Source organism: Bradyrhizobium sp. USDA 4503, from assembly GCF_054055815.1.
In genome coordinates this window covers 3341640-3396751 of the sequence record NZ_JBSRXS010000001.1, presented here as the reverse complement: position 1 = coordinate 3396751, position 55112 = coordinate 3341640, and the positions used below count along the sequence as shown (strand labels likewise).

At 65.0% G+C, this 55112-nt stretch carries 56 protein-coding genes and 1 other RNA gene (2 of these 57 cut by a window edge); 36 read left to right on the top strand and 21 right to left on the bottom strand.

The genetic code is table 11. The annotated features are described in order from the left end of the window. The 5 genes from ACVMIH_RS16635 to ACVMIH_RS16615 all read left to right on the top strand — a co-directional run. Positions 1-635, top strand: the 3' portion of a protein-coding gene (locus tag ACVMIH_RS16635; RefSeq protein ID WP_456862517.1) for an ABC transporter ATP-binding protein. 112 nt of this gene lie to the left of the window's left edge; only the last 635 of its 747 coding nucleotides appear in the window; its start codon lies off the left edge, out of view; the stop codon is at positions 633-635. 224 nt (positions 636-859) lie between these two features. Further along, positions 860-4099, top strand: coding sequence for an AAA family ATPase (locus ACVMIH_RS16630; RefSeq protein WP_456862515.1), 3240 nt, complete (start codon positions 860-862; stop codon positions 4097-4099). A 41-nt stretch (positions 4100-4140) separates the two neighbouring features. Next, positions 4141-4782 (top strand): hypothetical protein, encoded by a 642-nt coding sequence (locus ACVMIH_RS16625; RefSeq protein ID WP_456782064.1) that lies wholly within the window; start codon positions 4141-4143, stop codon positions 4780-4782. Further along, entirely contained in the window at positions 4742-5380 is a 639-nt protein-coding gene (locus tag ACVMIH_RS16620; protein WP_057015031.1) for a hypothetical protein, read from the top strand. Before ACVMIH_RS16625 ends, ACVMIH_RS16620 begins: the two co-directional genes overlap by 41 nt. A 170-nt stretch (positions 5381-5550) precedes the next feature. Next, complete coding sequence (locus ACVMIH_RS16615) at positions 5551-6843, top strand: MFS transporter (RefSeq protein ID WP_253625857.1); 1293 nt, start codon at positions 5551-5553, stop codon at positions 6841-6843. A 4-nt stretch (positions 6844-6847) separates the two neighbouring features. Here ACVMIH_RS16615 and ACVMIH_RS16610 read toward each other — a convergent pair whose 3' ends face one another. Further along, positions 6848-7459 (bottom strand): TetR/AcrR family transcriptional regulator, encoded by a 612-nt coding sequence (locus ACVMIH_RS16610; RefSeq protein ID WP_057015033.1) that lies wholly within the window; start codon positions 7457-7459, stop codon positions 6848-6850. A 157-nt stretch (positions 7460-7616) separates the two neighbouring features. Here ACVMIH_RS16610 and ACVMIH_RS16605 point away from each other — a divergent pair, with 157 nt between their 5' ends. Both ACVMIH_RS16605 and ACVMIH_RS16600 read left to right on the top strand, forming a co-directional pair. Then, positions 7617-8849: a cytochrome P450 gene (locus ACVMIH_RS16605; RefSeq protein WP_028332498.1), complete on the top strand. Its 1233-nt coding sequence runs from the start codon at positions 7617-7619 to the stop codon at positions 8847-8849. 200 nt (positions 8850-9049) lie between these two features. Then, positions 9050-12757 (top strand): AsmA family protein, encoded by a 3708-nt coding sequence (locus ACVMIH_RS16600; protein WP_456862513.1) that lies wholly within the window; start codon positions 9050-9052, stop codon positions 12755-12757. 64 nt (positions 12758-12821) lie between these two features. Here the strand turns inward: ACVMIH_RS16600 and ACVMIH_RS16595 are convergent, their stop codons facing one another. From ACVMIH_RS16595 to ssrA, 6 genes are all read right to left on the bottom strand, one after another. Next, positions 12822-13175, bottom strand: coding sequence for a VOC family protein (locus tag ACVMIH_RS16595; protein ID WP_076824248.1), 354 nt, complete (start codon positions 13173-13175; stop codon positions 12822-12824). Positions 13176-13230: 55 nt separating this feature from the next. After that, positions 13231-13506 carry a ribbon-helix-helix domain-containing protein gene (locus ACVMIH_RS16590; RefSeq protein ID WP_024580116.1) on the bottom strand — a complete coding sequence of 92 codons (276 nt, stop codon included), beginning with the start codon at positions 13504-13506 and terminating at the stop codon, positions 13231-13233. Next, positions 13503-13691 (bottom strand): DUF4169 family protein, encoded by a 189-nt coding sequence (locus ACVMIH_RS16585; RefSeq protein ID WP_016841076.1) that lies wholly within the window; start codon positions 13689-13691, stop codon positions 13503-13505. The genes ACVMIH_RS16590 and ACVMIH_RS16585 overlap by 4 nt, the downstream gene beginning before the upstream one ends. Before the next feature lie 274 nt (positions 13692-13965). Next, positions 13966-15384: a class II fumarate hydratase gene (gene fumC, locus ACVMIH_RS16580; RefSeq protein WP_456782061.1), complete on the bottom strand. Its 1419-nt coding sequence runs from the start codon at positions 15382-15384 to the stop codon at positions 13966-13968. 167 nt (positions 15385-15551) lie between these two features. Next, on the bottom strand, positions 15552-16073 hold the full coding sequence (locus ACVMIH_RS16575) for an SspB family protein (RefSeq protein WP_057015035.1): 522 nt from the start codon (positions 16071-16073) through the stop codon (positions 15552-15554). Between the two features lie 146 nt (positions 16074-16219). Beyond that, positions 16220-16575: a transfer-messenger RNA gene (ssrA, locus tag ACVMIH_RS16570) on the bottom strand. Between the two features lie 101 nt (positions 16576-16676). Between ssrA and ACVMIH_RS16565 the strand changes: the two genes are divergently transcribed. From ACVMIH_RS16565 to ACVMIH_RS16510, 12 genes are all read left to right on the top strand, one after another. Beyond that, positions 16677-17288 carry a chromate transporter gene (locus tag ACVMIH_RS16565; RefSeq protein WP_310880652.1) on the top strand — a complete coding sequence of 204 codons (612 nt, stop codon included), beginning with the start codon at positions 16677-16679 and terminating at the stop codon, positions 17286-17288. Next, entirely contained in the window at positions 17285-17818 is a 534-nt protein-coding gene (locus ACVMIH_RS16560) for a chromate transporter (protein WP_076824254.1), read from the top strand. Before ACVMIH_RS16565 ends, ACVMIH_RS16560 begins: the two co-directional genes overlap by 4 nt. A 93-nt stretch (positions 17819-17911) precedes the next feature. Further along, positions 17912-18412, top strand: a complete 501-nt coding sequence (locus tag ACVMIH_RS16555; protein WP_057015038.1) for a tripartite tricarboxylate transporter TctB family protein — start codon at positions 17912-17914, stop codon at positions 18410-18412. A gap of 7 nt (positions 18413-18419) precedes the next feature. After that, on the top strand, positions 18420-19934 hold the full coding sequence (locus ACVMIH_RS16550) for a tripartite tricarboxylate transporter permease (protein WP_018272999.1): 1515 nt from the start codon (positions 18420-18422) through the stop codon (positions 19932-19934). A gap of 132 nt (positions 19935-20066) precedes the next feature. After that, positions 20067-21047: a tripartite tricarboxylate transporter substrate binding protein BugD gene (locus ACVMIH_RS16545; RefSeq protein WP_057015039.1), complete on the top strand. Its 981-nt coding sequence runs from the start codon at positions 20067-20069 to the stop codon at positions 21045-21047. A gap of 174 nt (positions 21048-21221) precedes the next feature. After that, positions 21222-22016, top strand: a complete 795-nt coding sequence (locus ACVMIH_RS16540) for a thymidylate synthase (RefSeq protein WP_028332488.1) — start codon at positions 21222-21224, stop codon at positions 22014-22016. A 20-nt stretch (positions 22017-22036) separates the two neighbouring features. Continuing rightward, positions 22037-22522, top strand: coding sequence for an N-acetyltransferase family protein (locus ACVMIH_RS16535; RefSeq protein ID WP_456862512.1), 486 nt, complete (start codon positions 22037-22039; stop codon positions 22520-22522). Further along, a complete protein-coding gene (locus tag ACVMIH_RS16530; RefSeq protein WP_229192449.1) occupies positions 22522-23034 on the top strand; it encodes a dihydrofolate reductase in 513 nt (170 codons plus the stop codon). Before ACVMIH_RS16535 ends, ACVMIH_RS16530 begins: the two co-directional genes overlap by 1 nt. Positions 23035-23178: 144 nt before the next feature. Further along, on the top strand, positions 23179-24318 hold the full coding sequence (gene hflK / locus ACVMIH_RS16525; protein WP_028342342.1) for an FtsH protease activity modulator HflK: 1140 nt from the start codon (positions 23179-23181) through the stop codon (positions 24316-24318). Next, a complete protein-coding gene (gene hflC, locus ACVMIH_RS16520; protein ID WP_168857169.1) occupies positions 24315-25214 on the top strand; it encodes a protease modulator HflC in 900 nt (299 codons plus the stop codon). The genes hflK and hflC overlap by 4 nt, the downstream gene beginning before the upstream one ends. A gap of 94 nt (positions 25215-25308) precedes the next feature. Then, on the top strand, positions 25309-25509 hold the full coding sequence (locus tag ACVMIH_RS16515) for a DUF2065 domain-containing protein (RefSeq protein WP_028332483.1): 201 nt from the start codon (positions 25309-25311) through the stop codon (positions 25507-25509). Between the two features lie 266 nt (positions 25510-25775). Next, the gene (locus ACVMIH_RS16510) at positions 25776-27272 is read left to right on the top strand and encodes a Do family serine endopeptidase (RefSeq protein ID WP_253589639.1); all 1497 of its coding nucleotides are present in this window, start codon (positions 25776-25778) and stop codon (positions 27270-27272) included. A 97-nt stretch (positions 27273-27369) separates the two neighbouring features. On the opposite strand, the gene serB is transcribed toward ACVMIH_RS16510, so the two are convergent. After that, positions 27370-28275, bottom strand: coding sequence for a phosphoserine phosphatase SerB (serB, locus tag ACVMIH_RS16505; RefSeq protein WP_456862510.1), 906 nt, complete (start codon positions 28273-28275; stop codon positions 27370-27372). Here serB and miaA point away from each other — a divergent pair. The 8 genes from miaA (at position 28274) to ilvC (ending at position 36492) form a co-directional block, all read left to right on the top strand. After that, a complete protein-coding gene (gene miaA, locus ACVMIH_RS16500) occupies positions 28274-29203 on the top strand; it encodes a tRNA (adenosine(37)-N6)-dimethylallyltransferase MiaA (protein WP_456866498.1) in 930 nt (309 codons plus the stop codon). The two genes, serB and miaA, sit on opposite strands and share 2 nt — an antisense overlap. Before the next feature lie 359 nt (positions 29204-29562). Continuing rightward, a complete protein-coding gene (locus ACVMIH_RS16495; RefSeq protein WP_016841059.1) occupies positions 29563-31338 on the top strand; it encodes an acetolactate synthase 3 large subunit in 1776 nt (591 codons plus the stop codon). 207 nt (positions 31339-31545) lie between these two features. Beyond that, positions 31546-32532: a threonine dehydratase gene (locus tag ACVMIH_RS16490; RefSeq protein WP_076824266.1), complete on the top strand. Its 987-nt coding sequence runs from the start codon at positions 31546-31548 to the stop codon at positions 32530-32532. Positions 32533-32553: 21 nt separating this feature from the next. Then, positions 32554-33096 carry an acetolactate synthase small subunit gene (ilvN, locus tag ACVMIH_RS16485; protein ID WP_016841057.1) on the top strand — a complete coding sequence of 181 codons (543 nt, stop codon included), beginning with the start codon at positions 32554-32556 and terminating at the stop codon, positions 33094-33096. 3 nt (positions 33097-33099) lie between these two features. Next, positions 33100-33795 carry a class I SAM-dependent methyltransferase gene (locus ACVMIH_RS16480; protein ID WP_028332477.1) on the top strand — a complete coding sequence of 232 codons (696 nt, stop codon included), beginning with the start codon at positions 33100-33102 and terminating at the stop codon, positions 33793-33795. 35 nt (positions 33796-33830) lie between these two features. Then, the gene (locus ACVMIH_RS16475) at positions 33831-34706 is read left to right on the top strand and encodes an EamA family transporter (RefSeq protein ID WP_057015046.1); all 876 of its coding nucleotides are present in this window, start codon (positions 33831-33833) and stop codon (positions 34704-34706) included. A 7-nt stretch (positions 34707-34713) separates the two neighbouring features. Continuing rightward, positions 34714-35322: a LysE family translocator gene (locus ACVMIH_RS16470; protein WP_057015047.1), complete on the top strand. Its 609-nt coding sequence runs from the start codon at positions 34714-34716 to the stop codon at positions 35320-35322. Positions 35323-35472: 150 nt separating this feature from the next. Beyond that, complete coding sequence (gene ilvC, locus ACVMIH_RS16465; protein WP_018272993.1) at positions 35473-36492, top strand: ketol-acid reductoisomerase; 1020 nt, start codon at positions 35473-35475, stop codon at positions 36490-36492. Positions 36493-36649: 157 nt separating this feature from the next. On the opposite strand, the gene ACVMIH_RS16460 is transcribed toward ilvC, so the two are convergent. Together ACVMIH_RS16460 and ACVMIH_RS16455 are read right to left on the bottom strand one after the other, a co-directional pair. After that, positions 36650-37756, bottom strand: coding sequence for a DUF2336 domain-containing protein (locus tag ACVMIH_RS16460; RefSeq protein ID WP_076824268.1), 1107 nt, complete (start codon positions 37754-37756; stop codon positions 36650-36652). A 193-nt stretch (positions 37757-37949) separates the two neighbouring features. Further along, complete coding sequence (locus ACVMIH_RS16455; protein ID WP_076824270.1) at positions 37950-38969, bottom strand: adenylate/guanylate cyclase domain-containing protein; 1020 nt, start codon at positions 38967-38969, stop codon at positions 37950-37952. Positions 38970-39242: 273 nt separating this feature from the next. Here ACVMIH_RS16455 and ACVMIH_RS16450 point away from each other — a divergent pair, with 273 nt between their 5' ends. Both ACVMIH_RS16450 and ACVMIH_RS16445 read left to right on the top strand, forming a co-directional pair. After that, complete coding sequence (locus ACVMIH_RS16450; protein WP_076824272.1) at positions 39243-39506, top strand: lysozyme inhibitor LprI family protein; 264 nt, start codon at positions 39243-39245, stop codon at positions 39504-39506. A 28-nt stretch (positions 39507-39534) separates the two neighbouring features. Beyond that, the gene (locus ACVMIH_RS16445; RefSeq protein ID WP_076824274.1) at positions 39535-39768 is read left to right on the top strand and encodes a hypothetical protein; all 234 of its coding nucleotides are present in this window, start codon (positions 39535-39537) and stop codon (positions 39766-39768) included. Positions 39769-39780: 12 nt separating this feature from the next. On the opposite strand, the gene ACVMIH_RS16440 is transcribed toward ACVMIH_RS16445, so the two are convergent. After that, positions 39781-40401 carry a hypothetical protein gene (locus tag ACVMIH_RS16440; protein WP_076824276.1) on the bottom strand — a complete coding sequence of 207 codons (621 nt, stop codon included), beginning with the start codon at positions 40399-40401 and terminating at the stop codon, positions 39781-39783. A 107-nt stretch (positions 40402-40508) separates the two neighbouring features. On the opposite strand from ACVMIH_RS16440, the gene ACVMIH_RS16435 reads away from it, so the two are divergent. Together ACVMIH_RS16435 and ACVMIH_RS16430 are read left to right on the top strand one after the other, a co-directional pair. Then, positions 40509-41216 carry a TetR/AcrR family transcriptional regulator gene (locus ACVMIH_RS16435; protein WP_076824278.1) on the top strand — a complete coding sequence of 236 codons (708 nt, stop codon included), beginning with the start codon at positions 40509-40511 and terminating at the stop codon, positions 41214-41216. A gap of 171 nt (positions 41217-41387) precedes the next feature. Further along, on the top strand, positions 41388-43100 hold the full coding sequence (locus tag ACVMIH_RS16430) for a sulfatase-like hydrolase/transferase (RefSeq protein ID WP_456862508.1): 1713 nt from the start codon (positions 41388-41390) through the stop codon (positions 43098-43100). A 99-nt stretch (positions 43101-43199) separates the two neighbouring features. Here the strand turns inward: ACVMIH_RS16430 and ACVMIH_RS16425 are convergent, their stop codons facing one another. The 3 genes from ACVMIH_RS16425 to ACVMIH_RS16415 form a co-directional block, all read right to left on the bottom strand. After that, a complete protein-coding gene (locus tag ACVMIH_RS16425; RefSeq protein ID WP_076824280.1) occupies positions 43200-44759 on the bottom strand; it encodes a glycine betaine ABC transporter substrate-binding protein in 1560 nt (519 codons plus the stop codon). Continuing rightward, positions 44756-45544, bottom strand: a complete 789-nt coding sequence (locus tag ACVMIH_RS16420) for an ATP-binding cassette domain-containing protein (RefSeq protein ID WP_076824282.1) — start codon at positions 45542-45544, stop codon at positions 44756-44758. Before ACVMIH_RS16420 ends, ACVMIH_RS16425 begins: the two co-directional genes overlap by 4 nt. Before the next feature lie 147 nt (positions 45545-45691). Then, complete coding sequence (locus ACVMIH_RS16415; protein ID WP_016844293.1) at positions 45692-45907, bottom strand: hypothetical protein; 216 nt, start codon at positions 45905-45907, stop codon at positions 45692-45694. A gap of 230 nt (positions 45908-46137) precedes the next feature. On the opposite strand from ACVMIH_RS16415, the gene ACVMIH_RS16410 reads away from it, so the two are divergent. The 4 genes from ACVMIH_RS16410 to ACVMIH_RS16395 all read left to right on the top strand — a co-directional run bounded on the left by ACVMIH_RS16410 (position 46138) and on the right by ACVMIH_RS16395 (position 48497). Beyond that, a complete protein-coding gene (locus ACVMIH_RS16410; RefSeq protein WP_026193124.1) occupies positions 46138-46974 on the top strand; it encodes a hypothetical protein in 837 nt (278 codons plus the stop codon). 151 nt (positions 46975-47125) lie between these two features. After that, the gene (locus tag ACVMIH_RS16405) at positions 47126-47797 is read left to right on the top strand and encodes a hypothetical protein (RefSeq protein ID WP_229190056.1); all 672 of its coding nucleotides are present in this window, start codon (positions 47126-47128) and stop codon (positions 47795-47797) included. 39 nt (positions 47798-47836) lie between these two features. Next, entirely contained in the window at positions 47837-48109 is a 273-nt protein-coding gene (locus ACVMIH_RS16400) for a DUF3551 domain-containing protein (RefSeq protein WP_076824284.1), read from the top strand. Positions 48110-48224: 115 nt separating this feature from the next. Then, a complete protein-coding gene (locus tag ACVMIH_RS16395) occupies positions 48225-48497 on the top strand; it encodes a DUF3551 domain-containing protein (protein WP_016844297.1) in 273 nt (90 codons plus the stop codon). Positions 48498-48521: 24 nt separating this feature from the next. Here ACVMIH_RS16395 and ACVMIH_RS16390 read toward each other — a convergent pair whose 3' ends face one another. Genes ACVMIH_RS16390 through ACVMIH_RS16360 form a run of 7 tightly spaced genes read right to left on the bottom strand, consistent with a single transcriptional unit; the run spans position 48522 to position 54443 of the window. After that, on the bottom strand, positions 48522-49721 hold the full coding sequence (locus tag ACVMIH_RS16390) for an FAD-dependent monooxygenase (protein ID WP_141341378.1): 1200 nt from the start codon (positions 49719-49721) through the stop codon (positions 48522-48524). A gap of 10 nt (positions 49722-49731) precedes the next feature. Then, the gene (locus ACVMIH_RS16385) at positions 49732-50127 is read right to left on the bottom strand and encodes a hypothetical protein (protein WP_076824287.1); all 396 of its coding nucleotides are present in this window, start codon (positions 50125-50127) and stop codon (positions 49732-49734) included. A 23-nt stretch (positions 50128-50150) separates the two neighbouring features. Further along, positions 50151-50345 (bottom strand): SH3 domain-containing protein, encoded by a 195-nt coding sequence (locus ACVMIH_RS16380; RefSeq protein WP_028342366.1) that lies wholly within the window; start codon positions 50343-50345, stop codon positions 50151-50153. Positions 50346-50372: 27 nt separating this feature from the next. Continuing rightward, the gene (locus tag ACVMIH_RS16375) at positions 50373-50966 is read right to left on the bottom strand and encodes a 3-phenylpropionate/cinnamic acid dioxygenase subunit beta (protein ID WP_141341381.1); all 594 of its coding nucleotides are present in this window, start codon (positions 50964-50966) and stop codon (positions 50373-50375) included. Positions 50967-50998: 32 nt separating this feature from the next. Then, positions 50999-51805: an SDR family NAD(P)-dependent oxidoreductase gene (locus ACVMIH_RS16370; protein ID WP_076824289.1), complete on the bottom strand. Its 807-nt coding sequence runs from the start codon at positions 51803-51805 to the stop codon at positions 50999-51001. Then, a complete protein-coding gene (locus ACVMIH_RS16365) occupies positions 51802-53151 on the bottom strand; it encodes an aromatic ring-hydroxylating oxygenase subunit alpha (protein ID WP_076824291.1) in 1350 nt (449 codons plus the stop codon). The genes ACVMIH_RS16370 and ACVMIH_RS16365 overlap by 4 nt, the downstream gene beginning before the upstream one ends. A 56-nt stretch (positions 53152-53207) precedes the next feature. Next, positions 53208-54443, bottom strand: coding sequence for an ABC transporter substrate-binding protein (locus ACVMIH_RS16360; RefSeq protein WP_076824293.1), 1236 nt, complete (start codon positions 54441-54443; stop codon positions 53208-53210). A 131-nt stretch (positions 54444-54574) separates the two neighbouring features. Here ACVMIH_RS16360 and ACVMIH_RS16355 point away from each other — a divergent pair, with 131 nt between their 5' ends. Continuing rightward, on the top strand, positions 54575-55112 hold the 5' portion of the coding sequence (locus ACVMIH_RS16355; RefSeq protein WP_057015063.1) for an IclR family transcriptional regulator. 260 nt of this gene lie beyond the right edge of the window; the window shows 538 of its 798 coding nt (coding positions 1-538); it begins with the start codon at positions 54575-54577; the stop codon falls past the right edge of the window.

Here is a 55112-nt window from a genome sequence, read left to right as displayed (position 1 = left end):
TGGCGCTGCTCGGGCCCAACGGTGCCGGCAAGACCACGCTGCTGCGCGCGATGTCCGGACTGTTGCCCGTCACTGCCGGACAGGTCCGGTTCGGCGACCGCGACATGACCAACGCCACGCCGCGCGATGCCGCGCGTGCCGGGCTGGTGCATGTGATCGAGGGACATCGCGTGTTCACGCAGATCTCGGTGACCGACAATTTGCTGCTCGCCGGCTATGACCTGCCGCGCGCCGAGCGCGCCGTGCGCATCGAGGAGGCATTGGCGTTCTTTCCCGAAATCGCCGAGAAGCGGCATGAACGCGGCGGCGCGCTGTCGGGCGGGCAGCAGCAGATGCTGACGGTGGCGCAGGGCCTGGTTCGCCGGCCGCGGTTGTTGATGCTCGACGAGCCGTCCGCGGGACTGTCGCCGGTGCTGGTCGATCGCGTCCTCAACGTCGTCGGCCGGCTGCGCGAGCAGGGTACCTCCGTGCTGCTGGTTGAGCAGCTCTTGGAGAAGGCACTCGCCTGTGCCGATCGCGTCTACGCGCTGGTGCAGGGTGCGATCGCGCTGGAGGCGCCGACTGGAGAGAGCGACCTCGCGCATCGGCTCGAGCGCGCCTATTTCGGCCATGAGAGCCACGCGTTGCAGACCTAGCCAATGCAACCTGTGTGCTCGACGCCAACGGCCACGCAACTTGTGATCGGATGCGGCGTCGACTACCGTTGTGGCGCAATCTGCACGTGCGTCATAAAATGGCACGACAGGTGCAGGCGGCTTTGCTAAGCTTCACAGCGATGCCCGATTGTGGATATTTGTCGCGTTGTTTTTAAGACTTGTTGCGGTTGCCTGCGTCTGCAGCTCTCTTCAAGAGGCCTACGATGCAATGTTTGCGTTGCGGTTGTCAGAACAGGGCGACCAATGAGTATTGCGAAGGGTGCGGGGCCTCTCTCGGAATTACGTGTGAAGCTTGCGGCCACCTGAACGGATCAAGCAGCCGCTTTTGCGGAAAGTGCGGCGCTGCGTTGGCGACGGCGATTGACGCGACCCGGGTTCAGCCGTCGCACGAGCATGCGCTGAGGAGCCTGCATGCCAAGGGTGGGGAGCGGAAGCGCCTCACGATCCTTTTCGCTGATATCAGCAACTCGACGGGCATCATCGATAGCCTCGGAGATCCCGAGCTGGGCATGCGCCGCTTGCAGCCGGTGCTCGACCTGATGAACGAGGCGGTTCACCGCTACGGCGGCGTCGTCAACAAGGCCCAGGGCGACGGCGTCATGGCGATGTTCGGCGCCCCGCAGCCTCATGAGGATCACGCCGTTCGGGGCTGTCTCGCGGCGTTGGCGATGCAGGATGACGTCAAGCGGCTGCATGACGTCGATATGCAAATCCGCGTCGGCGTCCACACCGGTGAGGTCGTCTTCCAGGCCATCGAGCACGGCATCTATCAAACCTATGACGCCGCGGGCGCGAACGTGCACCTCGCCAGTCGACTGGAGCACCTTGCCGAGCCCGGCACCATTCTGGTCTCGAGGGAAACCTACGCTGTCGCGAAGCAGTTCGTGGAGGTGGAGTCGCTTGGCGAGCAGGCCATTCGGGGGCTCGCGGCTCCCGTCGAGGTGCTCAGGCTGAGGGGCCTTCAGCATGCGCCGTCGAGCGGTGTGTTCCGGACCGGACGACGGTTGAGTCCCTTGACCGGCCGCGCCGACGAGTTTGCGGCGCTGACAGCTGAACTCGAGAACACCCGCAAGGGAGATGGCCGGGTGATCGGTGTCGTTGGCGAAGCCGGCATTGGAAAGAGTCGCCTTTGCTTCGAATTTGCCGAGAGTTGTCGCAGCAAGGGCATCCGCGTCTTCGAGGCGCGTGTGCTCGCGCACGGCCACGCAACGCCGTTTCAGCCGGTGCTGGCGCTGCTTCGGGATATTTTCGGCCTTCGCATCAAGGAGGAAGCGCCGGACGTTTTGCGCCGCCGTGTCTTCGACCGCTTGGCGGCAATGCCGGTCTCCGATCATCTGGCACCCGTGCTGCTGGAATTCCTCGGTCTGGCGGACCCGCACCAGCCCGCGCCGAAACTGGATCCCAAGGCCCGCAAGGCCCAATTGCTCGATTTCGTCGGCGAACTGGTACGCGCCGCACCTCGTGACAATGTGACGGTCGTCCTGATCGACGATCTGCACTGGATCGATCCGGCGAGCGAGGAGTTCGTCGAGGCCCTTGCCGACGCCGTGGTCGGAACCACGACGATGCTGCTGGTCAATTTCAGGGCCGGATTGAGCGCGCCGCTGATGCAGCGGTCGCATTACCGGCAGATCAACATGGCTCCGCTTGGGCCCGCGGAGGCGCAATCGATCTTGCGCGATCATTTTGGTACCGACCCGTCGCTGGCGCTGTTGAGCCGGAACATCGTCGAGCGCGCGCACGGCAATCCGTTCTTCCTGGAAGAGCTCATGAGCGCCCTCGTCGAGCGCGGCGACTTCGAGGGCGGGAAGGGCGCGTACCGGCTGAAGGGCGGCATCGATACAATCCCGCTTCCGACGACCGTGCAGGCCGTGGTCGCGGCGCGCATCGATCGCCTCGACGAACACGCCAAAAGAGCCCTCGAGGTCGCTTCGGTTGCCGGGCGCGAGATTTCGTTGTCGGTACTCGATGCCGTTGCCGGTCTGGCGAAGGCCGAGCTGCTGGAAGCCGTGGGACATTTGCGACGCGCCGAATTGCTCTACGACGTGCCTCCCTTCGAGCAGCGGCTGATCGCGTTTCGTCATCCGCTGATCCAGGAAGTCGCTTATCTGTCGCTGTTGCACGAGCGGCGCCGCGAGCTTCACGCGGCCGTCGCGCAGGCGATCGAGAAGCTGTTCAAGGATCGCGCCGAGGAACGGGCGTCGCTTCTCGCCTACCATTGGGAGCATGCCGGCGAACATTTGAAGGCGGCGCAGCAGCACATGCGTGCGGCGGTCTGGGTCGGCGCGAACGATCCCAGTCAGGCCTTGCGAAGCTGGAAGAAGGTGCGTGAACTGCTGACGCACCAGCCCCCATCGCAAATGACCGACTATCTGAAGATGATGGCCTGTGGCCAGATCGTGAATTTCGGCTGGCGCGAGGGAATTTCCGCCGCCGATGCGCAGGTCTATTTCGAGGAAGCCCGCGGCCTCGCGCTCGCGATGGGGGATCTGCGCGCCAACACGCTGATTCACGCTGCCTACGGCCGGATTTTGGCGAATGGCGGCTCGGCCGACGAATATGTCGAGCGGGTGCTGGAAGCCAAGGCGCTTGCCGACACCGGCACCGACACCAGTGTCCAGGTCACGCTGAAGGCCATTCTCTGCCACGCTCTCCGGCTCTCGGGACGGATGTCGGAGGCGCTGCAGATGAACATGGAGGCGGCCGCGCGCGCCTCGGAGATCGTGAAGTCGGACCGGGAGACGCTTGGATTCGACGTCGAGGTCTGGTTGACCGCCATGCGCGGGCAGACGCTCGTGATGCTGGGGCGCGGGTCCGAGGCCCGGCCGCTGCTCGATCGCGTGCTGCAACTGGATGGCAGCCAGGTCGATGCCATTCACTATGTCATTCCGAGCCTCGCCTATGTCGACCTCGCCTGGTCCGAAGGCGACGTCGGACTGGCCCAGCACCACGCCGATCGCGCCTTCTCGCTCGCGGTCAAGAGCGGCAATCCGTATTTGCGCGTCTACGCTCAGGCCAGCCGCGGCCTGTCCCATATGGTGGCAGGTCGGATCACATCATCGATCGAGGACCTGACGGCCGCGCTCGACTTCGCGCGAACCCGCAAGGCCGGCCTCGAAAACGAAGCACGGATTCTCGCCGATCTGGCGAACGCGTATCGGCAGAAGGGAGATGCGGCGGCGGCGTTGTCCGCCGTCGACGAGGCGATTGCGGTTGCGGTTAAGCGGCACGCGCGCATTCCGGAATGCCTTGCCCGATCGGTTCGCGCCGATCTGCTGTTGCGCTCCGGGCGCGGCGATGAGGCCGAGGAGGGCACGAAGGAACTGGATCGCGCGACCGCGCTGCTTCACGAGACCGGCGCAATGATCTTCGCGCCCTTTGTCGGTGGCGCGGGAAAGACGGTCAAAGCTAGTCGAAGTTCGAACGAAGCCAATAATATTTGAGTTGCGAGCGAAAATTGTTCTGATCCCATTCGGATGATCTCATGTTGTTCGCGAATATGACGGGCGAACCGGTCGGCAAAGGAAGCGCCCGCACGCGCAGGGACGCGCTCCTTTGCGACATCCTGGCCGATTTCAGGCGTGCGTTTTCCGATCTGCTTTTCGAGCTCGACGAAGGCAGCGCAACCGTCAATGCTCAGGCCTTCATTCGTGGCAACGACCGGGTCGTGCGGATCTATGGCGGACTGGCTTACCACGCGGCGATGAACGCCGACGGCCTTGTCTTCGCCCTGCTTCACGAAGTCGGACACCATCTGTCGAAAGGCGGCCGGCTCGCCGCCAACTCCGAGCTCGGTTGCGAGTGCGCGGCGGACCGCTGGATTCTCGCCAAGGGCGCAGCCCGGCTACGCAAGCAGACCGGGCGTACGCTGTCGATTCAGCGCGCGGTATCGAGCATCGAGCAATTGACTGCGCTTGCCGCCTGCGGCCTGGGAGCTCGCAAGCGCGGTCCAAGCGTGTGCTGGGCCGATCATTGGCCGAGGCGCAAACATGTACTGGTTCGACCGGAAGCCGCGCCGGCAATTCCGCGGTGCTATCTGTCCGAGTTCTTACGACTGAATCAAATTGCACAAAGGGAGACGACAAATGGGTGCGCTACTTCCCGTCGGCAGCGGTCCCGATGCTGAAATCGTGGACCGGCTGAATGAGCTCTTCAGCGGCAAGGATCTGGCTACTCTTCGCAAGCACAACAGGAAAGAAAAGCTGTTTGATCCGAGCCACAGGTTGCGGCGCGTCGCGTTCCGCATCGGTGCCTATCCGAGCAAGGATTACGGGAAGGACGATGCCAAGCGGAAATGGTTCTTCTTTCTCCATCATGTGCTGCCTCAGGAGACGCAAGAGGCGATCAAGAAGATCCTGGGCGACGCGATGACCCGAACCGCGATCAAGGCGGTGAAGTTCTCGGTCGAGGAAAACAGCGTGGTGACTCATCCGCATCTGTTTCCGAGCAACAACGAGCCACTCGCGAACTACCTGAATGGGGCCGGTACCGCCTATCTTGTCCATCTGGTCGTGCAAGGGCCGATGGATGACAGCGCCGAAGATCCGCCAGGCGACAACGACCCGGACAGCGGTGAACAGCCGATCGCCTGGCCCGAGCTTTCGCTCCGCAGGCCAACGTTCAGGCGCGCCAAATCAGGCGGCGGGAAGGGCGCCGGCAAGAAGAAAGCCGTCAGCAAGAAGAAGGCAGCCAAAAAGGCGGCCAAGCGTCCGCGCAAGCGTTGACGACGCGATCATAGCGGTTGATTGTGGCGGCAAGGGTCGACGGATGCGTCGGCCCTTCTGTCTCCAGGTCGTCCTGAAATCTGGCTGGTGGCAGCGCCTGCTGCCGGCTGCCCAAAGTCCGCTACGGCGTCGGTCCAGCCTGTTCCGTTGCGGATGGAATGCTGCTTCCGATGCGACTTCCCTTTTTCTACGGCTGGATCATCGTCGCGGTGACCTTCGTCACCATGGCGATCGGCGTCAACGCGCGTACGGCGTTCTCGCTGTTCTATCCGCCGATCATCTCGGAATTTGGCTGGGAGCGCGGCATCACGGCGGGCGCCTTCTCGTTCGGCTTTGTCGCCTCGGCGATCGCAAGTCCGCTGATCGGCCGGTTGATGGACCGCGGCGGTCCGCGCGCGGTGATGGAGCTTGGCGTGCTCTTGATGGGTTCGGGTCTGCTGCTGGCGCCGCTGACCACGCAGCCCTGGCACCTCTATCTCACGATCGGCGTGCTGGTCGGCGCTGGCAGCGTCTGCCTCGGCTATTCCGGACAATCGTTGTTCGTGCCGAACTGGTTCCTCCGCCGCCGCGGACTTGCGATCGGGCTCGCCTTCGCCGGCGTCGGTATCGGCTCGGTGACGCTGCTGCCGTGGGTGCAGCACATGATCGAGCACACCGGCTGGCGCACCGCCTGCACCGCAATGGGGATCGTGGTGCTGGTCGTGCTCGCGCCGATCAATCTCTTGCTGCACAAGCGGCCGGAGGACATTGGCCTGCAGCCGGACGGCGATGCCGCGCCGACAGCGACGTCAGCCAGGCCGGCATCGAATATCGTCGACCCCGTGTGGGCCGGCACCGACTGGACGCTGTCGCGTGCGCTGCGCACCGCGCGGTTCTGGTGGATCGCGATCGGTTATTTCTGCGGCCTGTACATCTGGTACGCGGTGCAGGTGCATCAGACCAAATTCCTGCTCGACATCGGCTTCAGCTCCAATGTCGGGGTCTGGGCGCTTGGCGTCGTCAGCCTGCTCGGCATTCCCGGCCAGATCTGGCTCGGGCATCTCTCCGATCGGATCGGCCGCGAATGGGTGTGGGCGATCTCCTGCTTCGGCTTCGTGATCTGCTTCGCCGCGCTCGCCGCCTTGAAATACTGGCCCAACATGGCGCTGATCTATCTCATGGTCTTCACCCAGGGCGCGCTCGGCTACGGCCTGACATCCGTGATGGGCCCGGTCGTGCTGGAGATCTTCCAGGGCAAGCATTACGGCAGCATCTTCGGCACCGTGATGCTGGCTGCGCTCGCCGGCGGTGCTGCGGGCCCCTGGATCACCGGCCAGCTCTATGATCTCTCGGGCAGCTATACCAGCGCCTTCCTGCTTGGGATCGCCTTCAGCCTGCTGTCGGCGTTTGCGATCTGGCAGGCCTCGCCCCGCAAGGTCCGCGCCGTCGCCGGACAGGTGCACAAGGTCGCAAGCGCGTCCTGACGCGTCAGGCCGACGAAACGCCGATGGCGCGCTGCAGGTCGGTGATCGCGCGCAGGCAGCTGTCGGCGGGGGTGGTTTCCGGATCGATCAGGCGGTGCAGGCGGAAACCATCTTCCAGCGCCAGCACGATCGCTCCGGTCCAATCCGGATCGAGTCTGCCGTTCCGGCCGCTGTTCTTCTGCGCAGTCGTGACGATGTCGGCGATCAGCTTGCGCCGCGCGCGCAGACGTTTGGCGAGCTCGGGCCGGCGCTTCTCGGCGCGCGCCACGAACAGGATCATCTCCATGTGCAGGAGAGGGGAGCGGCCGAGTGGATCCTGCCGGCTGCGATCCATGGTGCGCAGCGCCTCGAGGAAGTCGGCCAGGTTGCTGTGCCGGGCGAGCAAGTCGAGATTGCGCCGGATCGATTGCTCGACGTGATCCTCGAGCATCGCGAAGATCAGCTCGTCCTTGCTCTTGAAGTTCGAATAGAAGGCGCCGCGGGAGAAGCCCGCCGCGGCCGCGATCGCCTCGATGCTGGCGCCGCCGATGCCCTGTTCCTCGAACACCCGCGCCGCCGCCTCGAACAGCTTCTCGCAGGTGTCGTCCCGTGTCGGTCTGGTTCGAACCCTTGACATCGGCGCATTTTAGGGCAGAATGCAACTCGATACAAGAGTGTATCGAGTTGCATTCGACAGAACCAGAACAGCCGCATCCGTGATGATGCGGTCTTGAGGATGACACCAGGGCACGCCAGGCTTTAAGGCCCAGGCGTAGCGTGCGAACGAGGTCACCATGAACGAGCAAGTTCAGCCGGCGAGCGGCGAGCCGCTTTTCAATCCACTGGCGCCTGAATTCATTCGCAATCCCTATCCGTATTACGAGCGGCTGCGCCGCCTCGATCCGATGCATGTCAATGTGCACGGCGCTTTCGTCGCCAGCCGGCACGCCGAGGCGAGCCTCGTGCTGCGCGACAAGCGGTTCGGCAAGGATTTTGCCGAGCGCTCGATCCGCCGCTACGGTCCGAAGATCATGGAGGAGCCGGTCTTCCGCAGCATGAGCCACTGGATGCTGCAGCAGGATCCGCCCGACCACACCCGCCTGCGCGGCCTTGTCGTCAAGGCCTTCACCGCGCGGCGGGTCGAGGACATGCGGCCGCGCATCCAGCACGTCGTCGACGAGACGCTGGATCGCATCATTCCGCAAGGCAAGATGGACCTGATCGAGGATTTCGCGTTCCGCCTGCCGGTCACCATCATCTGCGACATGCTCGGCATTCCCGAGGAACACCGCGAGGCCTTCTACAACGGTTCGCGCGATGGCGGCCGCATCCTCGAGCCGGTGCCGCTGACCCCCGAGGAAATCAAGCAGGGCAACGCCGCCAATGCGATGGCGGCGATGTATTTCCATCAGCTGTTCGAGCTGCGCCGCAAGCAACCCGGCGACGACCTCACCACCCAGCTGGTGCAGGCCGAAGAGGACGGCCAGAAGCTCACCAACGAGGAACTGACCGGCAACATCATCCTGCTGTTCGGCGCCGGCCACGAGACGACCGTGAACCTGATCGGCAACGGCCTGCTGGCGCTGTTCCGCAACCCGGACCAACTCGCGCTGCTGAAGGCCAATCCCGGCCTGATCACCAACGCGATCGAGGAGTTTCTGCGTTACGATTCCTCGGTGCAGCTGACCGGCCGTGTCGCGCTGGAAGACATCGACGACCTCGGTGGCAAGCGCATCCCGAAGGGCGAGAGCGTGCTGTGCCTCCTGGGCTCGGCCAATCACGACGAGGCTGTCTACCCCGACCACCCCGAAAGGCTCGACATCCGGCGGCCGAACGTCAAGCCGCTGTCGTTCGGCGGCGGCATCCATTTCTGTCTCGGTGCCCAGCTGGCGCGGATCGAGGCCGAGATCGCGATCTCGACACTGCTGCGCCGGATTCCCGACCTGCGGCTCGATGACGCGGAAAATCCGGAGTGGCGGCCGACCTTCGTGCTGCGCGGGCTGAAGCGGCTGCCGGCGAGCTGGTGACGTTCCCGCGGGTCAGCGATCCGCGGCGGGGCCGGCACACGCACGCTTGAACGGGAAATCAACCATCTGTCCAGAGTCCCAGCAGTAAACCGGCTGTGACTTCGCCGTACTTGTCTCTATATTTGGGTTGCTCCGGCCAGAGGTTGGCAAAGGGTTCAGCATGAGGAGGCTGCCCCGGAGCTGGCTCAAAGGGAGACACCGTGCAGACGACGCTGCTCGGCCTGGCAATTGCCTTCATTCTTGCACTGGTCGCGGCGCTGGTCGGTCCATATTTCGTTGACTGGAACCAGTTCCGGCCGCAGTTCGAGGCGGAGGCGTCCAAGATCATCGGCGTGCCGATTCGCGTCGCCGGCAATCTCGACGCGCGTCTGCTGCCGGCACCCTCGCTGCGGTTGAAGACGGTCACCGTCGGCGGCGCCAACGACCTCCGCAAGATTCGGGCTGCCAATCTCGACGTCGAACTCAGCCTGAGCTCGCTGATGCGGGGCGAGTGGCGCGCGAACGAGCTCACCATCAACGGCGTGTCGCTCGATCTCGGGCTGGACCCGAAAGGGCGGATCGACTGGTCGCCGTCGAGCGGGAGCTTCAACCTCGCTTCGCTGGCGATCGACCGGCTCAACCTGACCGGCCGCATCGCGCTGCATGATGCAGCGAGCCGCAGCACGCTCGAGCTCAACGACATTGCCTTCAGTGGCGACGTTCGCTCGCTTGCCGGCGCGATCCGGGGTGACGGCAATTTCATGTTCGACGGCAACCGCTACCCGTTTCGGGTCTCCTCGGGGCAGAGCGCCGATGGCAGCGGCACTCGCCTGCACTTCAGCATCGATCCCGGGCAGCGGCCGGTGTCGGCCGATCTCGACGGCATCCTGACATTCGAGGCCCGCGCGCCGCGGTTCGAGGGCACGCTGACGCTGGCGGGTGCGCCCGGTCAGCGCGGCGGCGATGCGCCGCCATGGCGGATCGCGGCCAAGGTGAAATCGGATTATTCGGCGGCGCGGCTCGACCAGATCGACGTGAGCTATGGCGCCGAGGATCGTGCGCTGAAGCTCGCCGGCAATGGCGATCTGCGTTTCGGTGCGTCGCCGCTGCTGCGCGCCTCGCTTACGGCGCGGCAGCTCGACGGCGACAAGTTCGCCGCCAAGGATAGCAGCAATGGCAATGTCGAGCCGGTCCGCGTGCTGCCGGCGATGCGCGCGGTGTTGTCGGGTCTTCCGCAAAGCCCGATACCGGCGCAGGTGGAGCTGGCATCCGAGCAGATCATGCTCGGCGGCCGTCCATTGCAGGACATCTCGGCGGAGCTGCGATCGGATGCGAAATCATGGACGGTGCGCCGGCTGGAATTTCGCGCGCCGGGATCCACGCGGGTCTCGATGAGCGGTGCCAGCGCGCAAGCTGGAGCGGCGAACAGCTTCAAGACCGCGCTCAACATCGAATCGTCCGATCCCGACGCGCTGATGACCTGGCTGCAGGGGCGCGGCGACGCCACCTATCGCAGCCAGAGGCCGCTGCGTTTGCGCGGCGACGTCATGGTGTCACCATCGGGCTTTTCGATCGATGCGATGAAGGCGGAGATCGAAAGCGGCACGCTCGAGGGCCGCGTCGCGGTTACGTACCGCGAGGCAACCAGCGGCTCGAAGGTCGAGGCGCAGTTGAAGGCGGATCGGCTCGATCTCGACGCGACCGCGGCATTGATCCGCTCGCTGGCCGGTCCGCAAGGCGAATGGCCCGACGAGGCGCAGCTGTCGCTCGACGTCGGGCGCGCGGTCTCTTCCGGGCAGGAATTGCGGCCGCTGCTGGCGAAAATCGCCTATAGCCCGAAGAATGTCGTGCTCGAGCGCGTCAAGATCGGCCAGCCCGACAACGTCACGCTCGACGGCAGCGGCAATTTCGACCGCGCCAATTCGACCGGCAAGCTCGCGGTCGACGCGACCGCCGCGTCGCTTGGCCGGCTGACCGCTGTGGTTCAGCCGTTCGCGCCGGCGCTGGCCGCGCGGCTTGGCGTGCTCCGCGCGGATGCCGGCCCGGTTCGCGCCAGGCTCGCGCTCGACCTCGGCAAGGGCAAGGCTGCCGACCGCGTCAGCGCGCGCGCGACGCTCGATCTCGACACGCCGCAGCTCAAGGGCAATACGGTGATTTCGGCGACGCCACAGGTGGCCGCGATCCGTGCGCTGGACTTCGATGCACTTCGCCGCCACGAGGTTGCAGCGGAGACGAAATTCTCGGCAGGCGATGGCAACGCTTTGCTGGCGCTGCTTGGGCTTGACCATGCGGTCGCAGCCGGTGCCGGTTCGACGCAATTCGAGGGCACGGCGATCGGCGCGTGGGGCGCGCCGTTGCGGCTGAAGGCAAGGCTCTGGGGCGAAGGGCTCGACGCGGATGCCGAAGGGACCGCGGAGCCTTGGACCAAGGACGGGGCCAACGCGGGCAAATCGAGCATCAGCCTCCGCGTCCGCAGCGCCGACATCAGTCCGCTGCTCAATCTGAAGCCAGCCGATCCGGTCGCAAACATCCGCCTGTCGTCGAAGCTGACGCTCGCGGGCGACAGGCTGACCTTCGACGATCTCGACAGCATCGTCGCCGGTTCACGGCTGCGCGGTCATCTGGCGCTGACGCTCGCCGATCAGAAAAGCGTCGACGGCGAAGTCGGTCTCGATCAGATCACGCTGGCGCCGATTTTCGCGGCCGCGATCGGCGCGGCCGGTCACGATGCGACGGAGCCGCTCGGCCAGGGCCTCACAAGCGCCTGGCGCGGCAAGGTCACGTTCGAAGCGCTGCACGGTCTGCTGCCGGGGGGCGCCGAGCTGCAGCCGGTCAGCGGCACCATCAGGTCGGACGGGCAATCGCTGACCTTCGACGGCATCAAGGGCAAGATCGGCGGTGGCGAGGCGACCGCCACCATCGATGCGCGACAGGGCGCCAACGGACTTGCGCTCAGCGCCAATGTGCAGCTGTCCGGCATCGACAGTTCAGCCTTGCGCTACCGCAGTCTCGCGATGCCCAAGGGACGCGCCTCGATGCAGATGACGCTGTTGACGCAGGGCCGCAGTGCCTCGGCGTTGACCGGCGCGCTGTCCGGCAGCGGCACCGTGACGCTGGAGGGGCTGAGCCTTCCGGGCCTCGATCCGCGCGCCTTCGAGGTTGCGATCCGCGCCAGCGATTCCGGGCAGGCGACCGACGACACGCGGCTGCGGCAGATCGTCGAACCGGTGCTCGCGAGCGGCGCGCTGTCGATTGCTTCGGCGCAAATCCCCTTCAACATCCGCGACGGCCGCCTCCGGGTCGGCGCCACCACGCTCGCGGCGAACGGTGCCAATGCGACCGTATCCGGCGGCTACGACATTCCGGCCGACCAGGCCGACATCCGCGCCGCCCTGGCATCGACGCAGGTCGGCACGGCCAACAGCCGACCGGAAATCCAGTTGCTTGCCGTGGGCACGCCCGACGGATTGTCGCGTAGCATCGACATTGCGGCGCTGTCGTCGTGGCTTGCGGTGCGCGCGATCGACCGGGAGACCAAGCGGCTCGACGCCATCGAGCGCGGCGAACCGGCGCCGCCGCCGACCCAAACGGCGCTTCCGCATCCGGCCGAGCCGGCGCCGGATGCATCCAACCCGAATTCGGCAGGCATGCCTTCCGCCAACTTGCCGGGGCCTGGTCCTGACCCGCGCCGCGTGCCGGCGAAGCCGAAGATCGTTGCGCCGCGGCCGCCGACTGTCCCGCCGGCCGCCACCGCGCCCGCCATTGCGCCGCCCGCATCGCTTGCGAGCCAGCCGCAGCTGGCGCCGCTGCCGCCGCCGATCGAGGTCAAGCCGGCGCCCGGCGCGGCCAGGCCAAAGCCGCTGCGGCCCCCGCTGTCGCTGACGCCGCAGGTCGCCAATCCACCGCAGCGGCCGGCGATGCAGAACTAAACGCGCTTTCAAGCGAAGTGGGCACCGGTTCGCGTCAAGACAGTGCGTCAAACGAAGCGCTGGCTCATGATCGGTGCTGGAGAATATTGATCAGCTTGCCGAAGGGATCGCGGACGAAGAAGCGCCGCACGCCCCACGGCTCGTCCGCCGGTCCGTATTCGATCGCGATGCAGGCTGCCTTCATTCGGCGCAGGGCCTCGTCGAGATCGTCAACCTCAATGGAGAGATCAGGCACCGGCGTGCCGGAGCCACCTTCGGAAGCGAAGCTGATTTGAGCCTGCATTGTTTCGGATGAGCCATAAGTCGCAACCCAACCGAAATCCATCAGTGGCTCGAGGCCAAGCACGTCGCGATAAAACGACTTCGCTGCCGCTGTGTCCGGTGCGGCAACGTTCGCGACGATCCGATTGACCTTCATGCTGAGCCCGCGCAGCGGAACGACCGTCTACTGGTGGCGACGGTCGGAGAGGCCGTCAGGCCTGCTGACGCGTGTCAACCTGTTGCGGCCTGACATCCGTGGGCACCGCCGGCGTGGCGCGCGAGCGGAAGTAGTCGAGCACGAACAGCCGGATCGCGGAGGACAAATTGCCCTGCTGACGGTTGTTGTCGATCTCGCCGACCAACTCCGACAGCGTCATGTTCCGCAGACCGGAAATCTCCTTCATGCCATTCCAGAAGGCTTCTTCGAGGCTGACGCTGGTCTTGTGTCCGGCGACGACGATCGAGCGCTTGACGACGGGAGACTTCATGATGCGTCTCCATTTTCGATGCGGTGCTGATCGAGCACACGCGCGTTGCGCTCGCCGAGGAATTCGTCACGCGCTCGTTCGGATTTGGTGCGACCGAATAGCGCACGATTGGCTTCGGCCTGCTTCGCTGCTTGTTCGCGCTCACCGCGCTTCTTGAATCGTTTCAAGTTGACCACGTCGCCCATGCTCGTCGTCCTCATCGTCCCCAGAGCGGAATTGGTGATGCATCGTGACGAAAGCAAGAGCAACTGCGCTACGCGCCCGGCTCGATATCCATCCCGAATCCCCGTTTGATGCTCTGATAGCATCAAAGAATCCGTTTCGCTCTGCGAAAACTAGACGTCTGTACCATGCGCCAGCGCAGAGCTCATAGGTAACGCGCCTTAGTCTTTAGGCGTTATGATCCATAATTATATCACGCGCGCTGACCGTAATTATCCGGACAATGCGAGCTTCGCTTTAGCCCGGGTGTGTCATTTTGTCCGGCTGCACGAGGCGATCAAATTCATCCGCGGAAACAAATCCGAGCCGCAAAGCCTCTTCCTTCAGCGTCGTTCCGCGCGCATGCGCCGACTTGGCGACCTTGGCTGCGTTGTCGTAACCGATCTTCGGCGCGAGTGCGGTGACCAGCATCAGCGAGCGCTGCATCAGTTCGTTGATGCGCTTTTCGTCGGCGCGTATTCCGACAACGCAATGCTCGGTAAATGAGCGGACAACGTCAGACAGCAACTGAATGGAATTTATCATACAGTATGCCAACACAGGCTTGTACACGTTCAACTCGAAATGGCCCTGGCTGCCGGCGACGGTGATCGTGGTCTGATTGCCGAACACCTGGCAGCAGACCATGGTCATGGCTTCGCACTGTGTCGGATTGACCTTGCCCGGCATGATCGACGAGCCCGGCTCGTTCTCGGGCAGGATCAACTCGCCGAGGCCCGAGCGCGGGCCCGAGCCGAGCAAGCGGATATCGTTGGCGATCTTGAACAGGCCGGTCGCCACCGAGTTGATCGCGCCGTGCACCAGCACATAGGCGTCGTTGGAAGCCAGCGCCTCGAACTTGTTGGCCGCGCTGGTGAACGGCAGCTTGGTGATCTTGGCGACGTGGCGCGCGAAGGTTTTCGCAAATCGCGGCTTCGAGTTGAGGCCGGTGCCGACGGCGGTGCCGCCCTGCGCGAGCGGAAACAGATCCTTCACCGCGACGCGCAGCCGCGCGATGCCGCTCTCGACCTGCGCGGCGTAGCCGGAGAATTCCTGGCCGAGCGTCAGCGGCGTCGCATCCTGGGTATGGGTGCGCCCGATCTTGACGATCCTGGCAAACGTCTTCTCCTTCTTGCGCAACGCGCGATGCAGTTCGGTGAGTGCCGGAATCAGATCGGCGACGATGCGGCTCGCTGCGGCGATATGCATCGCGGTCGGAAACGAGTCGTTCGACGACTGACTCATGTTGACGTGATCGTTCGGATGGATCGGCTTCTTGGCGCCAAGCTCGCCGCCGAGCATCTGGTTGGCGCGGTTGGCGATCACCTCGTTCACGTTCATGTTGCTCTGCGTGCCCGAACCGGTCTGCCAGACCACCAGCGGGAAATTGTCGTCGAGCTTGCCTTCGATTACTTCCTTGGCTGCGCGGATGATGGCGCCGGTGCGGCGCGCATCGAGCTGGCCGAGCTCGCGATTGGTCTCCGCGGCCGCAAGCTTCACGATGCCGAGTGCATGGACGATCGCGATCGGCATGCGGTCGTGGCCGATCTTGAAATTCTGCCGCGAGCGTTCGGTCTGCGCGCCCCAATAGCGGTCGGCGGGAACGTCGATCGGACCGAAGCTGTCGGTCTCGCTGCGGGTCTTTGCCTTGGAGGGGATCGTCGATCGAGCCATCATGCTTTCCGTGGATGCTTGCCGTTGCGTCATCAAAACGTGGCCCGGCGCGGCAACGCGACAGCGTCCGCGTGAAGGGCACGTTCATGCAGAAGGTAGGCCGCGATGACGATTTGTCATCCCGATCCCGGCAAGCATCCTACAAGGTCGAGGCGTGATCTGCGCTTAGATTATTTCTTGCGGAAGCGGTCCAGCCGCACGACCTCGGCGCCTTCGCTGGGCTTCGCGGGCTCCTGCTCGGTCTCGGCGCTCTCGGTCTCGGCCGCTGCGTGGGCCGCAGGGGCGGGCAGGGGAGAGGCCGGTGCGGTGGCGGGAGGGGCTTCTTCGGACAGTGCGTCCGAGACATCGAAGCGCAAATCGAACGGCGCGGACGGATCGAGGAAGCGCGTCACTGCGGCGAACGGCACGGTCAGCCGCTCGGGAATCCCGCCGAACGACAGGCCGACCTCGAAGCGATCCTCGGTCACCACCAGATCCCAGAACTGGTGCTGCAGGATGATGGTCATCTCCTCCGGATACTGCGCGAGCAGCCGGGGCGACAGCTTCACGCCGTCGCCGTGCGACAGGAAGGTGATGTAGAAATGGTGCTCACCTGGCAGGCCATGTTCGGCGGCGTCGGACAACACCCGGCGCAGCACCCCGCGCAGCGCATCGCGCGCCAGCACGTCATATCGGATGTGATCGGTCGCCATGGTGATCCTGTCGCTTCGAAAATGCCCGCCGGGGCGGCGCCGGACCGTCCGACTCGCCCTTTTGCCATGCTACCCCGCCGGGAGCCGGAAATCAGCAGGGCTGGCCGCTGAAATGCGCGGACGCCCGATTGGGAAACAAGGGATAAAGTGGAGGCTTCTGTTGCCAGGTGCCTCCGAACCCCGCCTAGCGGAGCTTAACCCGCTAGGACTTTAAGATGGTCTTTCAAACTGCGTTACGCAGCCTGAGCAACCGGAGCAAAGTTGTCGTTGGCAACTATTGCATTGGCCCGATGTCGGCGGAACCATACCGAGAAAAAACACGCCCTTTACGCCCTCGTCGATCCTATTTCGCCCCCGCCGAAAGCCACCGCGACGGATGGATTTTGGTGGAGGCGCCGGGTACCGCCCCCGGGTCCGAATGGTTTATTGCGACGGTCATTTATTTCCATAGCCGGCGAACCGGCACCCCCAATATAGCGGCAAAGTCTTAGAAAAACAGAGCCGATTCAGGCCCTTTCGGCTGTGAAAACCGGCCGATTTGGGGCTGGCCAAGGTCTTAGCCAGGGTCTTGGCGCTGTCCCGGCGCCGTTCTAGGTTTCGTCCATGCCCCCGGAATCTCCGCCGGTTGCCGCCCCGGCGCCGGATGCCCCCGTACCATCGCCGCCCCACCAGCCCGGCCTGCTCGAGCTGTTCCTGGCCTTTGCCAAGATGTCGCTGGCCGGCTTTGGCGGGGTTCTGGTCTGGGCCCGCCGCGCGATCGTCGAGCAGCACCGCTGGATGACCGCGGAGGAGTTCAACGAGACCTTCGCGCTGTGCCATTTCCTGCCAGGTCCGAACATCGTCAACCTGTCGGTCGTATTCGGCTCGCGCTTTCGCGGCATAGCCGGCGGGCTCGCGGCCTTCGCCGGGCTGGTCGGGCCGCCGATGGTGATCGCGACCATCCTTGCCGCGCTCTATGCCCGTTACGGCGACATCGACGTGCTGCGCCGGACGCTCGCCGGCGTCGCCTGCGCCGCGGTCGGGCTGCTGTTCGCCGTCGTCTTCAAGATGATGATGCCGCTCCTGAAGCGGCGCGATGTCACGGGCCTCGTCATTCTGGCTGCTGTTTTCGTCGCGATCGGACTGATCCGCTGGCCGCTCCAGATCGTGCTGCTGGTGGCGATCCCGCTCAGCATTGCGACGACGGTCCTGGCGCGCCGCATGGTGCGGGCATGAGCTCGGAGTCCAACCCGATCGCGGCGCTGGTCTGGACCTTCGGCCTGATGTCGCTGTTTGCGGTCGGCGGCGCCAATTCGGCGATTCCCGAAATGCACCGTGCCGCCGTCGACGTGCATCACTGGCTGACCGACAAGCAGTTCGCCGACGTATTCGCGATCTCGCAGCTCTCGCCGGGGCCGAACGTGCTGATCGTGACCTTGATAGGCTATTCTGTCGCAGGCGTCGCCGGGGCGTTGGCCGCGACGGTGGCGATGTGCGGACCGACCGCGCTGCTTGCCTATTATGTGAGCCGTTTCCTCGATCGCTCGCGCGAGGCGCGCTGGCCGGCGATGATCCAGGCTGCACTGGTTCCGCTGTCGATCGGTCTGATGGCGGCCTCCGGCCTGATCGTGGCGCAGACCTCAGACCAAAGTTGGATCGCGGTCCTGATCACCATTGTCGCGGCCGCGCTTGCTTTTGCGACGCGGATCAACCCTTTGTGGATGTTGCTGGCCGGAGGCCTCTTGGGTTTCGCTGGCGTTATCTGACGAAAATCGCTAGCAAGGCTCTCGGTCAACGCACCACAAACCAAGCCATTCAATCAAAACGGGCGGGACAGCCCTGACGGGGGAAGCAAAGTCATGAGCGATACGCCGAGCGAGGCGCCGGTCAAATCGATCTTGCCGAAATGGGTGCGCGGTCCGCAGGATTTTGTCGGCGGGCTCGCCATGATGGCGGTTGCGCTGTTTGCCTTGTGGGCCTCGAGCGATTTGCAGGGCATGCACGGATTTTCGTTCGGCGCCGGAACCGCGCCGCGCATGTTCGCAGTGCTGCTGCTGTTGCTCGGCGGTGGTGTCGCGCTGATGGGAGTTCTGCAGAATGGCCCGCATATCGCGGCCTATTCCTGGCGCGGCCCGTTGTTCGTATCCGCCGCAATCGTGTTCTTCGCATTGGCGATCCGGCCACTCGGGCTTGTGGTCTCCGCCTTTGCCGCCTTCATGATCGCGGCGATGGGCTCGCAGGAGACGAAATTGGTCGAGGCCATCATTGTCGGCGCCTGTCTGACCCTCGGCTGCGCGCTGCTTTTCCCCTATGTGCTGGGACTTCCGATGCCGATGTTCCCGCGTTTCCTGATCCAGTGAGGGCGTGATGGAACTGTTTGCCAATCTCGCCCACGGTTTCGCGGTCGCATTCTCGCCGATCAACCTTCTGATGTGCCTGATCGGCGCACTGGTCGGCACGCTGGTCGGCGTGCTGCCGGGCATCGGCACCATCGCCACCGTCGCCATGCTGCTGCCGATCACCTTCGGCCTGCCGCCGGTCGGTGCGCTGATCATGCTCGCCGGCATCTATTACGGCGCGCAATATGGCGGCTCGACCACCTCGATCCTGGTCAATATTCCGGGCGAGGCGACCTCCGTCGTCACCGCGCTCGACGGCCACCAGATGGCCAAGCAGGGCCGCGCCGGTCCGGCTCTGGCGATCGCCGCGATCGGCTCGTTCTTCGCCGGCTGCGTCGCGACCGTGCTGATCGCCGTGCTCGGCGCGCCGCTGACCAAGCTCGCGCTGGCGTTCGGTCCGGCTGAATATTTCTCGCTGATGGTGCTCGGCCTGATCTTCGCGGTGGTGCTCGCCAAGGGCTCGGTGCTGAAGGCGATCGCGATGATCGTGTTCGGCCTGTTGCTGTCGATGGTCGGCTCCGACATCGAGACCGGCGCCTCGCGCATGGCCTTCAACATCCCCGAACTCGCCGACGGTCTCGGCTTTGCCACCGTGGCGATGGGTGTGTTCGGCTTCGCGGAGATCATCCGCAACCTCGACCACGGCGCCGAGATGAACCGCAACCTGGTGCAGCAGAAGATCACCGGCCTGATGCCGACCAGGAAGGACATCGCGGATTCAACGCCGGCGATCCTGCGCGGCACCGTGCTTGGCTCGATCCTCGGCATCCTGCCGGGCGGCGGCGCCGTGATCGCCTCGTTCGCGGCCTATACGCTGGAGAAGAAGCTGGCGAAGGATCCGAAGCGGTTCGGCCGCGGCGCGATCGAGGGCGTGGCGGCGCCGGAAAGCGCCAACAACGCCGCGGCGCAGACCTCGTTCATCCCGCTGCTCACGCTCGGCATCCCGCCGAACGCGGTGATGGCGCTGATGGTCGGCGCGATGACCATTCACGGCATCGTGCCGGGTCCGCAGGTGATGCAGAAGCAGCCCGATCTGGTCTGGGGCATGATCGCCTCGATGTGGATCGGCAATCTGATGCTGATCATCATCAACCTGCCGTTGGTGGGCATCTGGGTCCGTCTGCTGCGCGTGCCGTACCGCCTGATGTTCCCCTCGATCGTGGTGTTCTGCGCGATCGGCATCTACTCGGTGAACAACGCGCCGGTCGACGTCGTGCTCGCCGGCGTGTTCGGCCTGGTCGGCTATTGGCTGATCAAGCACGATTTCGAGCCGGCACCGCTGCTGCTCGGCATGGTGCTGGGCCCGCTGATGGAGGAGAACCTGCGTCGCGCGCTGTTGATCTCGCGCGGCGACTGGAGCGTGTTCGTCTCGCGGCCGCTGTCGGCGGTGCTGCTGGCGATCGCGGCCGGTCTCCTGGTGCTCGCCGTGCTGCCGACGTTGCGTGCCAAGCGCGACGAAGTGTTCGTGGAATCCGAGGGCTGAGCGAGCCGTCGACCCTGCGTCGGCGCGCCGCAGGCGGAAGTCGAATCGACACTCGATGTCGTCCCGTGAAATGAAAATGCCGGCCGATTTGGCCGGCATTTTTATTGGTCAAACGTTCCGGGAGGAATTGAGATGATGTCCATTCGCTCGCTTGCGGGCGCATGCCTTTCGGCATTTGTAGCGCTCGGCGCTTTCGCCGTGCCGGCGTCCGCGCAAAACTATCCGACCCGCACCATCACCATGATCGTGCCGTTCGCAGCCGGCGGCCCGACCGATGTCATCTCGCGCATCGTGACCGCGCACATGGCGCAGACGCTGGGACAGAGCATCGTGATCGAGAACGTGGTCGGCGCCGGCGGCACCACCGCGACGACGCGCGCCGCACGCGCCGCCAATGACGGCTATACGTTGATTACAGGGCATATGGGCACGCACGCCGCCTCGGTGCCGCTCTATCCGAAGCTTGCCTATCACCCGGAAAAGGATTTCGAGCCCGTCGCGCTGCTCGCCGGCACGCCGATCCTGATCCTTGCCCGCAAGGACTTCCCGCCGAAGGATCTCAAGGAATTCGTCGCCTACGTGAAGGCCAATGCCGAGAAGGTCAACGCCGCGCATGCCGGCATCGGCTCGGTCTCGCACGCCTCCTGCGAGCTCCTGAACTCGATCCTCGGCGTCAAACCGGTCGGCGTGCCCTTCAACGGCACCGGCCCGGCCATGAATGCGCTGGTCGCCGGCCAGGTCGATTACATGTGCGACCAGATCGTCAACGCGGTGCCGCAGATCAACGCCGGCACCATCAAGGCCTATGCGGTCGCCACCCCCGAGCGCAACCCGTCGCTGCCCAATGTGCCGACCACGACGGAAGCCGGCTTGCCGGCGTTCCAGGCCCAGGCCTGGAATGCGATTTTCGCGCCGAAGGGAACTTCGCCCGCCATCATCGCCACGTTGAATGCCGCGGCCATCAAGGCGCTTGACGATGAGAACGTCCGCAAGCGCCTGCTCGACCTCGGCAGCGTGATCCCGGCGCCCGCCAACCGTACGCCGGAGGCGCTCGCGACGCTCGTCAAGAACGAGATCGCGAAGTGGACGCCGGTGCTCAAGCCGGCAACTTAATCCAGTACAATCAGGCAAATAGGGCAGGGGCGGGACGCGAGTTCCGCCCCTTGTCGTTTGGCGCGGAGTGCTCACTTTTCAGGGTATAATCGGTACGTTCAGCCGAATCAGCGTGCCGACCGGCGGCCTTGGCCGCTACATTGGTCGTTCTCTCGAAAGCCCGAAACAGACGCCATGAACCAGTATCACGACCTGCTCGAACGCATCCTCGCCGACGGTGCCGAGAAGCACGACCGCACCGGCACCGGGACGCTGTCGATCTTCGGTCATCAGATGCGCTTCAACCTCGCGGCCGGCTTCCCGATGCTGACCACCAAGCGGCTGCCGCTGAAGGCGATCGTGCACGAGCTGCTCTGGTTCCTCGCCGGCGACACCAACATCAAATATCTCAACGACAACGGCGTCACGATCTGGGACGAATGGGCCGACGCCAACGGCGACCTCGGTCCGGTGTACGGCTCGCAATGGCGGTCGTGGCCCGCGCCGGATGGCCGTAGCATCGACCAGATCGCTGGCGTGGTCGAGATGATCAAGCGCAATCCGGATTCGCGACGGCTGATCGTCAGCGCCTGGAATCCGGCCGAGGTCGACAAGATGGCGCTGCCGCCGTGCCATTGCCTGTTCCAGTTCTATGTCGCGAACGGCAAATTGTCCTGTCAGCTCTATCAGCGCTCGGGCGACGTCTTCCTCGGCGTACCCTTCAATATCGCCTCCTATGCGCTGCTCACCATGATGGTCGCGCAGGTGACCGGGCTGAAGCCCGGCGATTTCGTGCACTCGCTCGGCGACGCGCACCTCTACTCCAACCATCTCGAGCAGGCGCGCCTGCAGTTGACGCGGCCGACGCGGCCGTTGCCGACGATGGCGATCAATCCGGACGTGAAGGATATCTTCGCGTTCCGCTACGAAGACTTCAAACTCGAAGGTTACGACCCGCATCCGCACATCAAGGCCGAGGTCGCGGTATGAGTTGCGGTCCGAGGGATTGAATGTCGCTGACGATCCGCCGCGCGCGGCCCGATGAGGCCGGACTGGTGTTCTCGCTGATCCGCGAACTCGCCGAATACGAAAAGCTTCTGCATGAGGTTCACGCCAGCGAGGCCGACATCGCTGACGCGCTGTTCGGCGCCAATCCGCGGCTATATTGCGACATCGCGGAATGGAACAGCGAGCCTGCCGGCTTCGCGGTCTGGTTCGTCAACTTCTCGACCTTCGCCGGCCGTCACGGCATCTATCTCGAAGACCTCTTCGTGCGTCCGGCGCTGCGCGGCAAGGGCATCGGCAAGGCGCTGCTCGTGCATCTGGCGAAGCAATGCCTCGCCAATGGCTGGTCGCGCCTGCAATGGGCGGTGCTCGACTGGAACGCGCCGTCGATTGCATTCTACAAGTCGCTCGGCGCCGAGATGATGGACGAATGGACGATTTGCCGCGTCTCCGGCGAGGCGCTGTCGACGCTCGCGGAAGGGGCCCGCTGATGGAGATCGTGCTTGTCGTAGCGGTCGCCGAGAACGGCGTGATCGGGAGCGACAACGCCATTCCGTGGCGGCTGAAATCCGACCAGCAGCGTTTCAAGGCGATCACGCTGAACAAGCCCGTCGTGATGGGGCGCAAGACCTTTGAGTCCCTGCGCAGGCCGCTGCCGGGCCGCACCAACATCGTGGTAACGCGCGATCCCAACTACCGCGCGCGCGGCGCCATCGTCACGACGTCGTTTGACAACGCCCGCGCCATTGCGCTTGGTGACGCGCTGCGGCGTTTCGCCACTGAGATTGCCGTCATCGGTGGCGCGGAAATCTACGCGCAATGGATGGGCACCGCCGATCGCCTTGAGATCACCGAGGTCCATGCCCGGCCGGACGGCGACACGCGGTTCGACAAAATCGATGCGCAGCTGTGGGACGAGGTGGCGCGCGTGCGAAATCCGGCAGGCCCGGACGACAGTGCCGACTTCTCCTATGTGACATATCGTCGGCGCGGCCCGGGTTAACCAATGTTTGCATTGACAATTATGCCCCGGCGCATAGCTCGTCCGGCCAGGAAGCTTGCGTTGTAAGGGCCCTAGCGGTCCCCTATAACCGGGCCGGACATTCGAGGCCGGGCGTCCCGTCCGGACTTGCCGAGGAGATGTTTGATGCCGTGGAAAAATCAAGGCGGGGGGCCCTGGGGCTCGGGTCCGAAAGGGCCATGGGGCACCGGTCCGCAGTCAGCCGGGCCAAGGCCGCCGGATCTTGAGGATCTGCTGCGGCGCGGCCAGGACCGCCTGCAGCAGTGGCTGCCCGGCGGACATTTCAGCGGCATGGGCGTCGCGCTGGTGCTGGTCGCCGCGCTGGCGATCTGGTTCGCGACCGGCATCTTCCGCGTGCAGTCCGAAGAGCTCGGCGTCGTGCTGCGCTTCGGCAAGTATGTCCGCGATGCGCAGCCGGGCCTGCGCTACCACCTGCCATATCCGATTGAGACAGTGCTGCTGCCGAAAGCGCTGCGCGTCAACACGATCTCGATCGGCATGACGCTGATCGACGATCCCGCTCGCCGCGGCCGCACCATGCGCGACGTGCCGGAAGAGAGCCTGATGCTGACCGGCGACGAGAACATCGTCGACGTCGACTTCACGGTGCTGTGGCGCATCAAGCCGGGTGGAGCCGGCGCCTATCTGTTCAACATCCAGAATCCCGAAGGCACCGTGAAGGCGGTTGCCGAAAGCGCGATGCGTGAGGTGATCGGCCGCTCGCAGATCCAGCCGATCCTGACCGGGGCGCGCAACGTCACCGAGCAGAGCGTCCAGGAGCTGATGCAGAGGACGCTCGATACCTACAACGCGGGCATCCAGATCACGCAGGTGCAGATGCAGAAGGTCGATCCGCCGGCGCAGGTGATCGACGCATTCCGCGACGTGCAGGCGGCGCGCGCCGACCTCGAGCGCAAGCAGAACGAGGCACAGACCTACGCCAACCGGATCGTACCGGAAGCGCGCGGTCGTTCCGCGCAGATCCTCCAAGCCGCCGAAGGCTACAAGGAGCAGGCGGTCGCCGACGCCAAGGGCCAGAGCGCACGCTTCCTGAAAGTCTATGAAGAGTACAAGAAGGCACCCGACGTGACGCGCGAGCGCATCTATCTGGAGACCATGGAAAAAGTGCTCGGCGGCTCCGAGAAGCTGGTTTACGACGGCGGCCCGGGCCAGAACATCGTGCCCTACCTTCCGCTCGGCGAACTGACGCCGCGGCGTCCGGCGGCACCGGCCACGACCGGCCAGCAGCAGGGAGCCACCCGATGAGGTCTCCCGTCACCGGCATTGTGTCCCTGATCATCCTCTTCATTGTGCTCGCCGTCGGCTACAGCTCGGTGTTCGCCGTGCAGCAGACCGAGCAGACCATCGTCCTGCGGTTCGGCGAGCCGGTCGACATCGTCACCGAGCCCGGCCTGCACTTCAAGGCGCCGTGGAATTCTGTGATCAACGTCGACAAGCGCATCCTCGATCTGGAAAACCCGTCGCAGGAGGTGATCGCCTCCGACCAGAAGCGGCTCGTGGTGGACGCCTTCGCGCGCTATCGCATCAAGAATGCATTGCGCTACTACACCAGCGTCGGCTCGATCCAGGCCGCCAATCTGCAGCTGACCACGCTGCTGAACGCAGCGCTGCGCCGCGTGCTCGGCGAGGTCAACTTCATCACCGTGGTGCGTGACGATCGCGAGAAGCTGATGCAGCGGATCCGCGAGCAGCTCGATAGGGAAGCGGACGGATACGGCATCGAGGTTGTCGACGTCCGCATCCGCCGTGCCGACCTGCCGGAGCAGAACAGCCAGGCCGTCTACAACCGCATGAAGACCGAACGTGAGCGCGAGGCGGCCGAGTTCCGTGCCCAGGGCGACCAGAAGGCGCAGGAAATCCGCTCGAAGGCCGACCGCGAAGCGACCGTGATCGTCGCCGAGGCGAACTCGGCCGCGGATCAGACTCGCGGTGCGGGTGACGCCGAGCGCAACCGCCTGTTCGCCGAAGCCTATGGCAAGGACAAGGACTTCTTCGCGTTCTATCGCTCGATGACGGCCTATGAGAACGGCCTGCGTTCCAGCGACACGCGTTTCCTGTTGCGGCCGGACTCGGAATTCTTCAGATACTTCGGCGGTGCAAGCGGCAAGTTGCCTGAGGCGGCCGCCGCGCCGAAACAGTAACGTCACGACTTGAACTTCAGGACTTGGCGGCGATGCGGATGACGCTTCGCCGCCGACCAAAAACAACAAGCATCGAGCGGGAGGCTGCCATCCGATGAAGTCCATAGCGTTCGGCGACTTCCTCATCGGGTTGGGAATCCTGTTCGTGCTCGAAGGCATTCTGTTCGCGGCAAGCCCCGCCTGGATGCGCCGGGCGATGAAGAGCGCGCTGGCGACACCCGACAACATCCTGCGCATCGTCGGTATCGGCTCGGCGGTCGCCGGGCTTGTCCTGATCTGGGTGGTGCGAAGATAGTCGCCGCTCCGGAGCATGCGAAGCATGACCGCCAATGCGCGATTGCGCATCGGGGAACCTCGAGATTCCCCAAGGTGCGCAATTGCGTCCCCGGGGTTCAGCCCTGTCGGGCTGCCCCGGAATGACAGGCAAGACTGAACATATCGTGAGCCTCTCGCCGCCGGTATTTCGCCGAAATGCCCGGGTGAGATGCTTGCGCCGTATGCCTGTTCGGGCGCACTCTGTAACTAGCTCATTTGAACCCGTTTGCCTGGAGAAACTCCGACATGACCGCTGCCAGACCAGCCCTGAGCCGTCGCCTCCGCATGATGGGAGCCGCGATCTCGATCGGTGCTGCGAGCATGCTGAGCTCCGTGCCGGCGTTCGCACGCGGTCCTGAAGGCATCGCCGACATCGCCGAGAAGGTGATCGACGCCGTCGTCAACATCTCGACGTCGCAGACCGTCGAGGCCAAGGACCGGACGATGCCGCAACTGCCGCCGGGCTCGCCGTTCGAGGAATTCTTCGACGACTTCTTCAAGAACCGCCGCGGACCGCCCGGCAAGGGCGGCGACAAGAGCGGTGAGTTCCAGCCGCGCAAGACCAACTCGCTCGGCTCGGGCTTCATCGTCGACACCGCGGGCATCGTCGTCACCAACAACCACGTCATCGCCGACGCCGACGAGATCAACGTCATTCTCAACGACGGCACCAAGATCAAGGCCGAGCTGGTCGGCGTCGACAAGAAGACCGACCTCGCGGTCCTGAAATTCAAGCCGCCGAAGCCGCTTACCGCGGTCAAGTTCGGCGACAGCGACAAGATCCGGCTCGGCGACTGGGTGGTCGCGATCGGCAACCCGTTCAGCCTCGGCGGTACGGTGACCGCGGGCATCGTCTCGGCCAAGAACCGTGACATCAGCCAGGGCCCGTATGACAGCTACATCCAGACCGACGCCGCCATCAACCGCGGCAATTCCGGCGGTCCGCTGTTCAACCTGGATGGCGAGGTGATCGGCGTCAACACGCTGATCATCTCGCCGACCGGCGGTTCGATCGGCCTCGGCTTCGCCGTGCCGTCGAAGACCGTGGCCGGCGTGGTCGACCAGCTGCAGAAATTCGGCGAGCTGCGCCGCGGCTGGCTCGGCGTGCGCATCCAGCAGGTCACCGACGAGATCGCCGACAGCCTCAACATCAAGCCGGCGCGCGGCGCGCTGGTTGCCGGCGTCGACGACAAGGGGCCGGCCAAGCCGGCGGGCATCGAACCCGGCGACGTCGTCGTCAAGTTCGACGGCAAGGACGTCAAGGATCCGAAGGATCTGTCGCGCATCGTTGCCGACACGGCGGTCGGCAAGGAAGTCGACGTCGTCGTCATCCGCAAGGGCAATGAGGAGACCCGCAAGGTCACGCTCGGCCGGCTCGAGGACAATGAGAAGGTTCAGCAGGTCAACGCCAAGTCGAAGGACGACACCGCCGAGAAGCCGGTGACCCAGAAGGCGCTCGGTCTCGACCTCGCCGCGCTGAGCAAGGACCTGCGCACCAAGTACAAGATCAAGGACAGCGTGAAGGGCGTCGTCGTCACCGGCGTCGACGGCAATTCCGATGCCGCCGAGAAGCGGCTGTCGGCGGGCGATGTCATCGTCGAGGTGGCGCAGGAGGCGGTGTCGAGCGCCGCCGACATCAAGAAGCGCGTCGATCAACTCAAGAAGGACGGCAAGAAGTCGGTGCTGCTGCTGGTCTCGAACGGCGACGGCGAACTGCGCTTCGTCGCGCTCGGCGTGCAGTAACACTCACATACGTCATTCCGGGGCGGTCCGCAGGACCGAACCCGGAATCTCGAGATTCCGGGTTCGATGCTTCGCATCGCCCCGGAATGACGGTTTGCTACCCCGCCACGAACTCATCCCGCCGGTAGCCCTGCGCGTACAGCAGCGCGGTGAGATCGCCGTGGTCGATCCGGACCGCGGCCGCGGCCGCGACCGCCGGCTTGGCGTGATAGGCTACGCCGAGGCCCGCAGCCTGGATCATGCCGAGATCGTTGGCGCCGTCGCCCACCACAAGGGTGTCGATCTCGTCGAGATCGAAGGACTCGGTGAGCTCGATCAAGGTGGCGAGCTTGGTGGCGCGGCCGAGGATCGGCTCGACCACCTCACCGGTCAGCTTGCCGTCCACGACCTGCAACTGGTTGGCGCGGTTTTCCTGAAAGCCGACCTTCGCCGCGACCACCTTGGTGAACAAGGTGAAGCCGCCCGAGATCAGGCAGGTATAGGCGCCGTGCGCGCGCATGGTCATGACCAGTTCGCGGCCGCCCGGCGTCAGCGTGATGCGCTTGTCGAGCACCTCGTCGACCACGCTGACCGGCAGTCCCTTGAGCAGCACCACCCGCTCGCGCAGCGCGGACTCGAACTCGATCTCGCCGCGCATGGCACGCTCGGTGATCGCAGCGACATGGGCCTTGAGCCCGGCGAAGTCGGCGAGCTCGTCGATGCACTCCTGGCCGATCATGGTGGAATCCATGTCGGCCAGAAAAAGCTTCTTGCGCCGGGCGATCCGAGGCTGCACGACGATGTCGATCGGCAGGTCGCCGCGGGCCTGGCGAACGCGTTCCTCGATCGCCTTGATACCGTCCCTGCTGCTGTCCTCGCTCTCGAACGGAATGTCGGCGGCGACTTCGTTGAACAGCCACTGCGCCGGGCCGGGTGAGGGCAGCACGGCCCGCGCACCGTCGACGATGGTGGAGTCGAGCGCGGGGCTTGCAGGATTGCAGATCAGCGTGGCAACGAGGGACATGCAGGCGCATTCGGGATTGTTGAACAAGGCAGTGCTTATCGCAGGGCCGACCGCCAGCGGCAAGTCGGCGCTGGCGCTCGAACTCGCGCAGCGGACCGGCGGGGTCGTGATCAACACCGACTCCATGCAGGTCTATCGTGACCTCCGGATCATCACCGCGCGGCCGACTGCAGGCGAAGAGGCGCTGGTTCCGCACCGGCTCTATGGCCATGTCGACGCCGGCGTGAATTTCTCCGCTGGCGCCTGGGTGGCCGATGCGGCGAAGGTGCTCGGCGAGGCGCGTGAGCAGGGACGGCTGCCGATCTTCATCGGCGGCTCGGGCCTCTATTTCAAGGCGCTGACGCGCGGCTTGTCGGCGGTGCCGCCGATCCCGGCTGATGTGCGCGACGGCGTGCGCGCACGGCTCGAGCAGCACGGCGTCGAGGCGCTGCATGCCGAGCTTGCAGCGCGCGATCCGGTGTCGGCCGAGCGGCTGAAGCCGCGCGACCGCACCCGCATCGCGCGCGCGCTCGAGGTGGTCGAGGCCACCGGCCGCCCGCTGCCGGACTGGCATCGCGAGGGCCTGCCGCCACTGCTGCCGCCGGGCGATTTTCATGCGCTGTTTCTCGCGCCGGAGCGCGAGAGGCTCTATGCACGGATCGACGCCCGGTTCGGTGTCATGCTCGATACCGGCGCGCTCGACGAGGTCGCGGCGCTGGCGGCGCGTGGGCTAGATCCGCTGCTGCCGGCGATGAAGGCCCATGGGGTGCGGGCGCTGATCCGGCACCTGAGGGGAGAGATCAGCCGCGAGGAGGCGGCCGAGATCGGCCAGGCCGACACCCGCCATTATGCGAAGCGCCAGTTCACCTGGTTTCGCCATCAGCTCCCGGAATTCGCCTGGGTGGTGCCGGAAGCTGGCGGGGAATGGCTGGAGAGTCGGGTCCCGTAGCCCGGGCCGGGGGTCCCGCACGCCCGTCAGCCATGCGTGTTCGCCCGCGCAAAAACACTCGCCGAACGAGCGGAACCCCGGTAGAGTACGGAAATCGCGAAAGTGCTTGCCTTGCCTTGACATTCAGGCTTTGGCCGCTATGTTCGCGCAACCTTTGGGAAGACTGGGTCGTCTCGTGCGCAACATTATTACCAAACTGCTTATCGCCGTCGTACCCAGGCACACCGCCGGGGATGGCTAGCGGCCATCCAAATTCGGGCGGTGTGCATGGGGCCTCTGGGGCCCCTTTTTATTGCCCGAAGCCGAACTGACGAGAACTGACAAAAGCCGCGCAAAAACAAGCGCATCCGGAGCGAACCATGACCGACAAGAGCCACGATCCCAATCAGATGACCGGCGCCGCGATGATCGTGCGCGCGCTCATCGATCACGGCGTGCAGCATGTCTTCGGCTATCCCGGCGGTGCGGTGCTTCCGATCTACGACGAGATCTTCCAGCAGAGCGAGGTCGAGCACATCCTGGTCCGTCACGAGCAGGGCGCCGGCCATGCCGCCGAAGGCTATGCCCGCTCGACCGGCAAGCCCGGCGTGGTGCTGGTGACGTCGGGCCCCGGCGCCACCAACATGGTGACGCCGCTGACCGACGCGCTGATGGATTCGATCCCGCTGGTCTGCATCACCGGCCAGGTGCCGACCCACCTGATCGGCAACGACGCCTTCCAGGAGTGCGACACGGTCGGCATCACGCGGCCCGCCACCAAGCACAATTGGCTGGTCCGCGACGTCAACGACCTCGCCAGGGTGCTGCACGAGGCCTTCTATGTCGCCACTACCGGCCGGCCCGGCCCGGTCGTGGTCGACGTGCCGAAGGACGTGCAGTTCGCGACCGGCACCTATCATCCGCCGCGCAAGTCGGACGTGCACATCTCCTACACGCCGCGCGTCAAGGGCGACGCGACCCAGATCCGCAAGGCGGTGGCGCTGCTCGCCAATGCCAAACGTCCCGTGATCTATTCCGGCGGCGGCGTGATCAATTCGGGCCCCGAGGCCTCGAAACTGCTGCGCCAGCTGGTGGAGGCGACCGGCTTCCCGATCACCTCGACCCTGATGGGGCTGGGCGCCTATCCCGCTTCGGGCCCGAACTGGCTCGGCATGCTGGGCATGCACGGCACCTACGAAGCCAACATGACGATGCATGATTGCGACGTCATGCTGTGCGTCGGCGCGCGCTTCGACGACCGCATCACCGGCCGTACCGACGCCTTCTCGCCGGGTTCGAAGAAGATCCACATCGACATCGATCCGTCCTCGATCAACAAGAACATCCGCGTCGACGTGCCGATCATCGGCGACGCCGGCAACGTGCTCGGCGATTTGCTGCAGGTGTTCAAGGCAGAAGCCAAGAAGCCGGACATCAAGTCGTGGTGGCAGCAGATCGCGCAATGGCGCGCGCGCAACTCGCTGTCCTACCGCAAGAACAACGATATCATCCTGCCGCAATACGCGATCCAGCGCCTGTTCGAGCTGACCCGCGGCAAGGACACCTACATCACGACCGAGGTCGGTCAGCACCAGATGTGGGCCGCGCAGTTCTTCGGCTTCGAGGAGCCGCACCGCTGGATGACCTCGGGCGGTCTCGGCACCATGGGCTACGGCCTGCCGGCCGCGGTCGGCGTGCAGGTGGCGCATCCGGACAGCCTGGTGATCGACATCGCCGGCGACGCCTCGGTGCAGATGACGATCCAGGAGATGTCGACGGCGGTCCAGTTCGAGCTGCCGATCAAGATATTCATCCTGAACAACCAGTACATGGGCATGGTGCGGCAATGGCAGCAGCTGCTGCACGGCAACCGCCTGTCGCATTCCTACTCCGAGGCGCTGCCGGACTTCGTCAAGCTCGCCGACGCCTATGGCTGCGTCGGGCTGCAGGCGACCAAGCCGTCCGATCTCGACGGCGCGATCAAGGAGATGATCTCGATCAAGCGCCCGGTGCTGTTCGATTGCCGCGTCGCCGCGCTGGAGAATTGCTTCCCGATGATCCCGTCCGGCAAGGCGCATAACGAGATGCTGCTGCCGGAAGAGGCGACCGATGAGGCCACCGCGAAGGCCTTCTCCGGTGGCAAGGCGCTGGTGTGATGATGGATCGACGTGGAGCACTCTCTTTTCACCTCGCCCCGCTTGCGGGGAGAGGTCAGATTGCGCGCAAGCGCAATCCGGGTGAGGGGGAGTCTCCGCGAGTCCGTCTCTCACCATTACTCTGGAAACAGCCCCTCACCCCAACCCTCTCCCCGCAAAGAGCGGGGCGAGGGAACTTATCGCGCGCTCGGATGGAGGGCGGCTCCCATGTTTGACCTCAACGAGCTCGAGCGTGCACACCGGATCGTCGGCACCGCAGTGCCGGCGACGCCGGCGCACGCCTGGCCGCTGCTGGCCGAGCGGCTCGGCACCGAGGTCGTGGTCAAGCATGAGAACCACACGCCGACCGGCGCCTTCAAGGTGCGCGGCGGCCTGGTCTATCTCGAACGGCTGAAGCGCGAGCGGCCCGACGTTCCCGGCATCATCTCGGCGACGCGCGGCAATCATGGCCAGAGCCTGGCGTTCGCGGCAGGACGTCAGGGCGTGTCGGCGACGATCTACGTGCCGCGCGGCAACTCGGTCGAGAAGAACCGCGCCATGCACGCGTTCGGGGCCGAGCTTGTCGAGCACGGCGACGACTTCCAGGCCGCGCGGGAAGAGGCCGAGCGCCGCGCCCAATTCGCCGGCCTGCACATGGTGCCGTCGTTCCACCCGGACCTCGTGCTGGGTGTCGCGACCTACGCGCTCGAACTGTTCCGTACCGCGCCCGATCTCGACATTCTCTATGTGCCGATCGGGCAGGGCTCCGGCATCTGCGGCTGCATCATGGCGCGCGACCTGCTTGGGCTGAAGACCGAGATCGTCGGCGTGCAGTCGACCGAGGCGCCGTCCTATGCGCTGTCGTTTGCGGCCGGAAAGATCGTCACCACCGAGTCCAGCAACACCCTTGCCGACGGCATGGCGACGCGGATTCCGGACGCGGATGCGTTCGCGCTGATCCGCAAGGGTGCCTCCCGCATCGTGCAGGTCAGCGACGACGAGGTCGGGCAGGCGATCCGCGCCTACTGGACCGACACCCACAATCTCGCCGAGGGCGCGGGCGCTGCGGCGCTCGCGGCCGCGCTGCAGGAAAAGAGCAGGCTCGCCGGCAAGCGGGTCGGCCTGATCCTGAGCGGCGGCAATATCGATTTCGATCTGTTCCGGACCTGGATCGGAACGGATGCTGCGCCGGCCGCCGAGCGGGCGGTGGCGTGAACAGAATGTAAGGGGACGACCATGAACCAGCCCGCATCCGCCTATTTCCTCGAAGAGCGTCACGATCCCAACGAGACGCATACTTTGTCCGTGCTCGTGCAGAACGAGCCCGGCGTGCTCGCGCGCGTGATCGGCCTGTTCTCCGGCCGCGGCTACAACATCGAGAGTCTCACCGTCTCGGAGACGGAGAGCCAGAAACATCTCTCGCGGATCACGATCGTCACCACCGGCACGCCGATGGTGATCCAGCAGATCAAGCATCAGCTCGACCGCATGATCCCGGTCTACCGCGTCGTCGACATGACGCTGACCGGCAGCTCGATCGAGCGCGAGCTTGCGATGGTCAAGGTGCGGGGCGGTGGCGATCACCGCGTCGAGGCGCTGCGGCTGGCGGACGCGTTCCGCGCCCGGGTGATCGACGCCACGACCGAGAGCTTCGTGTTCGAGATCACGGGCAATTCGTCCAAGATCAGTCAGTTCATCGACCTGATGCGTCCGCTGGGCCTGGTCGAAGTGTCACGAACCGGGGTGGCCGCGATCACGCGCGGACCGGAAGGGATGTGAGTCATGTTGGCGCGCGACTGGTACTATACGCAACGGCGGCAGGTCGGTCTCGATACCGCGGTGGCCTCGATCTATGACGTCAGCGAGGACAGCGATGTCCGTGCCCGCCAGGCGCTGACCATGCTCGGCGTCAAGCCGGGCTGGCGGATCGCCGATATCGGCTGCGGCAACGGCGTGCTGGCCACCGAGGCGGCGTTGATGGGCGCCGAGGTCGACGCCATCGACATCTCGCCGGCGATGATCGGGCTTGCCGAAATCTATGCGCGCGACCGCAAGGCGAAGATCCGGACCCAGCCGGCCGGCCTGCTGTCGTTCGCCTACCAACCGAATTCCTACGACCTCATCGTCAGCGAGTTCACGCTGCACCATCTGCCGGACTTCTGGAAGGCGGTGGCGCTGTCGCGAATCTTCAACGCGTTGAAGCCCGGCGCGAACTTCTACCTGCGCGACATGGTGTTCGTCGGCATGCCCGACGGTGTCGATCGCGATGTCGAAGGATGGGCCGACTTCTCGATCAAGAATCACGGCTTCGAGCGCGAAAGCGTGATCACCCATATGCGCGACGAATACTCGACCTTCGGCTGGGTGATGGAGCGCATGCTGACCGAGACCGGTTTCACGCTGGTCTCCGTTGATTACCACGCGCCGCTGCACGGCACCTATCTGCTGCGTAAACCGAAGCCCGACGAACAGATCTAGATCCCGACCGAAACGGAAGCACAAGAAGAACAACAATGAAGCCGGCCGATGTTGGCATCGCCGTCATGGTCGCGGTGATCTGGGGGCTTGCGTTCGTCGCAAGCCGGATCGCGCTCGATGAGTTCTCGCCGGAGCTGATGACGACGCTGCGCTTCGCCATCGCCGCGCTGCCGTGCCTGTTCCTGCGCAAGCCCGGCGTTTCCTGGCCGCTTCTGATCGCGATCAGCTCAACGCTGTTCCTCGGCCAGTTCCTCGCACAGGCCTTTGCGATCGCGCATGGCGTTCCCGTCGGGCTTTCCAGCGTGATCGTGCAGAGCCAGGCGCTTTTCACCATCGCCTTCGCCGCCCTGGCCTTCGGGGAAATCCCGACACGGAGCCAGGCAATCGGCATCGCGATCGCCGCGCTCGGCCTGCTGATGATCTGCGGGACGGTCGGCTACGACTTCAGCGTCGCCGCGTTTGCGATCATCATGATCTGCCCGATCAGCTTCGCGATCGGCAATCTTCTCCTGCGGCAGGCGAACGGCGCGCCGATGTTCGATCTGTTCGCCTGGCTGTGCCTGTCAGCCGCGGTGCCGCTCGCGGTGCTGACCTTGATCACGAACGGCCCGCAGCCGACCTGGCATGCGCTGACCCACATGTCGCTGACCGGGCTCGTCTGCATGCTCTGCCTCGGCGGCATCTCGACCAGCATCGCCTACTGGCTGTGGGGCCGGCTGCTGCGGGATTATCCGGCGGCGCAGGTGGTGCCGTTCGCGCTGCTGGTGCCGTTCGTCGGCTCCGCCGCGTCGAGCATCGTGTTCGGCGAGACATTCGGGCCGCTGCGGCTGGCCGGCATGGTCACCGTGATCGCCGGCATCGCCGTGATGCTGCTGTCGAAGCGGCCAAAAGCTCTGCCGAAAGTCGCGTGAGGGCACCATGTCGAATTCGCTGCTGTTCGCCTTTGTCGTGTTCGCTGTCGTGATGTTCTTCACGCCGGGCCCCAACAACATCATGCTGCTGTCGTCGGGGCTGACCTACGGCTTCCGCCGTACAGTGCCCCACATCGCCGGCATCACGGTCGGCTTCGCCTTCATGGTCGGCGCGGTCGGCGTCGGGCTGGGGACCGTCTTCATCGCCTATCCGGTGCTGCAGACGATCCTGAAATATGGCGGCGTCGCCTACCTGATCTATCTCGCCGCCGTCATCGCCATGGCCGAGCCGCCCTCGGCGGACAAGGACGACAGGGGCGGCCGCGGCCCGATGACGTTCTGGGGCGCCGCCATGTTCCAGTGGATCAATGCCAAGGGCTGGGTGATGGTGATCGGCACCATCACGGCCTATGCGGCAATTGCCGCCTTTCCTTGGAACATCGCGATCCAGGTCGGCCTGAGCCTGATCCTGGGCACGGTGTCCTGCGTCGTCTGGGCGCTGTTCGGGACCGCCCTGCGGCCGATCCTGACCTCGCCCCGGGCGATCCGCGCCTTCAATGTGGTGATGGCCATCCTGCTGCTGGCCTCGCTCTACCCGGTCTTCATGGACGCATGATGCCGCACCGCGCCATGCGAGATGAGGGTTTCCCCTGAGGGGGAAAATGCTCTAGACAACGCCGGAAATTCGCGGGCGCCCGGCGGTTCTGACCTTCCGAATGCCTGATTCATCGGCCGATTTTGGCCCCCTTCAAACGAGGAAACCACGATGCGAGTTTACTACGATCGCGATGCCGACCTGAACCTGATCAAGGGCAAGAAGGTCGCCATCGTCGGCTACGGCAGCCAGGGCCACGCCCACGCGCTGAACCTGAAGGATTCAGGCGTCAAGGAAGTGGCGATTGCGCTGCGCAAGGGTTCGGCCTCGGCCAAGAAGGCCGAGAACGCCGGCTTCAAGGTGATGGAAGTCGCCGAAGCCGCCAAGTGGGCCGACCTCGTCATGATGCTGACCCCGGACGAGCTGCAGGGCGACATCTATCGCGAGCACCTGCACGACAACATGAAGAAGGGCGCGGCGCTCGTGTTCGCCCACGGCCTCAACGTGCACTTCAACCTGCTCGATCCGCGCGCCGACCTCGACGTGCTGATGATCGCGCCGAAGGGCCCCGGCCACACCGTGCGCTCGGAATACCAGCGCGGCGGCGGCGTGCCCTGCCTGATCGCGATCGCCAAGGATTCGTCGGGCAACGCCCATGACCTCGGGCTCAGCTATGCCTCGGCGATCGGCGGCGGCCGCGCCGGCATCATCGAGACCACCTTCAAGGAAGAGTGCGAGACCGACCTGTTCGGCGAGCAGGTGGTGCTCTGCGGCGGCCTGGTCGAGTTGATCAAGGGCGGCTACGAAACCCTGGTCGAGGCCGGCTACGCACCCGAGATGGCCTATTTCGAGTGCCTGCATGAAGTGAAGCTGATCGTCGACCTGATCTATGAAGGCGGCATCGCCAACATGAACTACTCGATCTCCAACACCGCCGAATACGGCGAGTACGTCACCGGTCCGCGCATCGTCACGGCCGAGACCAAGGCCGAAATGAAGCGCGTGCTGGCCGACATCCAGGGCGGCAAGTTCGCCCGCGACTGGATGCTGGAGAACAAGGTCAACCAGACCTCGTTCAAGGCGACCCGTGCCAAGCTCGCCGCACACCCGATCGAGGAAGTCGGTGCCAAGCTGCGCGACATGATGCCCTGGATCAAGAAGGGCGCGCTCGTCGACAAGAGCAAGAACTGACAGGCGAGGCCTGTCATTCCGGGGCGGTCCGCAGGACCGAGCCCGGAATCTCGAGATTCCGGGTCCGCCTCTTCGAGGCGCCCCGGAATGACGCTGTGATGAAAAAGGGTGGGCGCGTTGCCCACCCTTTGTCTTTGTCGCAGAGGCGCAGCGGCCGCTAGCCGGCCGCCATCGGCTGCTTCTCGATCCTGTTGTGCAGCTGCCAGAACCGCACCGTGCGCTGCGCGGTTTCCAGCGAGAGCCGGCGGTAATCGCGCTGCGCGATCTCGAGCGTCGCATTGTCGAGCGGCAGCGGCAGCGGCCGCTTGCGCAGGATGCTTTCGACCGTCGGCCAGTTGAGCCGTGCCGAGCGGCACGGGATCAGGATCAGGTCGGAGCGGAGGCCGAGCATCAGCCGTTCGATCATCGCGATCGGCATGTCGTTGAGCACGGCGAGCGCGACCGTGACCTCGTCGAGCTTGCCCTCTTCGGCGAATTTGTAGACGGCCGCATCGTCGAGTTCGTTCAGCTGCTTCATCAGCTTGACCAGCTCTTCGGCGATGCCGTAGTTGCGGCGCGGCGCCGCGGCCTCTTCCTGGGCGATGTCGTTCAGCACCTGGCTGATCTCCTCGCGCGCCCGGGGCGAGGCGATCGAGAGCAGGCGGGCGCGCACCGTATCCTTGGCGCGCTGCAGCAGGTCGCGCAGCAGCTTGGCCGGAATGTCGATGCGCAGCCCGAGGATCTCGACCAGCTCGTCGTCGCCTTCGGCGCGGGCGACGATGCTGGAATAGCCGTTGTCGGAGAACTGCGCGCCGGCGTTCTTGGCGAGACGCCGGATCACCTTGTCCTCGCCGCGGTCGATGATCACGTCGGTGACGGAAGGCGGCAGGTTTTCCCGCGCGGAGATCGCGAACAGGTGGTCCTGGCCCTTGCTGCTCGCGATCTCGCGCAGGGCGTCGTTCGAAAGGCGGCTGGAGTGGGTCAGCACGTCGCCGGCGACGCTGATGTCGTCGTCCCAGGCGAGGTGCTGGATCACCTCGAACGGCGCATAGTCGAGCGGGGCGAGCCGCTTGCTGAGCTCGGCCCGCGCACGGGTCTCGACGCGCGCGACCAAGAGGCAGAGCACGTCGTCGAACACCTTGACCTGTTCATCGTTGAGGCGGTCGCCGTCGTTCAGGAACAGATCGGTGACCTGCCGCAGCGTCTGCACACGCTTGGCCGATGTCCCGTCCCGGACCGCATCCTCGAGTTCGGCAATAATCGATTGTGACGCCTGTTGCGCCATCGATGGGCAACCTTGTTTTTGTTGAATGACACCTGTCTGCACACCATGCGGGGCGCGGTCTTACACCTGCGTTAAGGTGGAACCCGGTGCAAATACGGTGTGCGTCGCATCCTTAACAGGCTGCGACCGGACTCGATTCAATGCGCGCTTTCGGCTCGGCGGAAGCTGATGCCGGTGCATTTTAAGAGATCGTTTAGGACGATACGCGCCGCGCGACGGAAAAGATGTCGATCGAGGCGGCACGTCCGCGCAATTGCGTCGAGCCGAGCGGCTCGACGACCAAATCCCGGTCCGGCGGCAGCAGGCGCAGCAAGTCGCCCGATACCAGCAGCGGACGGCCGGCCTCCTTGCAATGCGCCTGCAGCCGCGCCGTGACGTTCACGGTGTCGCCGAAATAGGCGATCTGCCGCCGCGAGTCCCCGCATTCCGCGATGACGACCGGACCGGCATGCATCCCGGCTCGAAACGCGGGCACCACGCCGAACTCCTTGCGATATTGATCGGCCCGCTTGGCGAGGCGATCCTCGATCGCGAACACGCAATCGAGATACCGCCGCGATCGCCCGTCGGCATTGGCCGGCCAGGTCACGATCACTTCGTCGCCGACATAGGCGTGGACTTCGCCGCCGTGCGACACGATCGGCTCGTCGATGTCGAAGAAGAAGCGCGTCAGCAATTCCTGCACGCGCAGCTCGCCCATCGATTCCGCTAGCGTCGTCGAGCCGACCAGGTCGAGGAACAGCAGCACGCGCTCCTCGCGCACCGGCTGCCGATAGCGTCCGAGCACGATGCTGAGCAGCGTGTGCCCGCCGATCATCCGGACCAGCTCGTAGATCGTCGTGATCGGGATCGACAGCAGCAGGCCGACGCCAATGATCTTCAGGAAGGTTTCGCGCATCCACTTGGCTTCGAGCCCATGCCCGTAAAGCACGATTTCCAGCACGATCGCGGCGGCCGCAACGGTGACGGCGAGGATCACAGAGCGGCCGATCAGCTCGACGATGAGTGATTGCCGTCGCAGCCAGCCACCACGTGCGGCCAGATAGAGATGCGTCGCCCAGACGATCACCGTGAGGGCTGCGCCGTCGAGGGCGCTGCGCACATAATTCGAGACGGAGGCCTCGTCGGACTCATCGAACGCATAGCGAAACAGCCCACCGACGAGCAGGCCGAACACCGCCAAGACGATCACAGGCGTCACGGCGCGCCGCATGGTCCCTCCATGCATATGAAATATCCTGCGCGGACCGGGAAGGCCAGCTGCGACGCGACCGGCGGTGGACGGGATGCATCGCGGCGGCACTCATGTATGCTGCGACGACAGGATCGATCGAACAGGGAAAGTGGCATGACATCGGCTGTGACCACAGGCGCGTGCAGGCTCATGGCCGTTCTGACGGCCGTCTCCATCGCTTTCACCCCGCCGGTTGCCCGCGCCGGCGATCAGAGCGTTGGCGAGCCATCCTGAGACGGCGGCACCTACCAGATGGTCGAATGCCTCAAGGCCAAGACCGCGCAGTGGGACAAGCGGATGAACGTCGCCTACCAGAAGGCGTTGAAGGATGCCGCCGACGACAAGCAGCGCGAACAGCTGCGCACCGCGCAGCGGCTATGGATCCAGTATCGTGACGCCAACTGCCTGTATTACGACCTCGGCGAGGGCACTATCGCCCGGCTCGATGCCGGTGAATGCATGCGCAGCATGACCGAAGCCCGCGCTAAGGAACTGGAGAATCTTGGCCATCAGTGAGCCATCTTCCGGAGTCAGGACCGAGGTCATGACTGATGGAAAGAGCCAGGACGAATTGACCCGGCTTGCGGATGAGGCGTTGCGCGCCCAGCCCGGCTGTGAGACCGCGCGCGTGCCGGCGATCGCCGGGCTGCCCGATGCGCAGATCGGACGCAACTGGGAGATTCCGAACGTCGTGCTCGGCGACAGCCTGATCAGCGACGTCGACCGCGCGGTGCTATCGGTTCATCGCCAGCTCGGCCGCAAGTTTCACCTGGTGTAAGGTGGCCCGATCTTAGCTCGCCTGCGCCTGACGTGGCGCGGGCCGGCCGGCCATGCTGATCATCCTGAGCGCGAACACCGCAGCGAGCGGCACGAGGAATAGCGCGTAGAGCGGCATCTCGGGAATCCGCTTGCCGAACGAGACCATGAACTGCAGCAGCAGATAATAGCCGCCGATCAGATGCAGCCTGCGCCAGGCGCGCGGGCCGAGCAGTGCAGCCGTGCGATCGAACGAAGTCGCGGTCAGCGCGATGATGGCGAGATAGCCGATACCGCCGAAGACGTAGGAGACGATCGAGGTCGCGGCCGCAAAGCCGGGCGGATCGAGCATCGCGAAGGCGGCGATCGCGACCGCATGGATGGCGTGCGAGGCCGCGAAGGTGAAGCCCAAATAACGGCGGTTGCGGCGCTGCCAGTGCGTCCAGGCGTTCGGCCACAGCCGCGCCAGCGCCGCCGCCGAGAAGGCGAGGCAGAAGAACAAGAGCGAGGTCCGCGCCGTGAAGCGGATCACCATCCGCACGCCCTCGACCTCGAACTGCCGCATGGCGGCGATCCAGATCGAAAGCCCGATCAGGGTGAGCGTGAGCAGGCCAAACAGCCGCCAGCCCTCGAACCAGTTGCGATGCGTCGCCATATCCCGCCTCCCGTTTATGTAATCACCAGTTACATTTCGTGTCCGCGCGCGGTCAATCCGTGTAATCATCGCTTACATTCACAAGCGGGTGATGCTAGAGGATCGCCATGCGCCGCTCCGCCAAAAGCCCGCCCACCGGCCGCCGGCCCGCCAAGCCGCGTCCGGTCGCGACGCGGGCGCAGGCGGCCAGGCCGTATCACCACGGCGATCTCCGCCGGGTCCTGATCGATGCCGCCATGCAACTGGTCGGCGAGGGCGGCCCGGAGGCGGTCAGCGTCCGCGAGGCCGCGCGCCGCGCCGGGGTCTCGCCGGGCGCGCCGTTCCGGCATTTCCCGAGCCGGGACGCGCTGATGAATGCGGTGGCGGAGGAGGCGCAACGCCGCTTTCGCGCCGAGATCGAGGCGGCGTTGGCCGAGGCGCCGCCAGGCGATCCGCTCGGCCGCTTCCACCATCTCGGGATCGCCTATCTGCGCTGGGCGATGAAGAACCCGACCCATTTCGAGATCATCTCCAGCCGCCGCTTCTTCGACCACGACCGCTCGGCCGCCGTCTCCGGCGACAATGCCGAGTTGATCGGCATGACCGAGCGCACGCTGGCGGAGGCATTTTCAGCTGGCCAACTCGGGACGCGCGACCTCAGGCAGGTCCAGATCGCCGGCCGCGCGCTGGTCTATGGCTTCGCGCGGATGCACATCGACGGTCATTTGCCGCGCTGGGGTGTCGGCGATGCGGAGGTCGAGCAGATGGCTGCCGACATCGTCGATCTCTTCATCGCGGGTATCGCGAGCCACGCCGCGCCGGCCGCCAAAGTTTAAGGCACGCGCACTGCCTGCCGCGGCCAGGCTTGGGCAGGCAAATTCATTGCGCGTTCATGACGATTCAATTACGGTTTTGTGACGCGGCCCAGACACCGGCTGTGCCGCATGCCTCCTGGCCGTTGCCAGTCAAGGCGGTGGCATTGCGCCGGGTTGTATTGCGTCCCGCCCATGGCGCCCGCGCCTCAGCAGAACTCCTCCGTTGCCGCACTGGCCGGCGGTCTTGCCGCGCTTGGCATCTGGCGGTTGATGGCGGTCGCGGCACCGCATTTCGGCGCGCTGATTCTGATGCTGCGCACCGAGACCGATTTCGGCTCGCGGCTTTGCTTCCTGCTCACCTGGGGAATCCTGAACTTCCTGTTCATCGCGCTGCTGCGCCGGCCGGCGCTGTCGGGCGCGCTGTCGCTGACACTGGTCGTGGTCTTGGTGCTGCTGTCGCGCTTCAAGCACGACGTGGTGCAGATGACCGCGAACTTCGTCGACCTGATGGTGATCGACCGCGACACCGCGGCGTTCCTGCTGACGATCTTCCCGAGCCTGCGCTGGTCGATCATCGGCGCCGGCCTCGTCACGCTGCCCCTGATGTACGCGCTGTGGTGGCTCGATCCGTTCCGCATTCGCCGGCTGCCGGCTGCGGCGGCCTGCCTCGCCTGCACCGCGGCGCTCTCGGGTTATGCCTTCGCCTGGCCGGATGAAGCCTGGCGCGGCTATTACGACGACGGCTACCTCTCGAAGTTCGCGCGCTCCGGCGTCACGGCCGTGTCCGATTTCGTCGCCTACGGCTTTATGGAGTCGGATCCGACCGCGAGCGATCAGCTCAAGATGCCCCTGGTCGATGCCTGTCATCCCGCCGGGCGGCGGCCGAACATCATCATGATCCATGATGAATCGAGTTTCGACATCCGCGCCGCCTCCGGCGTCAAGGTGCCGCCGGGCTATGGCAGCCAGTTCAAGTCCTACGACGGCGTCGTGCGCAAATTCCTTGCCGAGAGCAATGGCGGGCCGAGCTGGTTCACCGAGTACAACGTGCTTGCGGGATTGTCCTCGCGCTCGTTCGGCCGGTTCTCCTATTTCGTCACCCGCATCGCATCGGGGCGCGTGGAGCGCGGCCTGCCGTTGGCGCTGCGCCGCTGCGGCTACGACACGCTCTCGCTCTATCCCGCATTCGGCGCCTTCATGAGCGCGCGCAACTTCCAGACCACGACCGGCATCCAGCGCTTCTACGACGCGCATGACCTGCATGCGAAGGATGTCGAGCCCGACAGCTTCTTCTACGACAAGGCGCTGAAGCTGATGGCCGAGCAGAAGACGTCAGGCACGCCGCTGTTCGCCTTCGTCTATCTCGCCGCCAATCATTTCCCCTGGGAAACCAAATTCCGTCCCGAGTTGCTGCCGTCGTGGAAGCGGCCGGGCAATACGCCCGCGGTCGACGAATATCTGCGCCGGCAGGCGATGAGCGCTGGCGACTATGCCGGCTTCGTCGCGGCGCTGAAGAAGAAGTTTCCGGCGCAGCCTTTCCTGATCGTGCGTTACGGCGATCATCAGCCGGAATTCTCGCCGCAGCTGCTCGATCCCGATCTCGACGAGGCCGGCATCGGCAAGAAGCTGATGGATTACGATCCGCGCTATTACGCGACCTACTATGCGATCGACGCCGTCAACTTCGAACCCGTGAAGAGCCCGGCGGTGATGGACACGATCGACGCCGCCTATCTGCCGCTGGTGATTCAGGAAGCCGCGGGCATTCCGCTCGACCCGTCGTTCGAGGAGCAGAAGGCGATCATGCTTCGCTGCAACGGCGCATTCTATTCCTGCAAGGACGGCGCAGAAGCACGCCGCTTCAATCGCCTGTTGATCGACGCGGGGATCATCAAGGGATTGTGAGACGTCGTCATTGCGAGGAGCGTAGCGACGAAGCAATCAATCTTTCCTCGCATGCGGAGAGGTGGATTGCTGCGCTTCGCTCGCAATGAAGGCGAGAGGCTATTTTCCGCCGACCTTCCCCCACAGCCAGCGCGCCACGGCGTCGGGCGACGATGATGCGTCGTTGCCCGACGCGCGCAAATTCGCCTCGCGCATCCCGGCGATATCGATCTTGCCGAGCAGCGGCCGCAGCGCCGCCTTGAGCGCCTCGTCGTCGCGCCGCTTTGGCGACAGCAGGACGATGGCGTCATAGGGCGGGATGGCGTGCCTGTTGTCCTCGAGCGTGACAAGATCGTATTTCGCGATCAATCCGTCGCTGGTGTAGCCCGCGATCACGTCGACCTCGCCGGAGGCAACAGCCGCATACATGAAATCCGGCTGCATCTGACGCTGGGCGCGGAACGTCAGCCCATAAGCCTTCTGGATGCCGGTCCATTCCGGCCGCGAGAAGAATTCATAGTCTCCGGCGATCGACATCGTCGCCGCGCGTGACGCGAGGTCGGCGATCGAATGGATGCCGAGCTCTTCGGCGCGCTTCCTCGGCATCACCAGCGTATAGGCATTCTCGAAGCCGAGCTCGCCGAACAGCGTGATGTCTTGCTTCGCCAGCGTTGTCTGCAATTCGCCCAACAGCTCGGCGCGGGGCTTGATGTCGGTGTGGTGGAACTGGTTGGCCCACAGCGTTCCGGAATAGTCGACATAGACATCGATATCGCCGGCCGCGAGCGCGTCGAAGATCACGTTGGAGCCGAGGCCGGCGCGGGTCGTGGCCGGAAGGCCCGCCGCCTGTAGCCGCTGCGCGATCAACGCCGACAGCACATATTGCTCGGTAAAAGTCTTGGCGCCGACCACGATGCCCGCATGCGGGCGCGCGATCGCGGGCACCACCGTCGCCGCGATCAAGGCGGCAATACCGAGCCCGCCGAGTGCCGTCCGGATGCGGCTGCGATTCCGCAGGCCGTTCTCGATCAGCGCCAGCAATTGGTCAACCACAAGCGCGAGCACGGCCGCAGCGAAACAGCCGAACAGCACGAACACCCAGTTCTGGGTCTGCAATCCCGCGAAGATGTAGTTGCCGAGGCTGGTCTGGCCGATCGGCGTCGACAAGGTGGCGGTGCCGATTACCCATACCGCCGCGGTGCGGATTCCGGCCATCATCACCGGCAGCGCCAGCGGCAGCTCGACCATGGTGAGCGATTGCCGCGGCGTCATGCCGACGCCCTGGGCGGCTTCCAGCACCGCCGGATCGACCCCGGACAGGCCGGTGATGGTGTTGCGCAACACCGGCAGCATCGAATAGAGCGCGAGCGCCAGCACGGCGGGCAGGAAGCCGAAGGCGGAGAAGCTGAAGCCGAGCCACGCTGCGGTCAACGCGGCGAGCGCCAGCAGCAGCGGATAGAACAATGCGAGCAGCGCGAGACCGGGCACGGTCTGCACGATGCTGGCAAGCCCGAGCAACGTCGTGCGCAGCACCGGCCGGTTACGAGCGATGATCGCAAGCGGCAGGCTGATCAGGAGCCCGAGCGCCAGCGCGGCGACGCTGACCCGCACATGATTGCCGAGATAGTCGGGCAGATGGGAAAGCGCCTCGCTCCAGCGCGGATCGGCCGATAGAGTCATGCCGTGTCGCCCCGCGGCAGCAAAGCGCCCAGGCGTTCCGCCTGCCGCCGCGGCGTGCGCATCAGTTCGCCGACATAGCCGTCGGTGCTGGCCGAGAGCTCCGCCGGCGTGCCCTGGGCCAGCAGCCTGCCGCCGCGCATCACCGCGACACGATCGGCCAGCAGCAACGCCTCGGTCATGTCGTGGGTGATCATGACCGTGGTCAGGCCGAGCTCGCGGTGCAGCGTTCGATAATCGTCGCCGAGCGCGTCGCGGGTGAGGGGATCAAGCGCGCCGAACGGCTCGTCCATCAGCACGATGCGCGGCTTCGCAGCCAGCGCACGCGCGACGCCTATGCGTTGACGCTGGCCGCCGGAGAGTTCGTGCGGCAAACGCTCGCGATATTGTGAGTTGTCGAGCCGCACAAGGTCGAGCAGTTCATCGACCCGCGCCGAGATCTCCGCCTGCGTCCAGCCGAGCAGATGTGGCGTGATGCCGATGTTGTCGGCGACGGACAGATGCGGAAACAGCCCACCGCTCTGGAAGACATAGCCGATGCGGCGCCGCAGCAGGATCGGGTCGATGCGGCTGACATCCTCACCCTCGACCGCGATCCGGCCGTGGTCGGCTTCGATCAGGCGATTGGCGAGCCTCAGCAGCGTCGTCTTGCCGGAGCCCGAGCCGCCGACGATCGCCAGGAATTCACCCTCGGCCACGTCAAGCGAGACGTCGTCGACCGCCACCACGCGACCACTGTCAAAACTCTTGCCGACATGCGCATAGGCAATCAGCGGCGTTGCGGGCATTCCAGGGCGACCTCATGTCTCACCGTCGTTAACGACAGTGATAGCCCATAAATTGGACTTTGACTCGAGGCGCGGGCGCCTGCGCGGTGGTTTCGCAGGCTGTTCCGGTCGAAGCGGGTCAGCCCCGTCCGAGGCTGTGAGCACACATCACACTTCGTTCTTGGGTACGTACTTGCCCATGATGCATTTATAGCTCTGCAGGTGCCATTCGTGATACGGCCCCTTGGCGAGCCAATCGGCGATGCCGATCTGCGCATTCACTGCGCAGGCGCCCATGGTGATGCCGGATTGGTCACTGGTGGTGACGACCTTTTCCATGCAGAGTTGAGCATTGCAGAGGATGGCGACGAGCGTAACGAGCATGACGGCCTTTATCAGTGGGGTTAACCCGGTCTGACCCGAATCATGCAGGGTTCATGCCACTATCGGCAGCTCTGGCGTCGCAGCCGACAAGACCGGGAAAGTACGGCCGGAGCGAATCGTCACGGCCGTCAGCGCGTAGCCGCACGCCCGTAGATACGCTATAGTCGCTGCCCAACTACGGCGTGAGATCGGGGCGAGCGAGGAACGTTGCGCGGTCGGGGGCTGCATCGATGATGACGTTACCTGAGTTGGCGGCAGGTGCTTTGGAGAAGTTTCTCGCCACGCATGTCAGCCGCACCTTCGGCGCTTCGCAGGCGCGCTTCGGCGAACTCCTGCCGGCCGCCGCGCGCATCGCGCTGGAATGCATCGGCAACAGCGACGCGCTCTACCACAATGTCGAGCACACCATGCTGGTCACGCTCGCCGGGCATGACATCATCCGCGGCCGCGCGCTGCACACCCACGTCACCGCCGAAGATTACACCCACACCATCATCGCCTGCCTGACTCACGACATCGGCTATGTGCGCGGTCTTTTGAAAGGCGATGGACCCGATGGCTACGTCATCGATGCCTCCGGCAACAAGGTGGTGCTGCCGCGTGGCTCGTCGGATGCCGGCCTGATGCCGTATCATGTCGACCGCTCGAAGCTGTATGTGCTCGACAGGCTCGAGGCCGTCCTTCCACTCGATCGCGAGCGCGTCGCGCGCAACATCGAGGGCACGCGGTTTCCGGCGCCCGAAGGCCAGCAATATGACGATGAGGCGTCGATCGTCCGGGCGGCCGATTTCATCGGTCAGCTCGGCGATCCCAACTATATCAGGAAGGCCAACGCGCTCTATCACGAGTTCGAGGAGGTCGGCATCAACCGCCAGCTCGGCTATGAGTCGCCGGCCGATATCGTCGACCGCTATCCGCAATTCTACTGGAACATGGTTGCGCCGCACATTCAGGGCGCCATCAACTGCCTGAACATGACGGCAAGCGGCCGCCAGTGGATCGCGAACCTCTATAGCAACGTGTTCCGCGCCGAGCGCGAGGTGACGCTGTCCGGCCCGCAAATCTGACGCCGCGGCCTTTCAGCACGGATTGTGCTGCGTTCCCCAGCCGTTCGCGTGGTGTCCACATTTAGGCCTGCTTCGTCGTTGCACAGTCCATGGAAATCAGCGACCTTGCGCCATGGATCCCTCCAGCGACCGTGTTTTCGACCGTTTCAGCATGATCTCCCGTTTCGCTCAATTGATTGCGGCTGCCGTCCTCTGCTGGCCGGCGCTCGCCGTTGCCGCCGGTCCGGTCTACGACGTCGATCTGTACGCGTTGATGTCCGGCACTTGCCGCAACGTCACCGTCGCCGGCCGCAGCTACACCTGCAAGGCGGTCGCCTATTTCCACACCCTGCGCGGCCGTTCCGAATTCACCGTGGTGCTCGACGATCCCGCCGACAAGAGCCACATCATCTCGTTCTCCGGCGAGAGCACCGAGCGCACCCAGGACAATCTGTTCGAGCTCGCGGTCGACCGCATGTTGCTGAAGTCGAGCGACCGCCCGCGGGTGGATGGTCTGCCGGTGCCGCTGGTCGAGATGTCGACGGGCTCATGCCGTCAGGTCGGAAGCTTCATCACGCGGCAGGTGTCCACCATCACCTGCGCCGCCACCGACCAGAACGGCAAGAAATACGAGCTGAGCTTCGAGTCGGACGGCTCGCCGATGACGTTGCGGCGGTTGCGGCAATCGACGCTGCCGTCCGAACGGCAGCGGGCGCGCCAGATCGCGCAGCTCGAATGCCGTCTCAAGGCGCGCGCCGCGCAAGTGCTGCCGCGGGACACGACGGCCTTCATGATCCGCTGCCTCGGTGAGGGCGACGGCAAGCCGGCCGACGAGCAACGATAGCCGGGCCCTGCGTTCCGGACGAGGCTTGAGGAGAATTCGATGCGTTTGAAACTCATCATCATCGCCGCCGTCGGCGTTTGCATCGCCGGGCCCGCCGCCGCACAGATGTACGATCCGAACTATCCAGTGTGCCTGGAAGTCTATGGCGGCAGGCTGACGCCCGAGTATATCGATTGCAGCTACACGTCGCTTCCGCAGTGTCAGGCGACGGCCTCGGGGCGCTCCGCGACGTGTTCGGTCAATCCGTTCTACAAAGGTCCGAAAAAGCCGCCAAAGCAACGGGGGCAGCGACAACGCCAGTCCGCCAACTAGCGCGCTCAGGCTTGCCGCCTGCCGTCGCTCAAGACTGTATGGCCGTCGTGTCCCCAGTGCGGTTGACTAACTCCGGCAGTTGTGAGGAAACGGTCCGAGCAATAAGGAGAATCCGATGCGCCTGAAACTTTTCGCGATCGCTGCGTTCGCGGTCGCGCTGGCCCGACCTGCCGCCGGACAGGCCTATGATCCGAACTATCCGGTCTGTTTGCATCTCTATAACGGGCCGATGGCCGGAGACCACATCGATTGCAGCTACACCTCGATCCCGCAGTGTCAGGCGACGGCATCGGGTCTCTCTGCGATGTGCATCGTCAATCCCTTTTTCGCTCCTCCGCCACCACCGCCGGAACGTCCGGTGCGCCGCGGACGCCATCCCGTTCAGTGAGGCGGGCCCGCGAAACTCGTCCCGTCAAAGTGGCACACGCAAGGCATTGTAGGTGAACAGCCAATCATAGCGCTCGCGCACCCGGTCCGGCTGCCATTCGCGCGAGACATATGCGTCGGCGCCTTCGGCGTCGGCAAGCGCGGGATTATGGAAGCGCCTGGCATTCTCGGCCGACTTCATCACGATCGCGTTCGTCCGCGTCAGCCGTGCGGTCTGGTAGCGCTGCAGTGCTTCGTCGGGCGGGAAGCCTTCAAGACAGCGCGCCAGCACCATGCCGTCCTCGATCGCCATGTTGGCGCCCTGGGCCAGGAATGGCAGTGTTGGATGCGCGGCGTCGCCGAGCAGGCAGGCGCGCCTGACGACGAAGCGATCGAGCGGGTCGCGGCCGAGCAGCGCCCATTTGTAGGGAATATCGAGGCTCGCGATAATGGTGTGGATCTGCGGATTCCATCCGGCAAAGGCTCCGCTGCAGGCCTCGCGCGTGCCGCGTTCGGTCCACGATTCGACCGACCAGCTCTCACCCTCGAAGATGCCGACGAAGTTCAACAGCTCGCCGCGGCGAACCGGATAGGTGATGACGTGGCCGCCCGGGCCGATCCAGTTGGTGCCGACGTCCCGTTGCAGGCTCGCCGGTAGCCGTTCCATCGGCACTAGGCCGCGCCAGGCGGCCACGCCCGAGAAGAACGGTTTGGTGTCGCCGCCGATCTGCCGGCGAATTTCGGAGTGCACGCCGTCGGCGCCGACCACGACGTCGCCGCGCCGACGCTCGCCATTGGCAAGGTGCAGCCAGATGCCGTCGTCGTCCTGGTCAAATCCGGTGCAGCGGCTGCCGAGATGCAGGCGCCCCGGCGCCCGAGCCGTGAATGCGTCGACCAGCACGCGGTGAAAGTCGCCGCGATGCACCATCCAGTAGGGCGCGCCATAGATCGCGCGCGAGGAGGCGCCGAGGTCGAATAGTTTCCAGGTCCTCCCGGTGCTGAACAGCCTGATCTCCTTGCCCGAGGGCTCGCAGGCGATCGCCTGCATCTCTTGCTCAAGCCCGAGCGCGATCAGGACGCGTGTGCCGTTGGCGCTGAGCTGGACACCGGCGCCGAGCTCGCGCAGCTCGGACGCCTGCTCGAAGATCTCGACCTCGATGCCACGCTGCAGCAGCGACAATCCGGCGACAAGGCCGCCGATCCCGGCGCCGGCAATCAGGACCTTTGGCCTGCGGTGTGTACTCACGCGAACTCCGCTATCTGCGCGTGATCAGGAAGTCGTCGGTGAATTCGCCGCGCGACAGCTTGACCGGGATCTCGCCGACGCTGCCGATCTCGACGATCTCCGAGCCGGACTTGTTATCCTGAGGGGTTAACAGCTCGATGCGCTCGGCGATCCGCTCCGCCTGCCAATCGGTCAGTTTCCAGGCAAAGCGGCCGCCGAGATCGCGCATGCCGAATTCGTCGTCGGCAGGCGCCAGCACCAGCGCGTCGCGCGAGACGGCGCCGGGAATCCGCTCCGCGACGGCAATGGTCTGCGGGTCCTCGGCAAAGCGCCGCAGCAGCATTGCCAGGGCGGCGAGATCGGCAGATTCGCCGAGGAACAGGAACAGCGGATGAAAATCGCTCGGCATGTATTCAAATCGCAGCATGATCGTCGGTCCGTTGACTGGGACTACTCGCTGAGCACCTTGATGACGTCCTGGGCGTGGCACAGCTCCACCGTGCCAACGTCGGCGGGCCGGGCAGGGCACTCCAGATAGCGCACCTGCAGCCACTGGCCATCGTCCATGTTCTCCACCACTTCGGCGACGACGCCGGCCTCCAGTTTCAGCCGCGTCCCCACCTTGATCGCCATCACGTCAATCATCGCTACCCTTGCAATCCTTGGACGCGCTCAAAAGAACGTCGTGAGATTCTTGGCCAGCAGGATACTCTGTTCAAGCAATATCTCGCGCCGCGCGATCTTCCAGCCAGTGTCGGTCAAGCGCAGCGCGTCGTTGCGGCGGCCGACGAAGATGTAGGTCTCGTACTCGACGCGGTTCTGGTAGACGAGGAAGCGGCTGGTGACGTCGAGCTCGCGCGCCGCCTCGATATCCGGCCGCGCGCCCTTGATCTGCACATTGCTGACCATGTGCGTGATGCGCGACAGCGGCTCCTCGGCATAGTGCACCCCGGTCAGGATCTGCTCGACCCGTTTGGTCAATGTCCATTTGTCCTCGTCGAACCAGCTGATGCCTTCGCCGCGTTTGGTATTCTCGCGCGCAGCTTGCTGGCCGAACTTCACGTTGCGGCGGATCGGCATGAAATAGCTGATGTCGTCGGTGAGTAGCTCGAGCCAGTCGCGGAAGCGACGGTCGTCGAGCAAATCGGCCTCGTGGTAGTAGAAATCCTCGACATCGGCCTTCAGCCGGTAGTAGGCCGCCGATCGCTCGATCGCGGCGTTGCCGGCGTGTTGTTGTTGGTCCTGATCCTGAACGGTCGTCGTCATCGCTATCTCCTCATCAGGCATCGCAGGGGTTGTCAGAGCGCCGGCTTGGGCGGGATCGGTCCGCCCTGCTGGGCGAAGCAGCCGACATCGATCACGGTGCCGGACAGCGTTTCGGCTTCCGGCGACAGCAGGAAGGCGACCACATTGGCGATGTCGTCACCGGCGGCGACGCGGCCCGCGGCGGTGCCCGGCGCGCCCTTGCCGAAACGCGCCGCATCGCCGCCGACACGACCGAGGCTCATGCCGCTGACGATGCCGCCGCCGCCGGGAATCACGGTGTTGACGCGAATGCGCTGGTGGAAGAAGTCGTAGGCCATCGCTGCGCTCAGCGCGACAACGCCGCCCTTGCTCGCGCTGTAGACCGCCATGTTCGGCTTGCCCCAGCCGGCGCCGGATCCGATGTTGACGATCGAGCCGCCGCCTTGCGCGATCATGTGCGGGATCGCGGCGCGGCTAGTCAGATAGGGTCCTTTCAGATTGACGGCGATGATCCGGTCGAACAGCGCCTCGTCGGTGTCGAGCACTGTGCCGAGCGGGCCGATCGCGGCGTTGTTGACGACGCCGTCGATGCGCCCGAACCGCGCCATCGTGTGGGCGACCACCTTGGCGACATCGCCGGCCCGCGATACGTCGGCTTCCATCAGTTCGGCGGAGAGGCCTTCGCGATCAAGCTCGTCGCGCAGGGCCGGAATGGCGTTCTGCGCGGTACTCGAGACCTGCGCCGCCTCGAGACCGAAGGCGACCACCGCGTGGCCGCGCCGCGCGAGGCCGAGCGTGATCGCGCGGCCGATGCCGAAGGTGCCCCCGCTGACGAGGACGGTTTTTGCGGGCGCGCTCATTCTGCGGCCTGCCGGTTGCCGGCGGGTGATCCGAGCAGTTCGTGCCAGTCGCCGCCCTGCATGTAGGTGGTCCAGCGGCGATAGAAGCCGCGCGCGATCTGCTCAGTGACTTGCGTGGAGACATCGCCGCCGAGCGGATGATCGGTGACGTAGGCGCCCATCGACTGCTGATAGTTGAAGGGATAGCGCCGCGCCACCGTGCCGGTGCTCGCCGCGGTCGCATAGAGCCAGTTCTCCATGTCGTCCTGTTCGGTCATGCCGGCGGGGCCGGAGTAGCGCATGTAGTAGCGGCGCAGATATTCCTTGGCTTCGTTCGGCGCGTCCTTGTCGACCAGGAAGAAGCGCCAGCCTTCGGTCGAGGTCGGGCTGTGCGGATGCCAGGCGCAAAGTCCGCGCGGCTGGCGGCCGTGATAGGAGGTGTTGGGGAAGATCGTGCCGACGAACGGCAGCAGCCGCGCCCCTTCGCCGAGCCGCCGCTTGCGTTCCTCGAAACAGTGCCGGAAGTATTTTTCGAGGATCGGGTTGTCGAGGAAGGACTCGATGTATTCATTGGCCTCCGGCTGGATCGCGCTGTGCACGCCATGGCCTTCCGGAAAGCTGATCCAGACGTGCTGCGCCTTCTCCAGCTCGTCGTCGCGGCGGCCCTTCTTGCCGGCGGCAGCGCTCGGGCCTATGCCGATCAGGTCAACCGAGCGATGACTCGGGTTGTGATAGGTGTCGCCGAGGAAATTCTCGGCGGCGAATTTCCAATTAGCGGGGAACACCCATTTGTGGACGCCGATCACCTCGGAGCCGCCCTCGCGGCCGTCGCGGCAGTCGAGCGCCTGGTCGAGATGGATCTTGGCATCGCCGAGATAGGTGATGAAGTCGGGCGCGTCCTTGTCCCAGGTCGCCCAGATCGAGCCCTTGTAGTTGCAGAGCTTCGCCACCGAGACCAGCGAGTTGGCCTCGCGGTCGAGCACCCCGTCATACAGCGTCCGGTGCAGCGGAACGCCCTGCAGCTTGCCGTCGGTGGTGTAGGTCCAGCTGTGATAGGGGCAGGTGAACAACGACGTGTTGCCCTGCTCGTAGCGGCACACCTTCATGCCGCGGTGCCGGCACGAATTCAGAAAGACGTGGATATCGCCTTTCTTGTCGCGGCAGAGGATCACGGATTCCTCGCCCATCCGCGAGGTGTAGAAGTCGCCGGGATTGGGCACCAGGCTTTCGTGCCCGACCAGCAGCCAGGCGCGCGTGAAGACCTTGTCGAGCTCCTGCCGATAAATATCGGCGTCCACGAAGATCTCGCGGCTGATGAAGCCACCCTTGACGTCAACAAGCTGATCGAAATCGTTGCGAAGCGGCATCGGCTCCTCCTTGATCTTGCATGCGCGACCGCGCGTCGCGGCGATAATGGTGCGTCCTACTTGTCGAGCTTGCAGCCGCCCGTTCCCTCGGGGCGGAAGGCCTTGTCGCCGGGGATGGCCGCGATCTTCTGGTAGTAGTCCCAGGGATATTTGCTCTCATCCGGCTTCTTCACGCGGTAGAGCGAGAGGTCGTAGACGACGCGGCCGTCTTTGCGGATGTGCGCGGGGCGGCCGAAGAAATCGACCGGCAGCTTGCGCATCTCGCCGTTAACCACCTTCGCCTCGTCGCTGCCGCCGGCCTCGATCGCCTTCAGATAGTGGCGCACGGCGGCGTAGGTCGCGGCCTGCAATTTGGTCGGTTCACGCTTCTCGATCTCGATGAAGCGCTTGGCGAAGGCGCGGGTGCCGTCGTCATCATCCCAGTAGTATTGGGACGCGATGTACATGCCCTGCGCGTCGCGCAGGCCGATCGAATGGACGTCGGAGATGAAGGTCAGCATGCCGACGATGGTCTGCCCGCCCTGTTGCAGGCCGAATTCGTGGGTCTGCTTCACCGCGTTGACGGTGTCGGCGCCGGTGCCGGCCAGCGCCACCACCTTGGCGCCGGAGCTCTGCGCGGCCAGCAAAAAGGATGAGAAGTCGGTGGTGTTGAAGGGATAGCGCACCGCGCCGAGCACCTTGCCGCCCGTATCGGTCACCGCGCGCGAGGCGTCCTTCACCATCGCGGTGCCGAACGAGTAATCGACCGCGACGAAGAACCATTCCTTGCCGACGCGGCGGCTCAGCTCGCCGACCAGGCCGGCCGACAGTGCGTAGGTGTCGTCGGCCCAATGCGTGACGACGGGCGAGCATTTGTCGCCGGTCAAATCGGACGTCGCGGCGCCCGAGACCAGCGCGGTGCGGTTGCTCTGCGTTGCAAGGCCGGCGACGGCGAGTCCGACCGAGCTCACGGCGAGATCGGTCACCGCGTCGACATGCTCGACGTCGAACCATTGCCGCGCGATTCCGACCGCGACGTCCGGCTTGTTCTGGTGATCCGCCGAGATGATCTCGATCGGCTTGCCCAGCACCTTGTTGTGAAAATCCTCAGCGGCAAGCTTGGCGGCGGTCACCGAGCCCGGCCCGCCGAGATCGCGGCCGCTGCCGTAGTCACCCAGCACCGCAATCCGCACTACGCCGTCCGAGATGCCTGAGCCGTCGGGTGCGGCGTACGCCAGCGGCGCTGTGAGCATCAGCGTGGCGATCGCGGCCGCGGCCCATCTGCGCGAGGTGTTTGTCTCCAGCAATTCCAATCCTCCCGTCGATTTTTCGCATGTCCATCTAGTGGACATTATTCTCATAATTTGCGATACTATCCGCGCGGGCCGCTTGGTCAAGCGCGCTGGATGCAGCGCGCCCCTGCCGATTTTGCGGATGTGGACGGATGGCAAAGAAACCGAAGGCAGAGGTTCTGGACGCGGAGCAGGGGGCGTCAGGCGTGCGGGCCGTCGACCGCGCCATCGCGATCCTGCAATGCTTCACGCCGGATCAGCCGGCGATGAGCGTGATCGAGATCCAGAAGCGGGTCGGGCTGAGCCGGCCGACGCTCTATCGCCTGCTGCAGACGCTGGCGCAGCGCGACCTGATCCAGGCCGAAGGCGACCCGCAGCGTTTCCGGTTGTCGCACGGCGTGATGAAGCTGGCCCATGTCTGGCTGAAGGGTCTCGAGGTGGTCGCGATCGCGCGCCCGGTCGTCGAAGGCCTGCGCGAGGCGACCGGCGAGACCGCAGCGTTGTTCCGCGAGCAGGACGATCGCGGCATCTGCATCCTCGAATGCGAGAGCCGTCACGTGCTCTCGATCAGCCGCGGCGTCGGCCACAGTCTGAGCCTGATCCAGGGATCGACCGGCAAGGCGATGCTGGCCTTCATGGACCCGAAGCGGCAAGCCGCGCTTCTTGCCAGCATTGCAAAGAGCGCGGACC

What these genes read in the sequence shown, in the direction of transcription:
- ACVMIH_RS16630 (WP_456862515.1), top strand. Translation starts at nt 860, where the DNA reads ATGCAATGTTTGCGTTGCGGTTGTCAGAACAGGGCGACCAATGAGTAT.
- ACVMIH_RS16625 (WP_456782064.1), top strand. Translation starts at nt 4,141, where the DNA reads ATGTTGTTCGCGAATATGACGGGCGAACCGGTCGGCAAAGGAAGCGCC.
- ACVMIH_RS16620 (WP_057015031.1), top strand. Translation starts at nt 4,742, where the DNA reads ATGGGTGCGCTACTTCCCGTCGGCAGCGGTCCCGATGCTGAAATCGTG.
- ACVMIH_RS16615 (WP_253625857.1), top strand. Translation starts at nt 5,551, where the DNA reads ATGCGACTTCCCTTTTTCTACGGCTGGATCATCGTCGCGGTGACCTTC.
- ACVMIH_RS16610 (WP_057015033.1), bottom strand. Translation starts at nt 7,459, where the DNA reads ATGTCAAGGGTTCGAACCAGACCGACACGGGACGACACCTGCGAGAAG.
- ACVMIH_RS16605 (WP_028332498.1), top strand. Translation starts at nt 7,617, where the DNA reads ATGAACGAGCAAGTTCAGCCGGCGAGCGGCGAGCCGCTTTTCAATCCA.
- ACVMIH_RS16595 (WP_076824248.1), bottom strand. Translation starts at nt 13,175, where the DNA reads ATGAAGGTCAATCGGATCGTCGCGAACGTTGCCGCACCGGACACAGCG.
- ACVMIH_RS16590 (WP_024580116.1), bottom strand. Translation starts at nt 13,506, where the DNA reads ATGAAGTCTCCCGTCGTCAAGCGCTCGATCGTCGTCGCCGGACACAAG.
- ACVMIH_RS16585 (WP_016841076.1), bottom strand. Translation starts at nt 13,691, where the DNA reads ATGGGCGACGTGGTCAACTTGAAACGATTCAAGAAGCGCGGTGAGCGC.
- fumC (WP_456782061.1), bottom strand. Translation starts at nt 15,384, where the DNA reads ATGATGGCTCGATCGACGATCCCCTCCAAGGCAAAGACCCGCAGCGAG.
- ACVMIH_RS16575 (WP_057015035.1), bottom strand. Translation starts at nt 16,073, where the DNA reads ATGGCGACCGATCACATCCGATATGACGTGCTGGCGCGCGATGCGCTG.
- ACVMIH_RS16565 (WP_310880652.1), top strand. Translation starts at nt 16,677, where the DNA reads ATGCCCCCGGAATCTCCGCCGGTTGCCGCCCCGGCGCCGGATGCCCCC.
- ACVMIH_RS16560 (WP_076824254.1), top strand. Translation starts at nt 17,285, where the DNA reads ATGAGCTCGGAGTCCAACCCGATCGCGGCGCTGGTCTGGACCTTCGGC.
- ACVMIH_RS16555 (WP_057015038.1), top strand. Translation starts at nt 17,912, where the DNA reads ATGAGCGATACGCCGAGCGAGGCGCCGGTCAAATCGATCTTGCCGAAA.
- ACVMIH_RS16550 (WP_018272999.1), top strand. Translation starts at nt 18,420, where the DNA reads ATGGAACTGTTTGCCAATCTCGCCCACGGTTTCGCGGTCGCATTCTCG.
- ACVMIH_RS16545 (WP_057015039.1), top strand. Translation starts at nt 20,067, where the DNA reads ATGATGTCCATTCGCTCGCTTGCGGGCGCATGCCTTTCGGCATTTGTA.
- ACVMIH_RS16540 (WP_028332488.1), top strand. Translation starts at nt 21,222, where the DNA reads ATGAACCAGTATCACGACCTGCTCGAACGCATCCTCGCCGACGGTGCC.
- ACVMIH_RS16535 (WP_456862512.1), top strand. Translation starts at nt 22,037, where the DNA reads ATGTCGCTGACGATCCGCCGCGCGCGGCCCGATGAGGCCGGACTGGTG.
- ACVMIH_RS16530 (WP_229192449.1), top strand. Translation starts at nt 22,522, where the DNA reads ATGGAGATCGTGCTTGTCGTAGCGGTCGCCGAGAACGGCGTGATCGGG.
- hflK (WP_028342342.1), top strand. Translation starts at nt 23,179, where the DNA reads ATGCCGTGGAAAAATCAAGGCGGGGGGCCCTGGGGCTCGGGTCCGAAA.
- hflC (WP_168857169.1), top strand. Translation starts at nt 24,315, where the DNA reads ATGAGGTCTCCCGTCACCGGCATTGTGTCCCTGATCATCCTCTTCATT.
- ACVMIH_RS16515 (WP_028332483.1), top strand. Translation starts at nt 25,309, where the DNA reads ATGAAGTCCATAGCGTTCGGCGACTTCCTCATCGGGTTGGGAATCCTG.
- ACVMIH_RS16510 (WP_253589639.1), top strand. Translation starts at nt 25,776, where the DNA reads ATGACCGCTGCCAGACCAGCCCTGAGCCGTCGCCTCCGCATGATGGGA.
- miaA (WP_456866498.1), top strand. Translation starts at nt 28,274, where the DNA reads ATGCAGGCGCATTCGGGATTGTTGAACAAGGCAGTGCTTATCGCAGGG.
- serB (WP_456862510.1), bottom strand. Translation starts at nt 28,275, where the DNA reads ATGTCCCTCGTTGCCACGCTGATCTGCAATCCTGCAAGCCCCGCGCTC.
- ACVMIH_RS16495 (WP_016841059.1), top strand. Translation starts at nt 29,563, where the DNA reads ATGACCGACAAGAGCCACGATCCCAATCAGATGACCGGCGCCGCGATG.
- ACVMIH_RS16490 (WP_076824266.1), top strand. Translation starts at nt 31,546, where the DNA reads ATGTTTGACCTCAACGAGCTCGAGCGTGCACACCGGATCGTCGGCACC.
- ilvN (WP_016841057.1), top strand. Translation starts at nt 32,554, where the DNA reads ATGAACCAGCCCGCATCCGCCTATTTCCTCGAAGAGCGTCACGATCCC.
- ACVMIH_RS16480 (WP_028332477.1), top strand. Translation starts at nt 33,100, where the DNA reads ATGTTGGCGCGCGACTGGTACTATACGCAACGGCGGCAGGTCGGTCTC.
- ACVMIH_RS16475 (WP_057015046.1), top strand. Translation starts at nt 33,831, where the DNA reads ATGAAGCCGGCCGATGTTGGCATCGCCGTCATGGTCGCGGTGATCTGG.
- ACVMIH_RS16470 (WP_057015047.1), top strand. Translation starts at nt 34,714, where the DNA reads ATGTCGAATTCGCTGCTGTTCGCCTTTGTCGTGTTCGCTGTCGTGATG.
- ilvC (WP_018272993.1), top strand. Translation starts at nt 35,473, where the DNA reads ATGCGAGTTTACTACGATCGCGATGCCGACCTGAACCTGATCAAGGGC.
- ACVMIH_RS16460 (WP_076824268.1), bottom strand. Translation starts at nt 37,756, where the DNA reads ATGGCGCAACAGGCGTCACAATCGATTATTGCCGAACTCGAGGATGCG.
- ACVMIH_RS16455 (WP_076824270.1), bottom strand. Translation starts at nt 38,969, where the DNA reads ATGCGGCGCGCCGTGACGCCTGTGATCGTCTTGGCGGTGTTCGGCCTG.
- ACVMIH_RS16450 (WP_076824272.1), top strand. Translation starts at nt 39,243, where the DNA reads ATGGTCGAATGCCTCAAGGCCAAGACCGCGCAGTGGGACAAGCGGATG.
- ACVMIH_RS16445 (WP_076824274.1), top strand. Translation starts at nt 39,535, where the DNA reads ATGACTGATGGAAAGAGCCAGGACGAATTGACCCGGCTTGCGGATGAG.
- ACVMIH_RS16440 (WP_076824276.1), bottom strand. Translation starts at nt 40,401, where the DNA reads ATGGCGACGCATCGCAACTGGTTCGAGGGCTGGCGGCTGTTTGGCCTG.
- ACVMIH_RS16435 (WP_076824278.1), top strand. Translation starts at nt 40,509, where the DNA reads ATGCGCCGCTCCGCCAAAAGCCCGCCCACCGGCCGCCGGCCCGCCAAG.
- ACVMIH_RS16430 (WP_456862508.1), top strand. Translation starts at nt 41,388, where the DNA reads ATGGCGCCCGCGCCTCAGCAGAACTCCTCCGTTGCCGCACTGGCCGGC.
- ACVMIH_RS16425 (WP_076824280.1), bottom strand. Translation starts at nt 44,759, where the DNA reads ATGACTCTATCGGCCGATCCGCGCTGGAGCGAGGCGCTTTCCCATCTG.
- ACVMIH_RS16420 (WP_076824282.1), bottom strand. Translation starts at nt 45,544, where the DNA reads ATGCCCGCAACGCCGCTGATTGCCTATGCGCATGTCGGCAAGAGTTTT.
- ACVMIH_RS16415 (WP_016844293.1), bottom strand. Translation starts at nt 45,907, where the DNA reads ATGCTCGTTACGCTCGTCGCCATCCTCTGCAATGCTCAACTCTGCATG.
- ACVMIH_RS16410 (WP_026193124.1), top strand. Translation starts at nt 46,138, where the DNA reads ATGATGACGTTACCTGAGTTGGCGGCAGGTGCTTTGGAGAAGTTTCTC.
- ACVMIH_RS16405 (WP_229190056.1), top strand. Translation starts at nt 47,126, where the DNA reads ATGATCTCCCGTTTCGCTCAATTGATTGCGGCTGCCGTCCTCTGCTGG.
- ACVMIH_RS16400 (WP_076824284.1), top strand. Translation starts at nt 47,837, where the DNA reads ATGCGTTTGAAACTCATCATCATCGCCGCCGTCGGCGTTTGCATCGCC.
- ACVMIH_RS16395 (WP_016844297.1), top strand. Translation starts at nt 48,225, where the DNA reads ATGCGCCTGAAACTTTTCGCGATCGCTGCGTTCGCGGTCGCGCTGGCC.
- ACVMIH_RS16385 (WP_076824287.1), bottom strand. Translation starts at nt 50,127, where the DNA reads ATGCTGCGATTTGAATACATGCCGAGCGATTTTCATCCGCTGTTCCTG.
- ACVMIH_RS16380 (WP_028342366.1), bottom strand. Translation starts at nt 50,345, where the DNA reads ATGATTGACGTGATGGCGATCAAGGTGGGGACGCGGCTGAAACTGGAG.
- ACVMIH_RS16375 (WP_141341381.1), bottom strand. Translation starts at nt 50,966, where the DNA reads ATGACGACGACCGTTCAGGATCAGGACCAACAACAACACGCCGGCAAC.
- ACVMIH_RS16370 (WP_076824289.1), bottom strand. Translation starts at nt 51,805, where the DNA reads ATGAGCGCGCCCGCAAAAACCGTCCTCGTCAGCGGGGGCACCTTCGGC.
- ACVMIH_RS16365 (WP_076824291.1), bottom strand. Translation starts at nt 53,151, where the DNA reads ATGCCGCTTCGCAACGATTTCGATCAGCTTGTTGACGTCAAGGGTGGC.